The 57,671-nt window shown below is 45.0% G+C and carries 54 protein-coding genes (1 of these 54 running past the window's edge); 24 read left to right on the top strand and 30 right to left on the bottom strand.

Annotation, left to right across the window (positions count from 1 at the left end; translation table 11 throughout):
* The 4 genes from QME20_RS13615 to QME20_RS13600 all read right to left on the bottom strand — a co-directional run.
* Positions 1 to 272, bottom strand: partial view of a TolC family protein gene (locus QME20_RS13615; RefSeq protein WP_281716073.1) — the start only. The gene continues 1,150 nt to the left of window position 1, outside the view; 272 of the gene's 1,422 nt are visible here — the first part of the coding sequence; it begins with the start codon at positions 270 to 272; the stop codon falls past the left edge of the window.
* 188 nt (positions 273 to 460) lie between these two features.
* Entirely contained in the window at positions 461 to 922 is a 462-nt protein-coding gene (locus tag QME20_RS13610) for a hypothetical protein (protein ID WP_281716072.1), read from the bottom strand.
* 235 nt (positions 923 to 1,157) lie between these two features.
* Positions 1,158 to 2,246 carry an alpha/beta fold hydrolase gene (locus QME20_RS13605; RefSeq protein ID WP_187289714.1) on the bottom strand — a complete coding sequence of 363 codons (1,089 nt, stop codon included), beginning with the start codon at positions 2,244 to 2,246 and terminating at the stop codon, positions 1,158 to 1,160.
* Between the two features lie 84 nt (positions 2,247 to 2,330).
* On the bottom strand, positions 2,331 to 3,071 hold the full coding sequence (locus QME20_RS13600; protein WP_014950446.1) for a glutathione peroxidase: 741 nt from the start codon (positions 3,069 to 3,071) through the stop codon (positions 2,331 to 2,333).
* A gap of 225 nt (positions 3,072 to 3,296) precedes the next feature.
* On the opposite strand from QME20_RS13600, the gene QME20_RS13595 reads away from it, so the two are divergent.
* The 4 genes from QME20_RS13595 (at position 3,297) to QME20_RS13580 (ending at position 6,872) form a co-directional block, all read left to right on the top strand.
* A complete protein-coding gene (locus QME20_RS13595) occupies positions 3,297 to 3,992 on the top strand; it encodes an AAA family ATPase (RefSeq protein WP_014950447.1) in 696 nt (231 codons plus the stop codon).
* Positions 3,952 to 4,275, top strand: coding sequence for a replication protein RepA (locus QME20_RS13590; protein ID WP_168533939.1), 324 nt, complete (start codon positions 3,952 to 3,954; stop codon positions 4,273 to 4,275). Before QME20_RS13595 ends, QME20_RS13590 begins: the two co-directional genes overlap by 41 nt.
* 128 nt (positions 4,276 to 4,403) lie before the next feature.
* Entirely contained in the window at positions 4,404 to 6,536 is a 2,133-nt protein-coding gene (locus QME20_RS13585) for a GGDEF domain-containing protein (RefSeq protein WP_281716071.1), read from the top strand.
* Positions 6,537 to 6,554: 18 nt separating this feature from the next.
* On the top strand, positions 6,555 to 6,872 hold the full coding sequence (locus tag QME20_RS13580; protein ID WP_014977236.1) for a hypothetical protein: 318 nt from the start codon (positions 6,555 to 6,557) through the stop codon (positions 6,870 to 6,872).
* Positions 6,873 to 6,965: 93 nt separating this feature from the next.
* Here QME20_RS13580 and prsR read toward each other — a convergent pair whose 3' ends face one another.
* The 4 genes from prsR to QME20_RS13560 form a co-directional block, all read right to left on the bottom strand.
* Complete coding sequence (gene prsR / locus QME20_RS13575; RefSeq protein WP_014950451.1) at positions 6,966 to 8,327, bottom strand: PEP-CTERM-box response regulator transcription factor; 1,362 nt, start codon at positions 8,325 to 8,327, stop codon at positions 6,966 to 6,968.
* 75 nt (positions 8,328 to 8,402) lie between these two features.
* On the bottom strand, positions 8,403 to 10,475 hold the full coding sequence (gene prsK, locus QME20_RS13570) for an XrtA/PEP-CTERM system histidine kinase PrsK (protein WP_239239354.1): 2,073 nt from the start codon (positions 10,473 to 10,475) through the stop codon (positions 8,403 to 8,405).
* A gap of 147 nt (positions 10,476 to 10,622) precedes the next feature.
* Positions 10,623 to 11,747, bottom strand: coding sequence for a beta-ketoacyl-ACP synthase III (locus QME20_RS13565; RefSeq protein WP_049586044.1), 1,125 nt, complete (start codon positions 11,745 to 11,747; stop codon positions 10,623 to 10,625).
* Between the two features lie 407 nt (positions 11,748 to 12,154).
* On the bottom strand, positions 12,155 to 13,957 hold the full coding sequence (locus QME20_RS13560; RefSeq protein ID WP_281716070.1) for a choice-of-anchor I family protein: 1,803 nt from the start codon (positions 13,955 to 13,957) through the stop codon (positions 12,155 to 12,157).
* Positions 13,958 to 14,457: 500 nt separating this feature from the next.
* On the opposite strand from QME20_RS13560, the gene QME20_RS13555 reads away from it, so the two are divergent.
* Complete coding sequence (locus QME20_RS13555) at positions 14,458 to 15,255, top strand: M48 family metallopeptidase (protein WP_014950456.1); 798 nt, start codon at positions 14,458 to 14,460, stop codon at positions 15,253 to 15,255.
* 144 nt (positions 15,256 to 15,399) lie between these two features.
* Here QME20_RS13555 and QME20_RS13550 read toward each other — a convergent pair whose 3' ends face one another.
* Positions 15,400 to 16,242 (bottom strand): mechanosensitive ion channel domain-containing protein, encoded by an 843-nt coding sequence (locus QME20_RS13550; protein WP_014950457.1) that lies wholly within the window; start codon positions 16,240 to 16,242, stop codon positions 15,400 to 15,402.
* Between the two features lie 908 nt (positions 16,243 to 17,150).
* On the opposite strand from QME20_RS13550, the gene QME20_RS13545 reads away from it, so the two are divergent.
* The 4 genes from QME20_RS13545 (at position 17,151) to ruvX (ending at position 20,090) form a co-directional block, all read left to right on the top strand.
* Complete coding sequence (locus tag QME20_RS13545) at positions 17,151 to 17,879, top strand: 16S rRNA (uracil(1498)-N(3))-methyltransferase (RefSeq protein WP_014980069.1); 729 nt, start codon at positions 17,151 to 17,153, stop codon at positions 17,877 to 17,879.
* A gap of 138 nt (positions 17,880 to 18,017) precedes the next feature.
* On the top strand, positions 18,018 to 18,971 hold the full coding sequence (gshB, locus tag QME20_RS13540; RefSeq protein WP_049586041.1) for a glutathione synthase: 954 nt from the start codon (positions 18,018 to 18,020) through the stop codon (positions 18,969 to 18,971).
* A gap of 128 nt (positions 18,972 to 19,099) precedes the next feature.
* On the top strand, positions 19,100 to 19,666 hold the full coding sequence (locus QME20_RS13535; RefSeq protein WP_014950460.1) for a YqgE/AlgH family protein: 567 nt from the start codon (positions 19,100 to 19,102) through the stop codon (positions 19,664 to 19,666).
* Positions 19,659 to 20,090 (top strand): Holliday junction resolvase RuvX, encoded by a 432-nt coding sequence (gene ruvX / locus QME20_RS13530; protein ID WP_014980071.1) that lies wholly within the window; start codon positions 19,659 to 19,661, stop codon positions 20,088 to 20,090. The genes QME20_RS13535 and ruvX overlap by 8 nt, the downstream gene beginning before the upstream one ends.
* A 46-nt stretch (positions 20,091 to 20,136) precedes the next feature.
* Here the strand turns inward: ruvX and QME20_RS13525 are convergent, their stop codons facing one another.
* The 3 genes from QME20_RS13525 to QME20_RS13515 all read right to left on the bottom strand — a co-directional run bounded on the left by QME20_RS13525 (position 20,137) and on the right by QME20_RS13515 (position 22,759).
* Positions 20,137 to 20,454 carry a DUF2007 domain-containing protein gene (locus QME20_RS13525; protein WP_061095730.1) on the bottom strand — a complete coding sequence of 106 codons (318 nt, stop codon included), beginning with the start codon at positions 20,452 to 20,454 and terminating at the stop codon, positions 20,137 to 20,139.
* 140 nt (positions 20,455 to 20,594) lie between these two features.
* On the bottom strand, positions 20,595 to 21,707 hold the full coding sequence (locus QME20_RS13520; protein WP_014977241.1) for a PilT/PilU family type 4a pilus ATPase: 1,113 nt from the start codon (positions 21,705 to 21,707) through the stop codon (positions 20,595 to 20,597).
* 8 nt (positions 21,708 to 21,715) lie between these two features.
* Positions 21,716 to 22,759, bottom strand: coding sequence for a type IV pilus twitching motility protein PilT (locus tag QME20_RS13515; RefSeq protein WP_014950464.1), 1,044 nt, complete (start codon positions 22,757 to 22,759; stop codon positions 21,716 to 21,718).
* Between the two features lie 27 nt (positions 22,760 to 22,786).
* On the opposite strand from QME20_RS13515, the gene QME20_RS13510 reads away from it, so the two are divergent.
* The 5 genes from QME20_RS13510 (at position 22,787) to QME20_RS13490 (ending at position 27,902) form a co-directional block, all read left to right on the top strand.
* The gene (locus tag QME20_RS13510; protein ID WP_014999303.1) at positions 22,787 to 23,473 is read left to right on the top strand and encodes a YggS family pyridoxal phosphate-dependent enzyme; all 687 of its coding nucleotides are present in this window, start codon (positions 22,787 to 22,789) and stop codon (positions 23,471 to 23,473) included.
* 70 nt (positions 23,474 to 23,543) lie between these two features.
* A complete protein-coding gene (proC, locus tag QME20_RS13505; RefSeq protein ID WP_014950466.1) occupies positions 23,544 to 24,365 on the top strand; it encodes a pyrroline-5-carboxylate reductase in 822 nt (273 codons plus the stop codon).
* Positions 24,366 to 24,385: 20 nt separating this feature from the next.
* Positions 24,386 to 24,922, top strand: coding sequence for a YggT family protein (locus QME20_RS13500; protein WP_014977243.1), 537 nt, complete (start codon positions 24,386 to 24,388; stop codon positions 24,920 to 24,922).
* A gap of 96 nt (positions 24,923 to 25,018) precedes the next feature.
* Positions 25,019 to 25,492: a DUF4426 domain-containing protein gene (locus QME20_RS13495; protein WP_014977244.1), complete on the top strand. Its 474-nt coding sequence runs from the start codon at positions 25,019 to 25,021 to the stop codon at positions 25,490 to 25,492.
* Between the two features lie 331 nt (positions 25,493 to 25,823).
* Positions 25,824 to 27,902: an NADPH-dependent 2,4-dienoyl-CoA reductase gene (locus tag QME20_RS13490; RefSeq protein WP_281716069.1), complete on the top strand. Its 2,079-nt coding sequence runs from the start codon at positions 25,824 to 25,826 to the stop codon at positions 27,900 to 27,902.
* Here the strand turns inward: QME20_RS13490 and QME20_RS13485 are convergent.
* The 3 genes from QME20_RS13485 to QME20_RS13475 all read right to left on the bottom strand — a co-directional run bounded on the left by QME20_RS13485 (position 27,899) and on the right by QME20_RS13475 (position 31,164).
* The gene (locus QME20_RS13485) at positions 27,899 to 28,234 is read right to left on the bottom strand and encodes a VOC family protein (protein WP_014950470.1); all 336 of its coding nucleotides are present in this window, start codon (positions 28,232 to 28,234) and stop codon (positions 27,899 to 27,901) included. The genes QME20_RS13490 and QME20_RS13485 overlap by 4 nt on opposite strands.
* A 209-nt stretch (positions 28,235 to 28,443) precedes the next feature.
* Complete coding sequence (locus tag QME20_RS13480) at positions 28,444 to 30,288, bottom strand: DUF885 domain-containing protein (RefSeq protein ID WP_131138298.1); 1,845 nt, start codon at positions 30,286 to 30,288, stop codon at positions 28,444 to 28,446.
* Between the two features lie 234 nt (positions 30,289 to 30,522).
* Entirely contained in the window at positions 30,523 to 31,164 is a 642-nt protein-coding gene (locus QME20_RS13475; RefSeq protein WP_281716068.1) for a glutathione S-transferase family protein, read from the bottom strand.
* Positions 31,165 to 31,583: 419 nt separating this feature from the next.
* Between QME20_RS13475 and sodC the strand changes: the two genes are divergently transcribed.
* Positions 31,584 to 32,129 (top strand): superoxide dismutase family protein, encoded by a 546-nt coding sequence (sodC, locus tag QME20_RS13470; protein WP_049586032.1) that lies wholly within the window; start codon positions 31,584 to 31,586, stop codon positions 32,127 to 32,129.
* Between the two features lie 157 nt (positions 32,130 to 32,286).
* Here the strand turns inward: sodC and QME20_RS13465 are convergent, their stop codons facing one another.
* Positions 32,287 to 32,721, bottom strand: coding sequence for an OsmC family protein (locus QME20_RS13465; protein ID WP_281716067.1), 435 nt, complete (start codon positions 32,719 to 32,721; stop codon positions 32,287 to 32,289).
* Between the two features lie 430 nt (positions 32,722 to 33,151).
* Between QME20_RS13465 and msrA the strand changes: the two genes are divergently transcribed.
* On the top strand, positions 33,152 to 33,763 hold the full coding sequence (gene msrA, locus QME20_RS13460; RefSeq protein ID WP_049586029.1) for a peptide-methionine (S)-S-oxide reductase MsrA: 612 nt from the start codon (positions 33,152 to 33,154) through the stop codon (positions 33,761 to 33,763).
* A gap of 28 nt (positions 33,764 to 33,791) precedes the next feature.
* On the opposite strand, the gene QME20_RS13455 is transcribed toward msrA, so the two are convergent.
* Genes QME20_RS13455 through QME20_RS13445 form a run of 3 tightly spaced genes read right to left on the bottom strand, consistent with a single transcriptional unit; the run spans position 33,792 to position 35,333 of the window.
* Positions 33,792 to 34,133 (bottom strand): AzlD domain-containing protein, encoded by a 342-nt coding sequence (locus QME20_RS13455; protein ID WP_014950476.1) that lies wholly within the window; start codon positions 34,131 to 34,133, stop codon positions 33,792 to 33,794.
* Entirely contained in the window at positions 34,123 to 34,845 is a 723-nt protein-coding gene (locus QME20_RS13450) for an AzlC family ABC transporter permease (RefSeq protein ID WP_039226313.1), read from the bottom strand. The genes QME20_RS13455 and QME20_RS13450 overlap by 11 nt, the downstream gene beginning before the upstream one ends.
* Positions 34,842 to 35,333 carry a helix-turn-helix transcriptional regulator gene (locus tag QME20_RS13445; protein WP_080589203.1) on the bottom strand — a complete coding sequence of 164 codons (492 nt, stop codon included), beginning with the start codon at positions 35,331 to 35,333 and terminating at the stop codon, positions 34,842 to 34,844. The genes QME20_RS13450 and QME20_RS13445 overlap by 4 nt, the downstream gene beginning before the upstream one ends.
* A 663-nt stretch (positions 35,334 to 35,996) precedes the next feature.
* Here QME20_RS13445 and QME20_RS13440 point away from each other — a divergent pair.
* Positions 35,997 to 37,256, top strand: coding sequence for an MFS transporter (locus tag QME20_RS13440; RefSeq protein WP_281716066.1), 1,260 nt, complete (start codon positions 35,997 to 35,999; stop codon positions 37,254 to 37,256).
* A 60-nt stretch (positions 37,257 to 37,316) separates the two neighbouring features.
* Here QME20_RS13440 and QME20_RS13435 read toward each other — a convergent pair whose 3' ends face one another.
* From QME20_RS13435 to QME20_RS13425, 3 genes are read right to left on the bottom strand one after another with little or no spacing between them, the layout of a single operon-like run.
* On the bottom strand, positions 37,317 to 37,670 hold the full coding sequence (locus tag QME20_RS13435) for an RNA-binding protein (protein WP_281716065.1): 354 nt from the start codon (positions 37,668 to 37,670) through the stop codon (positions 37,317 to 37,319).
* Between the two features lie 44 nt (positions 37,671 to 37,714).
* Positions 37,715 to 38,491, bottom strand: coding sequence for a peroxide stress protein YaaA (yaaA, locus tag QME20_RS13430; RefSeq protein WP_014950481.1), 777 nt, complete (start codon positions 38,489 to 38,491; stop codon positions 37,715 to 37,717).
* A gap of 15 nt (positions 38,492 to 38,506) precedes the next feature.
* Complete coding sequence (locus QME20_RS13425) at positions 38,507 to 38,731, bottom strand: hypothetical protein (RefSeq protein WP_139308981.1); 225 nt, start codon at positions 38,729 to 38,731, stop codon at positions 38,507 to 38,509.
* Positions 38,732 to 39,133: 402 nt separating this feature from the next.
* Between QME20_RS13425 and tal the strand changes: the two genes are divergently transcribed.
* The 3 genes from tal to QME20_RS13410 all read left to right on the top strand — a co-directional run bounded on the left by tal (position 39,134) and on the right by QME20_RS13410 (position 42,295).
* On the top strand, positions 39,134 to 40,093 hold the full coding sequence (tal, locus tag QME20_RS13420) for a transaldolase (RefSeq protein WP_039226298.1): 960 nt from the start codon (positions 39,134 to 39,136) through the stop codon (positions 40,091 to 40,093).
* 14 nt (positions 40,094 to 40,107) lie between these two features.
* The gene (gene pgi, locus QME20_RS13415; RefSeq protein WP_281716064.1) at positions 40,108 to 41,757 is read left to right on the top strand and encodes a glucose-6-phosphate isomerase; all 1,650 of its coding nucleotides are present in this window, start codon (positions 40,108 to 40,110) and stop codon (positions 41,755 to 41,757) included.
* 361 nt (positions 41,758 to 42,118) lie between these two features.
* Entirely contained in the window at positions 42,119 to 42,295 is a 177-nt protein-coding gene (locus QME20_RS13410) for a DUF3545 family protein (RefSeq protein ID WP_012519516.1), read from the top strand.
* A 75-nt stretch (positions 42,296 to 42,370) separates the two neighbouring features.
* Here QME20_RS13410 and ung read toward each other — a convergent pair whose 3' ends face one another.
* The 6 genes from ung to QME20_RS13380 form a co-directional block, all read right to left on the bottom strand.
* Positions 42,371 to 43,042 (bottom strand): uracil-DNA glycosylase, encoded by a 672-nt coding sequence (gene ung / locus QME20_RS13405; protein WP_281716063.1) that lies wholly within the window; start codon positions 43,040 to 43,042, stop codon positions 42,371 to 42,373.
* Positions 43,042 to 44,325 carry a threonine synthase gene (gene thrC / locus QME20_RS13400; RefSeq protein ID WP_039218782.1) on the bottom strand — a complete coding sequence of 428 codons (1,284 nt, stop codon included), beginning with the start codon at positions 44,323 to 44,325 and terminating at the stop codon, positions 43,042 to 43,044. Before thrC ends, ung begins: the two co-directional genes overlap by 1 nt.
* A 135-nt stretch (positions 44,326 to 44,460) precedes the next feature.
* Entirely contained in the window at positions 44,461 to 45,405 is a 945-nt protein-coding gene (gene thrB / locus QME20_RS13395; protein ID WP_039218785.1) for a homoserine kinase, read from the bottom strand.
* A 170-nt stretch (positions 45,406 to 45,575) separates the two neighbouring features.
* A complete protein-coding gene (gene thrA / locus QME20_RS13390; protein ID WP_281716062.1) occupies positions 45,576 to 48,041 on the bottom strand; it encodes a bifunctional aspartate kinase/homoserine dehydrogenase I in 2,466 nt (821 codons plus the stop codon).
* Positions 48,042 to 48,419: 378 nt separating this feature from the next.
* Positions 48,420 to 50,960, bottom strand: a complete 2,541-nt coding sequence (locus QME20_RS13385) for an excinuclease ABC subunit UvrA (protein ID WP_281716061.1) — start codon at positions 50,958 to 50,960, stop codon at positions 48,420 to 48,422.
* Between the two features lie 81 nt (positions 50,961 to 51,041).
* Complete coding sequence (locus tag QME20_RS13380) at positions 51,042 to 51,920, bottom strand: LysR substrate-binding domain-containing protein (RefSeq protein ID WP_281716076.1); 879 nt, start codon at positions 51,918 to 51,920, stop codon at positions 51,042 to 51,044.
* Between the two features lie 187 nt (positions 51,921 to 52,107).
* Here QME20_RS13380 and QME20_RS13375 point away from each other — a divergent pair, with 187 nt between their 5' ends.
* Positions 52,108 to 53,265: an S-(hydroxymethyl)glutathione dehydrogenase/class III alcohol dehydrogenase gene (locus tag QME20_RS13375; protein WP_039226285.1), complete on the top strand. Its 1,158-nt coding sequence runs from the start codon at positions 52,108 to 52,110 to the stop codon at positions 53,263 to 53,265.
* A gap of 54 nt (positions 53,266 to 53,319) precedes the next feature.
* Here the strand turns inward: QME20_RS13375 and QME20_RS13370 are convergent, their stop codons facing one another.
* Both QME20_RS13370 and QME20_RS13365 read right to left on the bottom strand, forming a co-directional pair.
* Positions 53,320 to 53,964, bottom strand: coding sequence for a response regulator transcription factor (locus tag QME20_RS13370; protein WP_281716060.1), 645 nt, complete (start codon positions 53,962 to 53,964; stop codon positions 53,320 to 53,322).
* A complete protein-coding gene (locus QME20_RS13365) occupies positions 53,961 to 55,259 on the bottom strand; it encodes a histidine kinase (RefSeq protein ID WP_281716059.1) in 1,299 nt (432 codons plus the stop codon). The genes QME20_RS13370 and QME20_RS13365 overlap by 4 nt, the downstream gene beginning before the upstream one ends.
* A gap of 173 nt (positions 55,260 to 55,432) precedes the next feature.
* Between QME20_RS13365 and QME20_RS13360 the strand changes: the two genes are divergently transcribed.
* The 3 genes from QME20_RS13360 to QME20_RS13350 all read left to right on the top strand — a co-directional run bounded on the left by QME20_RS13360 (position 55,433) and on the right by QME20_RS13350 (position 57,547).
* Positions 55,433 to 56,200, top strand: coding sequence for a hypothetical protein (locus QME20_RS13360; protein WP_281716058.1), 768 nt, complete (start codon positions 55,433 to 55,435; stop codon positions 56,198 to 56,200).
* A 170-nt stretch (positions 56,201 to 56,370) separates the two neighbouring features.
* The gene (locus QME20_RS13355) at positions 56,371 to 57,060 is read left to right on the top strand and encodes a hypothetical protein (protein WP_281716057.1); all 690 of its coding nucleotides are present in this window, start codon (positions 56,371 to 56,373) and stop codon (positions 57,058 to 57,060) included.
* A gap of 142 nt (positions 57,061 to 57,202) precedes the next feature.
* On the top strand, positions 57,203 to 57,547 hold the full coding sequence (locus QME20_RS13350; RefSeq protein WP_039232026.1) for a metalloregulator ArsR/SmtB family transcription factor: 345 nt from the start codon (positions 57,203 to 57,205) through the stop codon (positions 57,545 to 57,547).
* The last annotated feature ends 124 nt before the right edge of the window (positions 57,548 to 57,671 follow it).

Raw genomic sequence — 57,671 nt, 5'->3', positions numbered from 1 at the left:
TGTACAGACGCTGAAACCTGAGGATTTGCCCAATATGATGACGCTTCAGCTTCTGCATTAAAGCGATCCTTTCGATGCGCATTCCCTTTAAGCAAAGGGTCGTATTGAATAGCTAACTGCAGCGCTTGTTCCAGGCTTAGGGTCTGCGCGACAACGGGCTTATTAGCCATCAAAAAAGAAGAAAGCACAAAAATTAAGGCGAACAAAGCGCTTACTTTACAAGGTCTGTTAGCGCTTTCGTTCACTTTTTTGGGTACCGAATAGTTGCTCATGTATAACATCACTTTTCAGGTGTAAGGCGTGTTGACGTTGCCCCGCTCTTCGCTAAATTCGACAAAGGGGATTAGCAAAAAGGCTTACCACGCGTTACATAGATAAAAGATTAGAGACATCTCAAAACGACAAGACGACGTCGTGACATAAAAACGTCTCTGCTGCGAAATAAATCCGCGAGATAGATCTATGCTGTGAAAAGTGACTTAGGTGGGCGAAACTGCCCGAAGTGAGGAGATGAGCGCTGCCCCAGTATAGGTGCAGTGGCAGCCATTCTGGCTACCGATATTTCGGTTTCAACGGTAGGCTGAATAAGCGCACTCGCGCTAAGATTAAAACAGTGATCGGCTGGGCAATTACATTCATCCTTGCAGCAAGACATGTCACTCATCTGCGATGCTTTCACGCTTTTCACGCCTGCATCGCTAACTTTTACGCCGTCGAACTGAGCGGGTTTGCTCTTGCTGTTTTTAGCACTTAAATCCGCATGTTGTGATGACAATTCTTGGTGCTGACAATGTGTATTAGCAGACTCAGGTATTCGAACCTGATGGTAAGCATGAGCAGCATCCGACTGCGGTGTCATCACCGACATTGAATGGGCATGTTCGTATGAATGTTCGATAGATACAGCGCTACCTGACGACACGAGGGCCACCATTAAAAACAGTGTAAGGATAAACGAACTTGCATTCGCCGACCTATACCGTTTGCGCGTTAAACTAATCCGAAACTTTCTCAAATACTGTACTCAAAATATTGCTGTCTATTGCGCAACGAAATAATAGCGTGATGTAACCAAGCAGTAAAGCTAGCCGTTAATGTCGCTAAGCTAGGGCCTGTTGACCTTTGTTGTACACCAGAGGTCAACAGGCCCCAGTAACTTATTCAAACTGAGACAGGTAATCTCGCAACATAAGGCCCATGGTTGAAAATAGCGGGTTTGCTTTAGGTACCGCACACTCTTCTTGCTGATTAACCATGCTTGCGTTGAAATTCATTTTATTGAGCAAGCTTGTATTCACAACTAAATCTGCATGGCACAACCCGTACGATTCATCGATAACGAAAAAAGTATTCGGACCTTTACTTGCGTCCATTAACTGCTCTATGCCGCGAATTGGCGTGGTTACATCAGCTTGAGAATGAGCGGCAAAAAGCGGCACTTCAATTTGCTGTCCTTCCTCGACTTTGTCCCGAATGATGTTTATTAAATCCATCAATTCCAACCCTGCTAAACCTGCCACATTTGGATACTTATAAGGGTTGGGGCCATGAGTTTGATAGGTTCCATCAATAATTCTGGCTAAAAGTTTAATGCCCCAAATTCGAGACATACTTTCAGCATTATCAGACAGCGCCAGCGCGCCAGAAAATAGCATAAGACCATCAATATTATTTACTTCGTTTCCTGCACTATCCAGATAATGTTCAACCGCCAGCGCACCACCTGTAGAGAAGCCACCTACAAGCAAAGTATCACCCATGCTATCAGCCAATTTAATGACTTCATCAACATGCCCCTGCCAGCGCTCAGCTAAATCCCAGTCAGACATGTCATCGTCGGCATCTCGTTTACCATGCCCAGGCAAAAGCGGCACGACTACAGTGAAACCCTGTTCAAATAAGATGTTGGCGATTTCACGCATGAAGAAAGGTGAGTCGCTTAAGCCGTGGATAAGCACTGCCACCTTGCTGCTTGATTTGTTGGTCAGCATGAAAGGCGAATTGCCTTCATTGCGCAATACGTTGCTGCATACCGAAAAACGATTGAGTGCCGTTTCTCTACACGGCTGGGTTTGGCCCCACTCTTTTTCGTAAAATGCTTTGAACTGATTTTGAAGGTCTGAAAAACTTCTGCTTTTCATTTCGCTCGTATCGGGTATAGATAAATTTGCGGCTATAGCCATATTTACACCTAAAAGCGCAACAATACCTATGAGCATTTTTACAAAAAACTTCGATGACACTATTATTCTCCGCTACGGATAATTAATAAAAAACGGGAGCAGTTTACCATGCTCCCGTTTCTTGTGACGATTAATACGTATATTACGTTAGCTAAAGTAAACCTCTAGATCGTCAGAACCACCGATATGTTTACCACCGATAAAGACCTGCGGCACAGTTTCTCGACCGCTAATCGCCGTTAAGCTGGTTAGTGATGCATCTTTGCCCAACACTATTTCTTCGTACTCGTAGCCTTTTTCATCAAGCAGTTTTTTCGCTTTAGCACAGAAAGGACAACCCGGTTTTGTGATAATAGAAACAGGTGCGTTAGTTTGCTCCTCTGGCGCAATGTAAGCCAGCATCGTATCTGCATCCGACACCTCAAACGGGTCGCCAGCTACATCAGGTTCAATAAACATTTTGTCTACCACGCCATCTTTCACTAGCATCGAGTAACGCCAACTTCTTTTGCCGAAACCCAAATCCGCTTTATCGACTAGCATACCCATGCCATCGGTAAATTCTCCGTTACCGTCGGGAATAACGGTTATGTTAGCGGCTTCTTGATCTGCGGCCCATGCATTCATAACGAAAGTATCGTTTACCGATACACAAACAATCTCATCAATGCCGTGTTTCGCAAACTTTTTCGCTAAAGCGTTATAGCGAGGCAAGTGGGTAGAAGAACAGGTTGGTGTAAAAGCACCTGGAAGTGAGAAGACCACAACATTTTTGCCAGAAAATAATTCATCTGTCGTTTTCGTTACCCACGTCTCACCTTCTCTGCACGGAAATGAAACGCTAGGTACTTTTTGGCCTTCTTTGGAAGTGAAGCGACTTTCTGACATAACAACCTCTTATCGGTAATCTCAATTATAAAGTAAGAAGACTAGAATGAGTTGTTGCACAAATCAATAGGTATTGTCTTACATTCGTTAATATCGATTTTGATGCTGAACCTAGCTGATAGCCTGCCTATGCTTTGAGTGGAGGTTAGGTACGGTCGTGACACCATTCACGACCCACCGTAACGCTCAGTATTTTAACATAAGCGATATTCGAGGGTTATCACCATGATTATTTTGGTTGGTGGAGAAAAAGGCGGTAGCGGAAAGAGCTGCCTGGCACAAAACATTGCAGTGTATCTTCGCACTGAAAAAGGTGCCAAGGTGTTAATGGTCGACTGTGACCCGCAGCGAACGACCTCAGACTGGATCCAAGAGCGTAAAGCTAACCCTCGTCTCGCTGAAATTAACTGTGTTCAGTTATATGGTAAAATACGTAACGAATTACTTAGCCTGCGTCAGTATTACGATTACGTTGTAATAGACTGTGGTGGACAAGATAACCTAGCGCTTCGCTCGTCAATGGCGGTTGCTGACCATATACTGATTCCACTTAGACCCAAACGTCGCGATCTCAAAACGGTACCTCACATGGAAGATATTTTATCTACCTGTAAAATGGTTAACCCGAAAATGAACGCCGCGTTCGTTATCACACAGTGCCCTTCTCTACCTAGCCTGGCAAACCGTATTCTAGAGGCAAAAGAAGTGTGTCGCTCATTTGGTATTCCCGTCCTAAACTCTGTTACTTTTAGTAGAAACATGTATGACGATTCAGAAGAGTCAGGGCAGTCAGTTATTGAGAGTGAACCAGAAGGTAAAGCGGCCACAGAAATAAGAACCTTGTTTGAAGAGCTACTAGCTGGCAAAGTGGAGGATGCTTATGAGTTTACTCAACCTCAAAAAGTCGAAGCCGTTAGCTAAGCCCAATCTACGAACTGTAGAAGATTTTATCGACGATGCGCTGCTTTATGCCCAAGGTAAAGTGGATAAAAAGCAACCATCGGCGGCAAAAAACGATTTAAAAGACGTTCGTACAGACCGCGTTGTGCCGATAAGAAAGCCTGCAAAATCAGAAGGTATGCGACATGCTACCTTTACGTTGACGCCGCAATGTATTGAAAAACTTGCAAACATTGCCCAAAAGACAGGTAAAGCCAAATCTGCACTGATTCGAGAGTGGATTGAAAATAACACCATAAATTAGACTAAAGTATAAATCCAAATACGCATTTCATTCGTTTTATCCTTCACAATAATGATGTTGCCTTGGCGTTAGCCTACTGAGATACTCACCGACAGCATGTTCTGACAGTGTATAGGAGATACAATCGAATGGGCCGTGAAGGATTTAGCATCGTGCGCGTGCTGGTGTGTGCCCTGCTAATTGCTGTGCATGGCGCACAGGTAAAAACGGTAGAAGCGTTCGAGCTTTTCAAGACCGAGATTGCTGATGTCGAGAACCTTTTAAATGCCAAGCAATATGCTGACGCCGATAGCAAGGCACTGTTGCTTTTAGAGCAAGCGCTACAACAGCAGCAAATGTCTGCTGATACATTTTCTGCCCTCGGACTCTTACTTCAAAACGCATCGCGTTTTGAGGTGTCAAAAGCTATTTTTAATGCCGCCTTAGAGCGCTACACCACAAGTGGTGAATTAAACAAAATGGCGTCAACGCTTTTACAACTAGCCACCTCAGAAAGACACCTTTCAAATTATGCTATTGCATTGACTTATGTGCGTCGCGCTATGTCTATTGCTCAAATTGAGCGTAATGAATTACTTAAGGCTCAATTGAACCTTGAGCTAGGCATAATTCAACAAGAACAAGGCGAAATTGAAACCGCTTTGGAGCCGTTAAAGCAAGCGCTACGTTATTTTCGTGAAAATAACATGGCCAGTGAAATGAGTGTTACGTTGCTGCGCATCGGTGAGATATACAGTTTGCTCAACCAAGCAACTTTGGCTCATACCTACTACCAAGATGCTTTCGATAGTATCGAGGAAACACAGGAGACCCGATTACTTGGTGTGATCAAAACTCGTATTGGTGCCCTGTCTCTCAAAACAGGCTCTGTAGACCAAGCGATAAGAGCAATTAACGAAGGTCTTGAACTCCTGCTATCCACCTCTGATGTAGGGGCCATAGCCGAAGCAAAAATGCTATTGGGAAGAGCATTGGTTGAAAACGGCGATACAGCTAAAGGGCGAGAGTTATTGCAGGAAGCCATGCAATTTGCCGATTCATCGGGCCAGGCAAAATTGGTCAAAGAAGGCAGACTCGCTTTAGCGCAAGCCTATATGAAAGAGCAGAGTTTCGAATTAGCCTTGGAAGAGGCTCGCACGGGTACCATTGACGCTAGAAAAAATAGAGACCTTAGAGGACAGCTTAGTTTTCTTTCGTTACAGCTAAGCGCCTTTGTATCACTAGGCGAATTCAAAAAAGCCCTAGATATTCAATCTGTTATGCAGCAGCTGCGCGAGGTACTACTTGATTCGGAAAACAAGTCTGCCATTGAAGGTCTGCAGGCTGAAATTGAGCTTGTGAGGCAATCTAGGACGTTGGAAAAACTGGAAGAGTCTAAGCAACTGGCGTTAGCGCAAGCTGAGCGAGAAAACCTGCAGACGACTCTTTTTTGGAGCATATCATTAGCAGCGTTACTCTTAACGTTTTTAGTGTGGAGCCGCTACAAACAACGTCAGCAAACGATTATTTTGCGCCGAGAAGTACGCCAGCAAACACTAAATCTTCAAGAAAAAAATCAAGAACTGGAAAGAGCCTATAAAACGCTAGAAGAGGTAAGCCTGCGCGATCCGTTAACGGGTTTGTACAATAGGCACTACCTCGAATCGCAGCTTCCCGGTGAAATAAGGCGCAGCCAGTTCTCGGCGAAACAAAGCCCCAGCACAGGAAAGACGAAACAAGACTTACTTTGCTTACTTATTGATATCGACCACTTTAAGCGCATCAACGACGACTATGGGCATATTGCCGGCGATAAAGTGCTATCAGCGTTTGCCAATGTCCTCAAAGAGGTGTTCAGACAAACGGATTTAATTATTCGATGGGGAGGCGAGGAGTTTCTTGTGGTTTGTCGCCAATCCACTCGTGAAGAGCTCCCTGAGGTTGCCGAGCGCTGCCGAGAAATGGTCGCAAGCACCCCTTTTGATATCGGCTTAGAAAAACCAATCAATATTACTTGTAGCATTGGCTTTTCGCTGCTTCCTCCAGATAGAGAGGAAGACTTTGATACCGCGTGGAAACGTACATTCGCTGTTATCGATTACGCGCTGTATGCCACTAAGTTATCAGGGAGAAATGGATGGGTTGGCGTAATCGAAACGCTTAAAATTCCAAGGGAATACCCCACTCCACTAGATACGAAATTTAATTTTCCTGGTTCGAGAATTGCCACATCGTTCAACAACGTGGCAAGTATCAAATGGCCGGAGACCCTCGAGAAATAGCAGTAGAGGAATAGAGATATGTACAGAGGAAGCTGCAGCTGCCAAGCAATTCAATATGAAATTGATCATATCGGAGAGCTTGACGCCGATGACGAAACGCTAAGCCATTCAGATACCAGTGAACTGCGCGTTACAGTTGAAAAAGAGCAGCTGGTTATTGACTGTGCACCGTCAGCGCTAGCGGAACTACACGAGGCTAATGACGAAACCCACCACGTGTGTAACATTTGTGGGAGCGTTATCTTTGTTGAGCGTGGCTCTAACCAAGTGTCGGTTGAGGTGACCTTCAGCGGTCATGACGTCTTAGCAGAGTCTCACTGCCAGTTTGTATTTTAGGTGGGTACACAAGGATAAAGGCGAACTGCGAGTTCGCCCAGATATCAACAGGTGAGAAGTACATTTCTCTCTTGTTTGGTAGTCATGCCTACCCTAGTCGCTATTTTTGATGTCTTCCATATGGTATTTATCAATGAGCGAATACAACGTGGGACGAGTGACGCCAAGTAATTCTGCCGTTTTCGACATATTCTTATCTGCTTTTTGATAGGCCCTGCGAATAGCTCGACTTTCAGCAATTTCTCGCACTTCACGCAGATTCAACGTTTCAGGCTCATCATGGGCATCTACAGGCATCAAGCCTAAATCGTCAGGTTGAATTACCGTACCTTCAGCCATAATAACCGCAGACTTTAGCTTGTTTTGCATTTCTCGAATGTTGCCCGGCCACTTATGGGCTAGCATGGCGTTAACTGCAGTTTCTGAAAAGCTCTTCGCTTTAGCTTTGAATTCTTCGCGATAAATATTCAAGAACGTACGTGCAAGTAAAATAATGTCTTGGTCTCGTTCACGTAAAGGAGGGATCATGATCGGCATTTCCCCCACACGGTAATATAAATCTTCCCTGAATGTTTCTTGTGCCACCATAGCCTGTAAATCGCGGTGCGTTGCACAAATTACGCGTATATCAACGGGAATTTCATTGCGTCCACCAACGCGCTCGATCACGCGCTCCTGCAAAAACCGAAGCATCTTAGCTTGCAGACCAATGGGCATATCACCAATCTCATCTAAAAACAGTGTTCCGCCTTGTGCTGTTTCTATCTTGCCGACGGTGGTTTTGTTCGCGCCAGTAAACGCCCCTTTTTCGTAACCGAACAACTCACTTTCTAGTAAGTTCTCTGGGATAGACGCACAGTTAATAGCAACAAAAGGTTTGTCTTTTCTAGGGCTGTGTTCATGAATACTGCGCGCGAAAACTTCTTTACCTGTGCCACTTTCACCAAGTAACAGAGTGCTTATGTCGGTATTAGCAATTTTCTCAGCGCGACGTACCACTTTTTGAATAGCTTCGCTGTTACCCACTATTCTGGACATGCCAGAACGGGTGCGGGCAAGAATGCTATTCTCATGCTCTAACTTAGACAGGTTAAGCGCACGGTGCACCAATAATTTGATGGTATCTGAATCGATAGGCTTCTGATAAAAATCGTATGCCCCAAAATCGATTGCTTTTAATGCGTGTTGTTTATCGTTATTACCTGTAACAACGATAACTTTGGTTCTAGGCGCTAGCGCAATGATGTCGTGAAGAATACGCAAACCTTCCGACGCATTCGCTGGATCTGGCGGAAGCCCTAAATCTAGGGTAACAACCTTAGGTTCAAAACGACGGAGCTGGGCTATGGCAGATGTGTGATCGTCCGCAAAAACAACGTTGTAATCGGTAAGGCTCCATTTAAGTTGCTTTTGGATACCTAAATCATCATCTACTACCAAAATGGTATCGGTCATTTCATCATCCTATTATTCTACTTCATCCATCGAAAGGGAGTGGATTTGATAATATCCACTTTATAGTTATACACCCTATCCTATCGGAAAATACAGCGTAAAACAGCTACCGCGTCCAGGTTCACTTTGAACAGTTAGTTTGCCACCGATAGACTCGATATATGTTTTTGCATCATATGCACCAATACCCATACCAGCATTCCCTTTCGTGGTATCAAATGGCTTGAATAGTCGCTCTTCAATAAACGCTTTATCCATACCTGACCCTGTATCTTCTATCAAAACTAGCTGCGTTTTGTTGTCAGAATTTCCAGTAATCACCACGTCGACTTCTCCGTCATCTGCGGTTGCCTGCTGAGCGTTGCTGATTAGGTGATAAAGCACGTTTGCCACCTTATCCTTATCAACCGTCACGGCCGTTTCTTTTAGCACATGAACTGTTGGTAGCGGACGTAAACCTGAACAGCGGTTGTTGACCACATCTTTGGCCAGCTCCGAAATCAAAAATTCTGAGTTTACACCTTCTTCAACGGCCTTCTTATCAGTCAGCTGCTTGAGCATTTTTTCCATTCTTGCCTTAGTATGCTCCAAGGTTTCGAAGGTGTCTTCGATAAATTCAGGGTTATGTTTATGCTGTTGAGCATTGGCAAGAATAAGGTCGACTTGAGCTAGTACATTTTTTAAGTCATGTAAAACGAACGCAGACATTCGATTGAATGCCGCAAATTGGGCGTTTTCTGCTACCACTTGAGCGGCCTCGTGGTGCTGCATGTACGTGCCTACTTGCTCAGATACGGCGGTTAGATAGTCTTTCACTTCCCAATTTAAAGTGATTTTTTCATTGTCTCCTGACGCGAGAACAGCAAATCCCCACAGTTTTCCCTCTTTTAAGAAAGGCACGAAGAGTTGGTAGCCCCATGCTTTTAGTGCATCTCTATCTAGCTTTAACCCCTCGTAATCGAATGGTTTGACGAGGTAGGCGTCCGTATCAATGATCCAGCCATTTTTGTCGCTGTAACTTGCGAGCGTTTCCAACGTTGTACAGGTAGCGTTGTTTTCTTTCGAATCAGTTGACGCTTCATTGTTATCTGTTGCCGCAGTGTTTGTAATAGGTGATGCCTTAGCCACGCATTCATAGCCATTCTGCGTTACTTTAAACAGCAGACCTGACTCATATTGAATGGCGTTAAGCATTCCTGTTAGGCCAGCGTTGTAAACATCTGATGAGGTATCCCCTGCACGTGTTAACCACTGCGTTAATTTCACCCATTCAACGCGGTAGTCGAACTGATTCGCAAAGAAATGTTTAGTGATAAATACTTTTATCTTAGTGCGAAAGCCGTTGGACAAGAATACAGTAGCGAGCAATGCGAATGACATCACAACCAATATGATTTGAACCGTCGCTCCCCAGTTGCCTCCCATATAATTTATGGCGTAGCCGACAACAGCCATCACAAAAAGATAACCGCCCGCCACTAAGAGTAGAGAGCTGTGCAATACCACGTCCCGCGAGATAAAGATATCAATGCCCCAGTGATGAATTCGTCGAATCGATATGACGAGTAAGGGCATTAACAAGAAGTAAATATAGCCTCGTGCCGCTATGTAGCCAATTTCAACCTGGTTTACCATGGTAGCGTTTGCATAGGTAACGAACTCAAACAGGTTGGTTGCTCCCAGATAAATAATAATGGGTTTAAACGCCCACTGCTCACGCCCCGCCTGTCGATACACAACTTCCAGAAGAACAAGCACTTCTAATGACAGCACGATCAGTACAAGAAAGCTCCACGCGGGATTTACTACCAATAGATAAGGGGCGAGCAATGCTGCTAGTGCGGGGGCAATAATAATTAACGTTACAGGTCGTTTTAGAACGTCGAAGATATTACTAAAGCTGGTCTGTATACAGCCAGCCAAAAAGAGTAGCCATGCGAGCTGCTTAAGCACGTCAGCGCTGAGTAACCAGCTTAGCGAGATAGGTCCAAATAGCGAAGTGATTAAGGTTGTAGACCATAAAAAGGTGGCTGCGGTCGCCAATACCAATAAATGCTTGGCTACGCCGGGTTTGCGTACCGTTAACAACAGCAATAAAAGGGCTAAGTGCGCCAGACTATTTAACCCATAGCCTACATCTGAAATCATCCTTTTATCTCACCTTTATTATCATTATTTAGGAGATGAAATACAGGGAGGCGCATTGATGCAACGTCCCTGAAACCTTCGATATACAGCACATAACGTTTTTTGGCTAGGTACGGTGCGCAGGCATCGCCCGCGCTATGATAAAAACTATCGTTTACGGATCACTAGTGAGCCAATTGAATACCCTGCACCGAAAGAGCAAAGTACTCCCACGTCACCGGCAACCAGGTCTTCATGGTTTAAACCAAAAGCAATCACAGAACCCGCAGAAGCAGTGTTGGCAAACTCGTCCAACACAATTGGCGCTTCGGTACGGTCAGCATCGCGACCTAACAGGCGTTTGCAAATCAAGGTGTTCATATTGATATTAGCTTGGTGAAGCCACCAACGCTTGACGCCTTCTGGCGTAATGTCGTGACTCGCTAAATGCGCTTCAATATGCGCTGCTGCCAATGGACACACTTCCTTGAAAACTTTGCGACCCGCTTGATGGAACAGCTTATCAGGTCCATACGGATCAACGTCTTCGGCACGTGTCATGTAGCCAAAATTAGAACGAATATTGTTTGAGAATTTCGTCAATGCCTTGGTGCTTAGCACGTCGTACACGTGCTCACTTTTGGCGGTTTCAGCAAGCTCAAGCACCGTCGCCGTAGCCACATCGCCAAAAATAAAGTGACTGTCGCGATCAGCGTAGTTAATTTGCGGTGAGACCAACTCAGGGTTAATAACCAACACGCGAGTCGCATTTTTCGCGCTCAGCATTTCATAGGCGCGATGCATACCGAACGTTGCTGCAGAACAAGCAACTAGCATATCGAAACCAAACCCTTCAATATTAAGAGCTTCTTGTACTTCAATTGCAATCGCAGGATAAGCACGCTGGGTGTATGCACACGACACAATCACAGCATCAATCTCATCGGCAGTAACATTGGCGGATGCCAGAGCTAACTTGGCTGCTTCGACGGCAATTTCAGCTTGGTGAGAAAGTTCGTCATCTGCTCGAGGGGCAATCTTAGGCTTCATTCGAGTGATGTCTAGCGCACCCTCTTTTTGATAGATGTAGCGACTTTTAATTCCTGATGCTTTTTCGATGAACTCTGCACTTGAATAAGGCATTGCTGCTACATCACCTGATTCGATTTGCGCTTTATTTTCTTCGTTAAACGCATCTACGTAAGCATTGTAGCTATCTACGAGCTCTTCGTTAGTTATACTGTCTTTAGGGTGCCATACACCCACACCACTAATCACAACTTGCTGAGACATAGGCATTCTCTATTATTTGATAGCACTACGGTGGTATTGAGCATTGCGTTACTCTGTGTCCTAAACGCATCTATACCAGTGCAATTGAGCCTAATCGTATTTACCTTTAAAAATACGATTGCGTTTTATGGGTTATAGCTTACCTTAATCCTCCAACGGTGTAACCATAGTGAACGCAAGGAAAGCTCTATTCCTCCGTTTAATACCAGCCCGCATAGATAATTACCCACTCAGCGAGACTTAAAATGTTCGTAATCGTGGCGTGTTTTCGCAGGTATAGTGGCTCTACATCAAGTTGACACAACAAAGAGTAAGGACATTTTAAACTCGCCCTTCGGGAAGGTCTGGCGCGCTACCAATAAAAAACCCCGCTTCAAAGCGGGGTTTCATGTAATCAATGGGGGAGCTTACAGCTGGTTGATTTGCCACACCGTCACTGTGCCGCTAACTTCGTTGCCTACAACAAGAAGAGGCACACCACTTGGGCTGTCTTCAGCGCTAACAAAAACCAGGCTTTCTGGCGCTAAGTCACCAATGACATCGTCGCTTGTCAAACCTTCGGTTAGGTCACGGTTAATTACATATTCTGCAAATTGAACGTCATAAGGGTTAGTAACGTCGTATACGAAAATACCGCCCATGCGCTCTGTGCCGATAAACGCGTAAGTGCGATCGCCAACTTGACCCACGGTTAACGCTTCTGGCTCAGGACCTTTATTCTCTGAGCGCGAGTCGCTTGCATTTTCATCGTCACCATTGTTGAACTGCGCACCATGAACCGACGCAGTAATGCGTTCAAAATCATCACCCGAGTCATAAACCACTAAACCATTTTGATCCCAAATAGTGAATGAACGTGCACCGTAAGCGTACGCTGCATCGTACTCGCCGTTTCCGTCAGCATCACCCATAGCTGAAGTTACACGTAAGTCGTCCGCTTCACCTGTCGCCTGTAGCATAGCTAATTCAGAGTTGGCGGCAGCGGTAAGATCTTCTACTTTAACTTCGTCTGTATAAGCTAGACAGCCATCATCTTCGTCGAAATCAACACCACCCGCAGCAGTACATGCCGCCTCATCAGCAGCGTCAAAGAAGTACTCTCGGGCATCGCCTTCGTTAGCGGTAAGAATGAAAGTCGCATCCTTCCACGTAAAGTTAGCAATGGTATCAGGCTGGTATACACCATAAATACCTGTGTACTGACCAAAACTCACCGCATCATTTTCTTGGATATCAATATTAAGCCCAGCCCAAGACTTAGTTCCTAGGCCGACGACATCTACCGTTAACTCTTCTAAGTCAATAATCGCAAGGCCATTGTTTTCCTGAAGACTAACGTATGCAACGTCGTTAGTAGTGGTAATGTATTCTGGTTCCAGATCTTTCGCTACCGTTGAGGTAATAGCTGTGCCGTTAATCGTGCGCCCTGCTGGGTTAGGAAACATCATTCCCTGCGCCATCAAATCTGCTTCAGTACCGTTTAAAGCAGTAAAGCCAACGGTCGTCCCCGTTTCTTCTGGCTCACCACTTGCAAGAATATTTATGACGCTAACAGAACCTTCAGGGTCAATGGTGTAGTCATCAGAAGGCTCACCCTCGTTCGCTACCAACACTTTGCCACCATCCGGCGTAAAAGTGACCATATCCGGTAGTGCGCCAACCTCGACAGAATCCAAAAAGGCTGGAGCAGAACTGTCTAGCCCGTTGTAGAACAACACATAACCGTTATCAGTTTTAACGTCTGCAGGTACAGCAACAGCCATAAGGTCACCGCTAACCGCAATGCTTGTTAAGCTACCTAAAGTCACACCATTTATATCGGCAGGTAGTGCGATAGTGGTAAGCGTTAGCGAAGTGGTGTTTATCGGATCAGCTATGGTAGCCGTGTTTACGCTAGAGGCATCAATAACTGCTATTGTATTCGTTTCGCCGTTTGTCGCGTAAATCGTATTGGTCTCAGCGTGGTACTGAACAATTTCTGCGGCCGTTTGATTGCCTAAGAAAGCACGACCAACGATATCCATTGCAATGCCGATTGACGCATCGGTACCATCACTTCCGTCTGTCCCTGGGTCACCTTGTTCCCCCTGAGGTCCTTGAGCTCCTGTTTCGCCCTGCGCACCGTCGTCACCATCAAGACCACATCCCGTGAGCGCCGCTGATACTAAAAATGCAAGTAACCCGTATTTAAACTTATTACGCACTGCCATTTGATTTCCTTTTTATTTGTATTTTTGTCGTACGTTATGAGGCTCGAGGAACCCAAGGATTTTTCCACCTTGTTCTCGCAAAGCGAAGGAAGAAAACGGGGATCTCTAACCTTAGTACACCAGAAATTTTATGTAACTTCTATGTATAAATTAGAATCAGTTTATGACACAAATATTAAATAGGCAAAGGCGCGTAACTTTTCTATAACAATGATGGCACACAGGCCGCTGTAAATATGGACAGCACGGAGCAGTAGGCTCAAAGTAATCACACTTCGTTCATGCAATTGTAAGCATATATTTCAAGACACCTAGGCGTGTGAAGAAAAACGGTTTAGCTTAACAGTGGAACACGCTTCGCTTTTTCAAAGGTATAGTTTTATTTATAAGCACTATCTGATACTAATATTGCCGAATAGACGTATAACCTGAATGGGATAGTGCTTTAGCGCGCAAAAGTGAGCGAAGCGAGAACATTCAGTTATTAAAAAGGATTAACCATGAAATTGAAATTCACAGCCTCGGCAGTTATTGCCGCAGCGCTTACTTTAACGGCCTGTGCAACATCTCCTACGGGTAGAAATCAAGTATTGCTCTATTCTGAAACTCAGCTCGCGCAAATGGGTGATCAGGCATTCACGGGCATGAAAGAAGAATTAAAAATTTCGAATAAAGCGGTTCAAAATTCTTACGTAGAATGCGTTGCAAATGCCATCACTGCTCAAGTACCAGCCACGGTGTTCAATGGTCAATGGGAAGTCGTTGTATTCGACGATGAACAAGTTAACGCATTTGCGCTACCCGGTGGAAAAATTGGTGTCTATACAGGCTTGCTCAACGTTGCAGAAAACCAGCATCAACTTGCTGCTGTCATTGGCCATGAAGTAGGTCATGTTATTGCAGAGCACGGTAATGAGAGAATGTCGCAGTCAACATTGATAAATATGGGCAGTCAGGCGGTAGGCCAAGTTTTAGCCGCGAATGAAGTGCCTCAGTCGGGTCCCATCATGGCTGCGATCGGATTAGGTGTTCAAGTCGGTGTCCAACTTCCTTTTAGCCGAACTCATGAATCTGAAGCCGATGTCATTGGTCTTCAGCTAATGGCGAAGTCTGGGTTTGACCCAAGACAATCTGTAAACTTGTGGCAAAACATGGACGCAGCAAGCGGCGGCAACCGCCCAATGGAACTTTTGTCGACTCACCCAGCACCTCAAACCAGAATTGATAATTTACAAGCGAACATGCCTAACGCCTATGCAGACTATCAAGCTACTGCTTACCGCCCGAACTGTCGCTAGAAGTAAGTAATACCATTTTTCATAGGTCATTACCCGCTCAGCGAGAGTTAAAATGTTCGTAATCGCGGCGTGTTACTTCGCACTTAATCTTAGGATAAAAAAAACGCTGCGAAATGCAGCGTTTTTTGTTTGAAACCAACGAAATTATTCGCTGTCTGCTTTGTGAAGATGTACATCCATTTGTGGGAATGGAATTGAAATACCCTCTTCATCAAAACGCAGTTTAACGTTTTCAGTGAAGTCGAATTTAACACCCCAGAAATCGGCAGAATTCACCCATGGACGAACAATAAAGTTCACGCTGCTGTCGGCCAGTTCAGATACTGCAATTTTAGGCGCTGGCTCTGCAAGAATACGCTCATCAGCCGCCACCATTTCTTCAAGAATTCTTTTCGCTTTAAGAAGGTCAGCGTCGTAACCAATACCAACAACCATGTCTACACGACGCGTGTCTCTTGCTGAATAGTTAGTGATGTTGCCACCGTAGATGTTGCCATTAGGAACAATAATTTCTTTATTGTCTGGTGTGTTCATTGTTGTGGTGAAAATACCAATCTTAACAATAGAACCAGCAGTACCTGCAGCTTCGACAAAATCACCCGCTTTAAATGGTTTGAAAACTAGAAGCATTACGCCAGCTGCGAAGTTCTTAAGCGAGTCTTGCAATGACAAACCAATAGCTAAACCAGCAGCACCTAATATAGCAACTAATGACGTTGTATCTACGCCTAGCTGATCAAGCGAAGCGACAATAACAAACAGCATTAAAATGGCGCTAAGGATAGCTTCCAGGAAGTCCACTAGCATGTTGTCGTATTTAGACTTGGCCATTAGGCGTCTAAATACAGATAAAATGAATCCAACTACGATCCTACCTATTACATAAATCGCGATTGCCATCAGAATGTTAATCCCCCACGGGATGGCGTAATCGTTTATGTACCTTTCAACATCGCTTGCAGAAAAAAGCGAAAGTTTTTCTTCCATAATATAATCCTTGTCATGGTTAGTTGATAATTGCTCAAATAAGGTAGCAGCTATTTTATTTAAGACCAATGTAATATGGCCTCAAACACAGTAAATTTGCTCTAAAGTCTAAGCTACATGGGTGTTTAAAAACGTTAGCATTATACAAAAGTAGTGGAAATTTATCTGTTTTACTTTAGGACTTACTGACCTTTTCTGTATATTTTTGCAGCGTTTTTTTTGCCATCTAGGCAAGGCGGATGTTTGACGGTGTAGTGGCTCTAAATCGACAAGTTTCTATCCCGTTTAGGTGGCACACAGGCGCTAGAATAAAAAAGCAAAAAATGAACGCTTTTTCTTCACTTGTCACACGCTTGTCACTCAACAAGCGCATTCTTCATCACGAAGCTTAAATATGCTTTGTGATTCTTTTCCATTTTTTGGAAGTTACCGAGTTATAAGACATTTTTTTTGATGATTTTTTAGCCATAAAGTTTTAGACTAAAGTTTCATGAAAGTTGACTTTTCACTACGCCTCATCAGTGTGTGTTGAGCAACTTCATGAAGGAGCTTTAGCAAACTATGTCACGTAAAGGATTAACGCATGTTGCTTCTCATAACCCTGTTTTCGGTGGTTTTGTGTTTATTTTTATATTCACTGCGCACCGATAAAGGAAAACATACTAAGTACGCAAGAGCGGACCACCGCCCAGCAGCCCAATCGAAGTCTTCATCCAACGTGTTGAAATCTACTTCGAGCAACTCTTCGCCTTCCGCGGCCTAGAGAGTGAGTCATGTGATTCTTAAATAGGCAGCATGCTGTCGTTTGCGTAAGTTTTTGCATATTTACTTACGCGATGTTGTCGACAGCATTGCAACCTGTATCCACACACGTATTATACGCGTTAAAACTACACATCTGATTTGTTATGCGTATACCAAGAGTTTATTACCCCAATCCAATCCCGTTAGAACAAGAGTTTGAGTTAACTGAAGACGCTGGTCATCACATCGCGACGGTACTGCGCATAAAGCCCAATCGCCCTATTGTGCTTTTTAATGGCGACGGCAATGAATACAGTGCGCAAATCATTAGCGTTCAAAGAAAAAAAGTGACGGTTGAAGCCGACGCTTGTTTATCGCTAGCGAAAGAGTCCCCGCTTCATTTGCACTTAGGTCAAGGTGTATCTAAAGGCGATAGAATGGATACCGTGCTACAAAAAAGCGTGGAACTTGGCGTATCAGAAATAACGCCCGTGATCACTGAACGCTGTACGGTTAAACTCGACGAGTCACGCTGGGAAAAGAAAATTCAGCAATGGCAGAAGATCATTATTGGCGCCTGTGAACAAAGCGGTCGCAACATTATTCCCGCGCTCAACGCCCCGGTTAGTCTTAATCAATGGTTGTCGTCTTCAACCAATACCACAAGATTAGTTCTCGCACCTGGCGCAGAGCAAAGCTTGGCAAGACAACCTTATAATGCTCAAGGCTTTCGTTTGCTTATTGGCCCTGAAGGTGGGTTATCTGAAACAGAAATTCATCAGGCAAACGAAAACGGCTATCAGTCGGTAAGTTTGGGCCCACGTATTTTGCGCACCGAGACAGCAGCGATTACAAGCCTAAGTATTCTTCAAGCTCAGCACGGCGACTTCTAAGTCAGTATTTTAGGCAGCTCTAGAACCAGCATAGTGCTAGCTCAGTAACTTGAAGAATTCAGGTGTGCCCCCATATAAGTTTACAATCAGCTAGGCCATCTGAGCCGGCATTTTATCAACATTCAAGGTGAAAACATTATGCAATATACCGTTGGCGTAATTATGGACCCCATCGCGAGCATTAAGCCACATAAAGATACAAGCTTTGCGATGATGCTTGAAGCTCAGCGCCGCGGTGCAAAGGTTGTATATTTTGAATTAAAAGACCTGTATTTAGACAATGGTAAGCCTATGGGTTTAGGTAAAACCGTATCGGTCAAGGATCAAGCTACAGATTTCTACACCATTGAAGACGAGTCTACGTTGTATTTAGGCGACGTTGATGTGTTACTCATGCGCAAAGATCCTCCTTTTGACAGCGAGTTTTTGTATGCGACTCAGGTGCTGTCGCTTGCGCAGGACGCGGGAGCGCTAGTTGTGAATAACCCTCAAGCGCTTCGCGACTACAACGAGAAGTTGTTTACGTCATACTTCCCAGAACACATTCCCAATACCTTAGTCACGAACAACCAAGCGCTTATCCGTGAGTTTCACGCCAAGCACCAAGACATTATTTGCAAACCCTTAGACGGTATGGGTGGCGCGTCTATCTTTAGAGTGAAGCCTGATGGCAATAACTTAGGCGTTATTATTGAAACCCTAACCAAGTTAGGCACGCGCTACATGATGGTGCAAGAGTACCTTCCAGAGATTAAAGACGGCGACAAGCGCGTACTCATCGTTGATGGCGAAGTCATGCCGTACTGCTTAGCGCGACTGCCTACAAAAGGGGAAACCAGAGGTAACCTAGCCGCTGGCGGTACAGGACGCCCTCAGCCAATCTCAGATTCTGACCGCGCCCTAGCCGAAGCTATCGCGCCAACACTCAAGGAAAATAACATTTTATTTGTAGGACTTGATGTTATTGGCAGCAAAATTACTGAAATAAACATTACTAGCCCAACTTGCGTAAGAGAAATAGAAGCAGCTTACGATGTTAATATAATGGGTGCGCTGTTTGACGCCATTGAAAAGCGCTTAGCCAGTAAATAAAGTAAGGTTGTATTGGTAACACAGTGCAGTTTGTATTGTAGAAAGCAAATATGAGTGGATAGAGCGCCTTTAGCTTCAATAGTGTAAAGGCCCTTACAGAGCAAAAGATAGTAGATAAAAGACAAACTATGACGGAATTAAAAAGCCTACAAAATCATTTTCTGGTCGCGATGCCTAGTTTGGACGATCCGTACTTTTCTCGCTCACTCATTTATATTTGTGAACACAACGCTGAAGGTGCTATGGGTATTGTAGTAAATCAGCCCTCTACCATGAACGTGAAGCAGCTTCTTGAGCAGACTGACAAAGAACTCACTGTGTCTGACGACAAAGCAGAGCAAATCGTGCTGGCTGGCGGTCCTGTAAGCCAAGAGCGAGGATTTGTGCTGCACTCGTCGCAAAGAGAGTGGGCATCTAGCTTAAAGCTTGCACCAGGGGTTATGGTGACCACCTCCAAGGACATTTTGACTGCTATTGCCAATGATGAAGGCCCTGAAGACGTTTTGATTGCTTTGGGGTACGCGGGCTGGACAGCCGGTCAGCTTGAGAAGGAAATGCAGGAAAACGCATGGCTCACCATCGAAGCTGACGAAGAAATTCTGTTTAACACGCCTATGCACAAGAAATGGCAAGCAACAGTAAATAAACTCGGTGTGGATGTATGGCAGCTAGCACCGGGAGCGGGACATGCCTGATATAGGAAACCGTACGGTACTTGCGTTTGATTTTGGTACCAAAAGCATTGGCGTGGCGGTAGGTCAGGAAATTACCGGTACGGCTTCCCCTCTTGCAGCGCTGAAGGCACGAGACGGTATTCCTGACTGGACGTTAATAGAAAAGCTTTACGAAGAATGGCAACCGCATATCGTGGTGGTGGGTTTACCGCTTAATATGGATGGTACTGAGCAGGAGATGACTCAACGCGCCCGCAAATTTGCAAACCGTCTACATGGGCGTTTTAAAGTGGCCGTTGACACCTGTGATGAGCGACTGACTACCACAGACGCTAAAGCCATGCTGTTTGAGTTAGGTGGCTATAAGAAACTGACTAAAGATAAGGTTGATAGTGTGTCGGCCTGTGTAATATTCGCTAGCTGGAGCGAGAGTCAGTACGAATAATTGTTAAGGCCTGTTGACCTTTGTATGCTGCTGGCTCTTGCTATTATTACTTTTCTGCCCCACACTGCCAGCAGACATCAAAAGCAGCGCCGTTTTGTTCACTGCACTCACCACAAATCCAGTCTTCACTAGATACTGCCTTATCGTTTGATTTCTGAATGAAGGGCTCAATAACTTTCGACGCTCTTGCATACCAGCTATCGTCAACAAGCCACACTTCCTGCTGAGAATCTTGCCAAGGCAGCTCTCCGATTGCGCCACTGGCGAACTCATTTTTTACCATATAAGGAATAGATAAAGCGTCAAGCTCGCTGCGAACCGCTTGAAGTTCAAAAGCGTCTTGTGAAGTGAAGAGTTTTTTCAATGGCTACCCTCTTGTTAAACACAAAAGCAGCCCGTGGGCTGCTCATCATGCGAGAAAAACGTGTCTCTCTACTGCTTTATTTCAGTAAGCGTTTCAAATGCAGCTCCCCCTAAAGGGATTTCAGCAGAAAGCGAAAGCAATTAGTCATCCATATCAATAGATACATTTGACAGTGTACCTAAGCTAGAACCGTCGCTGGTATCAAGCTTGATCATTAAGCGCAGGTCATTAGGCGAGTCGGCGTGGTGCAGCGCTTGGTCCATATCAATCTTACCCGCTTTGTACAAATCATACAGGGCCATATCAAAGCTCTGCATGCCCTGCTCTTTGCCTTTTTTCATTGCTTCTTTTAACGCGCCTATTTCATTGCGCTGTATTAGGTCGCGCACTAGCGGCGAATTAAGCAATATTTCTATTGCCGCAACCCTACCCTTGCCGTCTGGAGTTGGTACTAACTGCTGAGCCACGATGGCGCGGATGTTTAAGCTTAAGTCAAAGCGCAACTTATCGTGCTGATCTTTCGGCGCTAAATGCATAATACGTTCAATAGCTTGGTTCGCGTTGTTAGCGTGCAGCGTAGCCACACACAAATGCCCGGTATCAGCAAACGACATGGCATATTCCATAGTTTCCATTGAACGAATTTCACCAATAAGAATGACATCAGGCGCCTGACGTAGCGAACTTTTAAGGGCGTCGTCGAAAGACTGAGTATCTATGCCCACCTCGCGCTGGGTAATAACACAGTTTTTATGCTCATGAACAAACTCAATGGGGTCTTCAATAGTCAGTATATGCCCGTGCGAATTTTCATTTCTATGTCCAATAAGCGCAGCCAGTGACGTGGACTTACCCGTGCCTGTTCCACCTACAAATAGAACCAGACCGCGCTTAGCCATAATAATTTCTTTTAATACTCGCGGCAGACCCAAATCATCAGCTTTCGGAATTTGAGTAACGATGCGGCGAATCACCATGCCCGCTTGGTCACGCTGCCAAAATGCGGAACAGCGGAAACGACCAATGCCCTCTCGTACTATGGCGAAGTTACACTCTTTGGTGGTGTGAAACTCATTCTGCTGTTTTTCGGTCATTGCTTCATGAACCAGCGCCAGCGATGCCTCTTCCGATGTTGCACTTTCCGTCACTGGCGTTAGTTTGCCGTTAATCTTGGCGCTTACGGGGAATCCCGCCGTTACGAACAAATCCGATGCGTTGGTATCGACCATTTTTTGAAGTAATGAATCTAACATGATGGCCTCTAGAAACTGTTCATCGACTGTTTATCAACTGACTTTGCAGCGGCGTCTTGTTTAGTAATAACACCCATCGCCACTAAGCGCTGAAGACACTGATCCATGGTTTGCATACCATGAGCCTGACCCGTTTGAATAACCGAGTACATTTGCGGCACTTTATCTTCGCGAATAAGGTTACGAATAGCGGGGATTCCCACCATAATTTCATGGGCAGCAACCCGGCCTCCGCCTACTTTCTTAAGCAGGGTTTGTGAAATTACCGCGCGCAATGATTCAGACAACATAGAGCGCACCATGGCTTTTTCTTCTGCTGGGAAAACGTCGATGATACGGTCAATGGTTTTTGGTGCAGAGTTGGTGTGTAGTGTGCCAAATACTAAGTGGCCGGTTTCGGCAGCTGAAATGGCAAGACGTATGGTCTCTAGGTCACGTAGCTCACCGACTAGAATAACGTCAGGATCTTCACGAAGTGCCGAGCGCAGAGCGTTATTAAACGAGTGTGTGTCGCGGTGTACTTCCCGTTGGTTTACCAAGCTAAGCTTGTTGTCGTGCACGAATTCGATAGGGTCTTCAATGGTAAGAATGTGCTCGCGCTTATGGGTGTTGATATGATCGACCATGGCCGCAAGCGTGGTACTTTTACCCGAGCCGGTGGCGCCTGTCACAAGTACAATCCCAGTAGGCTGATTTATAATTTCCTTGAAAATTTCAGGCGCGCCAAGGTCATCCAAGGTTAATACTTTACTGGGAATAGTACGTAATACTGCCGCTGCGCCTCGGTTTTGCACAAACGCATTAACACGAAAGCGCGACAGGCCATTTACTTCAAAAGAAAAATCGGTTTCCAGGTTTTCTTCGTATTCTTTGCGCTGCATGTCATTCATAATCTCATAAACGAGACCATGTACTTGTTTGTGATCGAGGGCTGGCACGTTCAGCTTACGCATTTCGCCATCTACACGAATAATTGGTGGTAGGCCCGCTGATAAGTGTAAATCTGAGGCGTTATTCTTAACACTGAAAGCCAAAAGTTCGGTAATATCCACAACCACTTCTCCAAAACAAGGTGAATAATGCAAACAATAGCAGAAAGACTAGATTCCGCACGAAAAGGAATAGACCAAGCCGCTACCAGTGCACATCGTCCACCAAATTCCGTTAAATTGCTAGCGGTTAGCAAAACAAAACCCGTATCAGATATCATGGAAGCGTATGAAGCCGGACAACGTATGTTCGGCGAAAATTACGTGCAGGAAGGTGTTGAAAAGGTTCAGGAACTTTCTCACTTAAGCGATATAGAGTGGCACATGATTGGTCCAATCCAATCGAATAAAACCAAAGTGGTAGCCGAACACTTTGATTGGGTTCAGTCTGTAGATAGAGAAAAAATTGCTCGTCGCTTAAACGAACAGCGGCCTGACTCAATGCCGCCGTTAAACGTGTGCATTCAGGTTAATATTGATGACGAAGAGAGTAAGTCTGGGGTAGCCCTAAGTGAATTAGATGCGCTAGTGGAGTTTGTTAACTCTCAAGAGCACCTGACTTTGCGTGGTTTAATGGCGATTCCTAAAGCTGATCCTAGTGAAGAACAGCAGCACGCCACACTGTCTAAGCTAAAAGAATTATTCGACCACTACCATACATCATTGAGCAATTTTGATACCCTATCCGTAGGAATGAGTAGTGATATGGCTGAAGCGATTCAACACGGGTCGACTATGGTGCGAATCGGTACCGCTATTTTCGGTAAGCGAAACTAGCGCGCTAATCTGAATGATAGCGCTTCGCCTCGCTACACAGACTTAAACGCAACCAACAAATAGGATTTACATGCAACAGAAAAAATTAGCATTTATTGGCGCGGGTAACATGAGCCGCAGCATCATCAGTGGTCTTATCAAATCTGGGTACGCAAAAGAAAATATCCTTGCGGCAAACCCTTCCACACCAAAGTTAGACGGCCTGAAGGCCGAGTTTGGTATTCACACTACCCAGTCTAACGATGAAGCCTGCCAATTCGCTGATGCCATAGTGCTTGCGGTAAAACCACAAATAATGGGCGATATGTGCGGCGAGCTTCAGAAAAACAACGACCTATCGGGCAAGTTGTTTATGAGCATTGCAGCAGGACTTCCGGTAGCCAGATTGCAAGAAATGCTAGGTGGTGAATACCCCGTTGTTCGCATTATGCCAAACACGCCGAGCTTGTTAGGTAAAGGCATGTCTGGAATGTATGCCGACGACACGGTTTCTGAGTCGGACAGGCAATACGTTGACGATGTAATGAACAGCGTTGGCGAAACAGTTTGGGTAGATAAAGAAGAAGGTATTAACGGCGTGATCGCTGCAGCGGGCAGCAGTCCTGCTTATTTCTTCTTGTTCTTACAAAATATGCAGGAAGAAGCCATGAACATGGGGTTTGATAAAGCGCAATCCCGCTTAATGGTTCAACAAGCGATGTTAGGCGCAGCCGAAATGGTTTGTAACAACCCAGACCTTGAATTAAGTGAGCTTCGTGCCCAAGTTACGTCTAAGGGCGGCACTACCGCAGAAGCCGTCAACACTTTCATTAATGAAGGTTTAAAAGATATTGTCAGCAAGTCGATGCGCGCCGCCGTAGCACGTGCTGAAGAAATGGCAAAACAGCTATAACGTTTTAGGAAAAACACAACATGAACGCAACGGTATTTTTGGTTGATACCTTATTTAGCCTTTATTTGATGGTGGTTATTCTGCGCCTTTGGTTACAAATGGTTCAGGCAGATTTTTATAATCCACTCAGTCAATTTGTAGTAAAAGCAACCCACCCTATCGTGGGGCCGTTGCGCCGTATTATTCCGTCAATCGGCAGGTTCGACACCGCTACTTTTGTGTTAGCGGTAGCGGTATGCGCGCTCAAGCTAATAACCCTAGGGTTAATGTTTGGCGGTAGTCTAAACCCAGTCGGCATTGCGATTTTGTCAGTAATTGGTGTGATAAAAGAAGCCCTGTCGTTAATGTTCTGGGTGTTACTACTACGCGCTATTTTGAGCTGGGTGTCACAAGGTCAGTCTCCGGTTGACTATGTTCTGTATCAGCTAACCGAGCCGTTTTTAGCGCCAATACGCAAAGTCATTCCACCATTGGGCGGTTTGGACTTATCAGTGCTTATTGCCATCATTGCATTACAGTTTTTACAGCTTCTGATCCAAGACACTTTCCCTATGTAACTAATGTCAGTTCAAGACACTGTTAGGGAAAGTATTGGTCTTGCAGTTTGGTTCATAGAGCAAAACAAGCTGTAATGGGTAAGAATTAAAAACAAGATGAAGGCAGAGGTAGTTTCTATCATGGGTAGAATAAAACATATCAAAAAAGCTTACGTAGCACTTCTTGCGATGGCTATGTCATGCTTAAGCGTTTCCGCATTTGCCGAGCAGAAGCAAACGCTTGGTGAATGGGATGTTCACTATATGGTGGTGAGTACGCCATTTCTCACACCTGAAGTGGCGGCTAGCTACGGCATTGTGAGAAGTAAGTTTAATGCGTTGGTTAACATTTCGGTGTTAGACAAAGTTTCCGGTGAAGCGCAACGGGCAGATGTCACAGGTACGGCTAAGAATCTGTTAGGTAACTCGCGTAAGCTGACTTTCAAAAAGGTGGAAGAAGGTGATGCTATCTATTACCTTGCCGTGCTGCCATTTCGCGATCAGGAAACCTTTAGGTTTGAGATTGACGTTCAAAAAGGTAGCAGCAAACAAACGCTGAAGTTTCAGCAAAAAATGTACGTTGACGAGTAATTTATAAGGCGAGCACTGCTTTAATAAAGCCAACATCATAAGTAAGCGCTCACCTGTAACGCACTCATGCTTGTGATGAAAAGCAGTGATTAACGAAGCGAGATATCCGTTAGCCCGGTATCTCGCTTTTTTATTATGTTAAAAATAGGGTAACTGCACTTTACCAATTGAATGTGGTGGTAAATAATCAAAGCAACTGGTCGGGCAAGTTAGTGTGGTCGGATTATGTGTAACCATTAGCACTTAAGTCATGAAAGACAGATGAGCACTGCGCCGCAGCAAAGAGCGACATGCACTAACTGCCTTCATAGCAAATAAAAAGAGAACAATTATGAATACGCCCTCGTCTCAGACAGCTACACCACAGTCTGCCCACAATTCAGAACAACTCTCACCTTACTTCCCTAACTTATTATCTCCGTTGGATTTGGGATTTACTCAACTTCGCAACCGTACCCTAATGGGTTCAATGCATTTAGGTTTGGAAGAAGAGAAAGGCGGATTTGACAAACTTGCTGCGTTTTACGCTGAGCGAGCAAAAGGTGGTGCGGGGCTAATCGTAACAGGTGGTATTAGCCCTAATATTTCAGGTTGGGTAGCGCCCTTTGCTGGCAGAATGACCCGCTCTCGCCACGCGAAAAAGCACCGTGTTATTACCGACGCTGTGCATAAGGAAGACGGCAAAATTTGCATGCAAATATTGCATTCAGGCCGTTACGGTTATCACCCACTTGCTGTTTCGGCTTCACCTATGAAGTCGCCTATTACCCCTTTTAAGCCTCGCGAATTGTCCTCACTTGGCGTAAGAAGCACAATAAAAGACTACGTAAAATGTGCAGCCCTTGCCCAGCAAGCAGGCTATGACGGCGTGGAAATTATGGGTTCTGAAGGCTACCTCATAAATCAGTTTTTCTGTGAGCGCACCAATCATAGAAATGATGAATGGGGTGGCAGCCTAGAAAATCGGGCTCGTCTGGCAATAGAAATAGTAAAAGGTGTACGCGAGAAAGTGGGCACTAACTTCATTATTATTTATCGCCTGTCTATGCTGGACTTAGTCGAAGGCGGCGCTAAGTGGGACGAGGTTGTATATTTAGCCAAAGAAATCGAAAAAGCAGGCGCTACGCTAATTAATACCGGCATTGGATGGCACGAAGCGCGGGTACCTACTATTTCCACATCGGTGCCTCGCGCGGCGTTTACCTGGATAACCGAACGCATGAAAAAAGAGGTGTCTATCCCTCTTATTACCACTAACCGTATCAATACGCCTGAAGTTGCAGAATCTGTACTCGCACAAGGCCATGCTGATATGGTATCGATGGCGCGACCTTTCTTGGCTGACGCTCACTTTGTAGCGAAGGCTATGCGCAATGAGTCTAAGCTAATCAACACGTGTATTGCCTGTAACCAGGCTTGCCTAGACCATGCATTCGAACAAAAGCGTGCAAGTTGCTTGGTAAACCCACAAGCGTGCTACGAGACCGAACTTACCTTTCCCCCTACTCACAATAAGAAAAAACTAGCGGTAGTAGGTGCAGGGCCTGCGGGTTTGGCGTTTTCCATGTATGCCGCAGAGCGCGGTCACGAGGTACATCTATTTGATAAAGCCAGTGAAATTGGCGGTCAATTTAATTACGCCAAGCAAGTGCCGGGTAAAGAAGAGTTTTACGAAACCCTACGCTACTTTGACAATCAGCTAGCTCGAGTGGGCGTTACGGTTCACCTTAACACCGAGATTAACGCAGAAAGACTTGCCGATGAGAAGTTTGATGAAGTGGTGCTAGCCACCGGTATTAATCCTCGTACGCTTACAATTGAAGGGCACGACCACCCTAAAGTGATGAGTTATTTAGACGTATTGCGCGACCACAAGCCAGTAGGCAAGAAAGTGGCTATTGTTGGCGCTGGCGGCATTGGTTTTGATGTAGCGGAATTCCTGGTAGAACACGAAAATCTAGCCAAAGATAAAGAAAAGTGGCTAGCGCACTGGGGTATAGATAAAGATTATTCTGCTCCTGGCGCACTAAAAGAAAAAGCCATAGAGGCTTCTGAGCGGGAAGTGTATCTGCTACAACGTAAAACGTCTAAAGTAGGTAAAGGGCTGGGCAAAACTACGGGCTGGATCCATAGGCAATCGTTGAAACACCACAATGTTCAAATGATTAATGGCGTGAGCTACGAGAAAGTGGACGATGAAGGTCTACACGTGCTGATTAACGACACGCCTAAAATACTGCCGGTCGATAACGTCATTGTATGTGCTGGTCAGGAGCCGTTTAAGCCTCTGCAACAACCTCTAGAAGAGGCAGGATTTACCGTGCACATTATCGGCGGTGCTGACGTAGCGGCTGAACTTGATGCTAAACGCGCTATCCGTCAAGGCGCTGAACTGGCAGCGCGAATTTAAAACTGATCGAACATGATAGCGTTGCCGTCCGGGTCTTTAACAATTAGATGCCCGGGGCCGCTATCGCCTTTCACAGGCACGTCTAAAGCGATGCCTTGTTCAACTAGATTTGCCTGAAGTGCCCTAACATCACTTGGGTTGAAGGTCATAATGTTATCTTCAAACATCCCTTCGAATAACCCAATCATGGTGGTGCCATTTTTCATCATTAACCATTTATCTTCCACCGAGCCGCATGAAGGCATGGCTTCAAAGCCCAAGGCCTCATAAAACGTCTTCGACTTGCTGATGTCTTTAACCGTTAAACTTAACGAAAATAGCCCTAACTCCACTTTATTCTCCCTTAAATTTCGTAACCATTGTTCACTTATACCAATTAATACTCTAGTGAAGCTTTTGAACAATATCACTGCCATTAGTCGCAAAAAGAAAAAAGCCAGTAATACTGAATATTACTGGCTTTACGTCAAATATCGGCGTCTTACTGCTCTTAACCTAACGCTGATTGCGCTGTAAAAAGTTTAAATAAAAATATTATTCCTTAACTTTTTTGACTAGCGATCCAGCGATCAATTTTCTGCTCAAGAATAGCAAGTGGAATGCCGCCCGTGTTTAACACTTGTGCGTGGAACTCTCGGATATCGAAATCATCACCTAATGCCTTCTCTGCGCGCGCGCGTAATTCTTGAATTTTAAGCGCGCCCACTTTGTAAGATAGCGCTTGCGACGGGATCGCAATATAACGCTCTACCTCGGCTACAACTTCTGTGCGGGTCATGCCTGAGTTATCAAGCATAAAGTCGATGGCTTGTTCGCGGGTCCAACCTTTCGCGTGAATACCTGTGTCTACCACCAAACGCATGGCGCGCAACTGCTCATCTTGAAGCGTGCCATAACGATTCCATGGATCGTCAAAGAACCCCATTTCATACCCTAGCGTTTCAGAATACAGCGCCCAACCTTCACCGAAGGCTGGTAGGAAGCTAAAGCGCATGAATGAAGGTAGCGCTTCATTTTCTTGCGCTAGACTCACTTGGAAATGGTGACCTGGAGCGCCTTCGTGTAGGTACAAGGTGACGTTTCCAGTGGTTAAACGGCTAGGCAAATCGTAGGCATTAAAGTAGAAAGTACCTGGACGAGAGCCATCTGGCGTGCCCGGCTGATATGATCCACCCGCACTAAATTGCTCGATAGCAGGGTCGTAGGGTTTTATTTCTAACTCAGACTTCGGCAATAGCGAAAAGTACTGATCAATTTTCTCATCAACTTCACGTCCAATATCATAATAGCTCTGTGTGAGCGCTTCACGGCTTTCAGGCTTGAACTTAGGATCGGTACGTACATAGTCGAAGAATTCGTTTAATGTCCCTTCAAACTTCACTTCGTCCTTAATTTCAAGCATGTCATTTTTGATACGCTTAACTTCTTTTAAACCAAGGTTATGCAGTTCATCAGGCGTCATTGGTAGTGTCGTTGAACCTTCCACCATCAATTGATAAAGCTTTGCACCACCTTTCATATCGCTAAGGCCAATGCTTTCACGTGCAATAGGCAAATACTCATCGCGAAGGAAGTCGCGCATACGCGTGGTTGCATCGTAAATCTCTTGCGTCGCTTTCTCGTAGTCAGCGGTTAAACGGGCTTTTTCTTCGTCAGAGAAACTTTCTGGGAACATAGTAATTGGCCCCCAAAACTGTGACTCTTTAATTGGGATAGCCAGCTGAGTATCGAACTGCTTGATCACGCGATCGATTGTCAGCTTAGTTTCAAGAACACCGCTTTCCATGCCCTCGCGGAACTTTCCGATAGCGCGGTCAGAAATAGCAATGTAATCCTTATGGCGAGATAAGTTATTTTCGTAATCTTCTACTGTTTTAAATGGCGCTGCGCCCTTTCCGCTCGCGAAGGTCGGGTAGAAGGTGTGGAACCCACTGAAGTGATTAACAGGACGCACTTCCGTTAGCGCTTCAATCTCGTCGGTAGACATTTTTAGCGAGCGCTCTTCGTTGTATTTAAATACGTCGTAGGCGAGTTTATCGGTGTCGCTTAACTTACTGCGGTCAATTTGTTTAAGCTCTGACAAGTTTAGCAATGTCGCTGTTTTTCCCGCTAAAGCGTGAGAGTCTGTTAAGAAGTCGCCCATTCTGTCCGCGTAACGCATGTCGCCGCGAAAAATGGCCATGATTGGGTTTAGCTCAATATCACGCTGGTCAGCGGCTGCAAATAACGCAAAAAGTTTCTCGTGCTCAGACGCTTCTTTTGACACTGAAGTACTTTTTGATGAACTCTGCACATTTGCGTTGCCGTGTTCATGTGCCACTGCTGAGCTAAGGCCCAGTGCCATGGTTACTGCACTACTTACAAGTAGTGTTTTGAATGCTTTCATTTTTTTGTTCCCTTGTTATTTCTTCTCTGTTTTTGCGTATATTTCGCAAAAAAAGCGCTGTCGTTATGTGTTTTCTTGATTCTATATACCGCGTGATAAGCGCATTTAACCCTAATAATGCGTACCTGACGCCGATATCAGGCATACCGCCGATACAATACAATTCAGCGTTTACTTAATAAGTCACAGGTTCACATGGTATCTATTCATGTAAGGTTTTTCGGGCTGCACCATTTATTCAGGCAAATGATCCATCTCTTTTCGCCACGCCCTCTCATACGCATCACGGCCTAATACACGTTGTGCGTACGCGGCTACATTGTCTGTTTTACCGTCTAGCGTGATATCTAGCTTGCTGCCTTTTGCCCACGCCAAAATATGACCGGCTATTATGTCGGCCATGGTAAACATGGTGCCGCATACAAATTCTTTATCGCCCAGCATAGAAGAAAATACGGGCAACACGCGCTTGAACTCCCACACCGCTACATCACGCATTTGTTCAAGTCTTTGCTCTCTAGGCAACGCAAAGGTGTGCTTTGCTAAATTCCAAATCGGTTGCTCTAACTCATTGGTAAGGAACAGCATCATTTCTTCATATTTGGCTCGCTCGAAGCTACCAGGCTCTGGAATGAATTCATGCAAGCCGTGACGTTCAGCTAAAAAAGTGACGATAGCCGCCGATTCCGTCAAGGTACCTTCTGGCGTCGAAAGCGCTGGGATTTTAGAGGCAGGACTGATGGCTTTATATTCTTCTGACAGGTGTTGCCCTTGTTTTAAGTCAACTAAGCTGTACTCAAAAGGTAAACCTAGCTCTTCCAGTGCCCATGCCACGCGAACCGAGCGAGTTTTCGGATATCCGTAAAGTGTATACATACCTATGCCCTTGCTTATGTAATGTGAGCTAACTGTAAGTCGAATAGGAAAAAAGTGCTACTGCCATATTGTTACTGAGTTTTAACACTGTAACTTCTGTATGACAGTACCGCCTACTTATGGAGAGGCTCCATATCCAAAGACCATATAAAGAGGCTACCTTCAAAAAGAGTGAAAATAATAAGGAAAAGCCAAAAAGATAAGGTAATGGTCGGTAACTTTTTCACGTAACCAATATAATGATTTCCGTAAATGCCAGTAGCTATGCGCTAACACACAACTCGGTTGTCGCTTCACCGCCCTAGTATTCCTAGTCTTGCGTAGTATCCCTGAGTTATGCGCCACAATGGTTCACTTTATGCTCATCTCACTTCAATGCTTTTAACAAATTCGTTAATAATTGAGTGAAGGAGAACACGATGAAGAAACGTTTACTATCTACCTTAGCAGGTTCACTGACATTAATGTTAAGTGCGAGCAGTTTCGCAGGTCATCATGATAGTGATGGAAAAGAAGTGATAATGAATAACCTGGAAACAGGGATGAGCATGGGCTCAGTAGTGGTGAGCAGTTATGATGATGACGGTGTAGTATTTACGCCAAACCTGTCAGGGTTAACCCCGGGCATTCATGGTTTTCATGTTCATCAAAATGGTGACTGTTCACCCTCAATGAAAGATGGGCAAAAAGTGTTAGGCGGCGCAGCGGGCGGCCATTTCGATCCAGAAGATACCGGTAAACACCGTGCTCCTTGGTCTGAAAAGGGTCACGAGGGTGATCTACCCGTGCTTTATGTTGATGAAAATGGAAACGCAACCCAGCCTATCTTTGCACCAGAGCTTGAGTTAGATGATATTGAAGGCCGCGCTTTAATGATTCACGCAGGTGGCGACAATTACTCTGATTCACCTAAAAAGTTAGGTGGCGGTGGTGACCGCGTAGCATGTGGCGTAATTGGGAAATAAACTAACGCTACCTCATGTTATAAAATCAACGATCTTATACAGAAAAGCGGCTTCAAAAGCCGCTTTTTTATAGTTCACTTGATAAAAACAACTTGCCTGGTCTTGTCTAACAAAGCGAGTCCTATCTTTCGATAAGGATAGTAATAACCTTTGTCCCTTATTCGATATTCAATCGGTATTCCAATGTGATGTTGGCATTAAGAAGTTGAGATACAGGGCAATTTTCTTTTGCTTCCTGTGCAATTTTCTCAAACTCATCTTCGGTAATCCCTTCAACCTCAGCATCTAAGCTTAGTGCCGATTGAGTTATTTCAAAGCCGTCATCGTTTTTCTCTAAACTGATTTTTGCAGTGGTATTTAACTCGCCGTTATCGTATCCCGCGTCTGAAAGCGCAAAAGAAAGTGCCATGGTGAAGCAACTCGCATGCGCCGCACCAATTAATTCCTCGGGGTTGGTTCCCTTTCCATTTTCAAACCGCGTGTTAAAACCATAAGGCTGGTTCGATAAAGCACCGGTTTGTGTAGAAATGCTCCCCTTTCCCTTTTTACCTAGCGGCTTGTAAACTGCACTACCTGATTTGACTATCGACATATCATCTTTCCTTTCATTTTAACTAAACTGATTTTCATGTAGTTGGATAAGATGCAAGTGCTCTGCCGATCATAAGAAATCGCTCTATTCCTTGTCATAGCGGCTTTACAGCCTCATCTTGTAAATGGTGGAATCAGAGACAGTTCCCTTTTTGAAAGAAGACTACAGAGTGAGATGAAAATTTTACTTACATCCTTTTAGTCTTTTTCAGTACCTATGCTTTCGCGCAAAGCCTCAAGCTTCGCAATGTGCGCTTAGAAAAAATGTACGCTTGTAAAACAAAAATGGAATTAACTCGCTGCACCGCGATGAAATTAATTTCAGCTGAAACCGTTCTTTATTTGTTAACCGTATATCTTCGCAAACTGGGGTCTGACGAATTAAACGCGAAGGTCGCTACAACGTTAAACCAACACATAAAAGGTGAATGATGAAATTAACACTTTCTGCAGTTTTTATTAGCACAGCGTTGAGCGCTTCGTTTTTTACGCCATCAACAAGTGCCGACGAGGCCATTCTAGCTGGGGGCTGCTTTTGGTGCATGGAGTCTGATTTTGAAAAGCTAGACGGGGTTACTGATGTGGTGTCGGGGTTCACTGGCGGAAGCGCGCCAAATCCGACTTATAATGGCAATCACAAGGGACACTTTGAGGCGGTAAAGATCACCTACGACGGCGATATGCTTTCTTATAATGATATTCTCGATCATTTTTGGGTGAACATTGACCCTTTCGATGACCGAGGTCAGTTTTGTGATAAGGGACCCAGTTACTTAAGCGCCATCTTTGTAGCAAACGATAAAGAACGTGCTATAGCAGAAAAAACAAAAGCTGACGTGGTAGCCCAATTTCCCAATAAAAAGGTGGTAACGCCCATACTCGATGCTTCTACCTTTTATCCGATAAAAGGCGACGAAATTGGCCATCAAGATTTTTATAAAAAAAGTCCCGTTCGCTATAAGTTCTACCGATGGAACTGTGGGCGTGACCAGCGCTTGGAAGAAATTTGGGGCGAGAAAGCCTTGGGTAAGAATAAGTCTTAGCCCAGCAACTTAACATCTACGCCCAACGCTAAACCAAAGCGATACCAAAAGCCACACCAAAAGAAAGCACGCCGCAAAACACTGGCAGCCCTAAGCTTTTGAATTTGCGCCAAACAAGCACAGTGACAACAGTGCCTATTGCGGTTGCAATCCAACTCGCCGCTGACGGTGCTTTTGGAATAAGTGACGCTCCTAGCATAGCGGCAATCATTAACGGCCCTAACACGCTTAGCCACGTAGGTAAACGCGCCTCAGTGTTATTGGCCTTGTGTTTATTAAAGTGACGCTGAGTCCACAGCAACGGTACTACGCGCAATGCATATGTTCCGATGGCCGCTACAACAATAGCTATCCAAATATCAACGTGCATGAGATTGCTTCCTTTCAACGTGCGAGGTGAGAAGATAAAAGGTTATCGCACCGCATAGTGCTGCCAGTGGAATTGCAGCGTTTTTAAAGGCGCTGAGAGCCAAGAAGAGAGCCGCCGTCATTGTAACGAACAAGGTAGCGCTCCATAATTTACTTGAGAATTTAGGCGCGAGTAGCACAAGGAAAAGTGCAGGTAAGGCAAAGGGCATCACGCTGTCTAATATTGGCCATTGTTGGGTAAGGGAGTCTCCTGCGATACCGCCAAGCGCCGTCCCTACGATCCAACTAAGCCACGCCACCATCGATACACCTTTAAACCAATCTACCTTTTTAGCATCGTCCATTAACGGCAAGCGAGTATGGGCTAGCGCAAAAATCTGGTCAGTAAGGCCGTGCATTAAATAGGGCCAAGCTTTACTTTGCGGTAAATAAGGCACCAAGTTGGGCGCATAAACCACATGACGTACATTAACTAATAACGTCATACAAACCGCTAGCCAAAGTGGCGCACCTGATGCCACCATGGCTACCAAAAGAAACTGCGACGCGCCTGCGTAAATGAATACGGAAATTAGCGTGGCTTCCAGCGTAGAAAAACCGGCTTGAACTGCGATCACGCCAAATGAAATGGCTACAGGAATGTAACCACCTAACAAAGGTAACCCGTCAATAACCCCTTGCTTAAGTCCACTTTTTGATGAAAGTTGGCTCATTCCTTTGCCTCTTTGTGATAAACGATTGTGATAAGACATGTCGCCCACTCGTCTCCCGTTTTGTATACGTGGGGCAAATCAGCGTTAAATGCTAAACTTTGACCCGGATGCAGCCATTGAGTATTTCCACTATTCCCAGCTTCTAGAGAGCCGCTAACAACGGTAATCGTTTCTTCTGTTCCTGTGGCGTGAGCTTCTGCCTCTCGAAAAGTATTGGGTGCAACCGACATCCAATAAGCATCAACGTTCGGGATACCTTGTCCTTGCTCAATTAAACGAACTTCTACGCCCTTTTCTCCAACGCTTGCGCTAAGAGGCTGAACTAGCTGACCGAACGGAACGTCTAGTTGTTTAGCTAACCGCCAAATGGTGTCTAGCGTCGGGTTGCCGTTGCCCTGCTCTAATCTTGAAAGGTTAGATTTAGCGATACCTGCCCCTGCTGCCAATTGCGACAGCGAGACACCTTTGTCTTGCCTGAGTTTCTGCAAATGCCTTCCGAGGATGTTGAGCGTTGATTGATTCACACCTTACCAACTTAATGATGTTCCATTTAAAGAACGTTCTATATATAGAACACTTCAAAGTCAAGAAGTTTGTTTTCAATGGGGGTATGGATACGGCGTTGTGCTCACGCCACGATTGGAAAACGTGACAAATGTTAAAAGATGACAAAGTGATGAACTAAAAGGTAACCAATATTTGTGCACAGAAAACAGTCACCTTCGCTTTTTATAAACGCCCATTCGACTTTCTAACGCAAAAGGTCCGACGTAATTTATTAACAAATGCACTACATTTAAATCGCTGAATTGATTAAGAAACCTTATCAGTTACCGTTACTTGCTATCTGAGCGATGCTACGATCTTTTGCATTAAACGAATACGAAAAGCACGAACCTGTGGGCCGTTGATCATTGCTAAATATTACCGACGGTTGCTAAATATTATCGATGATAAGGGCGACTATTCGAAGAGAACCGGCAAACATTCCGTTGAGCCGGTTTTTGCGTTTCATCAAAGCGCTAGTCTGCTGAGTGTCTTTTATCTTTGATGACACACAGACATTGTAAAAATGCACAGCAAAGCTCAACAGCCCCTCGCTAAAACAGCCACTAAGTACATGGTTGAACTCAATGAACAAAAGGACGTTTATGACGAATCAAACTGACAAGATTCTTTCTGACCAAGCCTCTTCAAAGCAGGCCTCTTCAGAGCAGCCCTCAGCGTTCGGTGAATACTCACTGGCCACCATTACATTTTGGCTGGCTTTCGGTACCTTTGTAATTGGTTGTAGCGAGTTTGCTGCAATGGGTTTATTACCTTACTTCGCTGAAGATTTTGGCATCTCAGAAAAGGTTGCAGGTCACGCGATTAGTGCTTATGCCATTGGTGTTGTAGTGGGCGCGCCGCTTATCACTATCTTTTTTTCCAGGCTTGCAAGACGCACCATGCTTATTTCAATGATGGTATTTTATGCTGGCGGAAACTTGCTAACAGCACTAGCGTGGTCAGAATGGACAATGAATATAGCGCGTTTTATTGCTGGCCTTCCTCATGGCGCTTACTTCGGCATTGCCATGCTCTTTGCTGCAGACATTGCCGGTAAAAATAAACGGGCGCAAGCGGTCAGTAACGTCATTTTAGGCTTGGCTATTGCCAATATTATTGGTGTGCCGTCAATTAGTGGTATTGGGCAAATGTTCGGATGGCGAACTGGCTTCTTTATTATTTCAGCCTTTGCGTTAGTTACTGCATTAATGGTTTGGAAAACCGCACCGTACCGCGGCCCTAATCCAGATGCCAAACCGCTAACCGAGCTTAAAGCGCTAAAAAACAAAGACGTGCTGCTGGTACTACTTATGGGCGCTATTGGCTTTGGTGGTATGTTCTCAGTTTATTCTTATTTCAGCGCCTCTTACCTCAATACAACCTCATCACCTGAGTGGGGAATCTCGGCCACATTGCTTATCTATGGCATAGGCGTAACCTTGGGCAATATTATTGCAGGCCGCTATTCTGAAGGCAGGCTACTGACGTCAGCGATTACGTTTCAGGTTTTACTGGGCCTATCAGCTGCAGCTTACGCTGCGTCGATGGGGAATCCATACTTAATGGCAGCATCACTGTTTTTCATTGGTATCGGTGGTGGCATGGTGGTGCCGCTGCAAACAAGGCTTATGGATGTCGCTGGCGAGGCTCAGACTTTAGCCGGTGCCATGAACCATGCGGCTTTTAACACCGCTAATGCACTTGGCCCTTGGTTGGCAGGAATGACACTGTCAGCGGGTTATGGCTATACATCAACGGGTTGGGTAGGCCTAGCGCTTGCCGGTGGTGGTGTACTGGTGTGGCTGGCCATTGTTATGACTGCTCGCAATACTCAAGTACAAACAGCAACCGTATCTGGTTAAATGAAGGTTGAGCGCTGACAACCTTCGTTGTCAGCGCTTGTCAATTATATTCCCTCGGTATTACTCGGCGTCGTTTTCAAGATCAGAGTTATTGCGAGAAGCACTTCCCCATACATCTTCGGGAATGTCTCTTTTGGGCGCTGGCGCACTAGCTATCGCTTCAGCCTGCTTCTTCTCTTGATTTGACCACTTAACACGAATTTTCTTACCGTCGATAACTTTGGCGTTAAGTTTTTCAATGGCTTTATCGGTTTCTTCTTGCGTGCTCATTTCTACGAAACCAAAGCCCTTAGATAAGCCAGAAGCCTCATCCATCACCAAGTCGCACGACGCTATGTTGCCAAACTCGAAAAACAAGTCTTCAAGATTTTCCTGAGTAAATGTTTTAGGTAAATTGCGAACTAATATGCTCAAATTTATGTCCTACTTTTTAGGTGATTATGGATGAACGGGTGTTATTAACTTTCTTGGTTACGCAGAAACACAAGTTCCGTTGATGAACTTTGTTCTTCGCTAAACACATAGCCATCTACGTCGAAGTTTTTCAGACCTTCTACGTCTTCTACACGGTTTTCAAGAATATAACGCGCCATTAAACCACGGGCTTTCTTCGCGAAGAAACTGATAATTTTATACTGACCATTCTTGCAGTCTTTAAATGTTGGCGTAATGATCATGCCATCTAAAGATTTTTTCTTCACTGCTTTAAAGTACTCATTTGAAGCAAGGTTGATCAACACATTGTCACCCTGTGCTTCTAATGCCTTATTTAGCACATAAGTAATGCGATCATCCCAAAACGCATACAGGTCTTTACCTTCAGGGTTTGCTAATTTAGTACCCATTTCTAAACGATAGGCCTGCATTAAGTCTAGAGGACGAAGCAATCCGTATAGGCCAGACAAAATTCGAAGATGTTTTTGCGCATATTCTACCGTTTCGCTATCAAGCGAGTAAGCATCTAACCCAGTATACACATCACCATTAAACGCATACATTGCTTGGCGTGCATTATCGGGCGAAAATGGCGTAGAAAACTCAGCAAAACGGTTGGCGTTCAACGTTGCTAACTTGTCGCTTATCTTCATCAGCGATGATAAGTCAGCAGGCGATAAGGTGCGGCAAACTTCCATCAAACGTTCAGTGTCTTCAAGCATGGCAGGCTGAGTGAACTGGCTCACAGGAATTTCGCTTTCAAAATCTAAATTTTTTGCTGGGGATACTACAACTAACATTTCGACTCCTTAGGTTTAATACCAATCCGCATAGATCATTGCCGACTCAGAAGGCTCTGGCAAGTTTCCTAGCAAAGCGTGGGAATGCAGGAATGGCTGTTCCCTTTCAAATTCCCAGAATGAAGCTAGGAAGCTTGCCAGACCTTCCCGAAGGGCGAGTTTAAAATGCCCGTACTCTTTGTTGTGCCACCTTAATGTAGAACCACTATACCTGCGGTGACACGCCGCGATTACGAGCATTTTAACTCTCGCTGAGTGGGTAATGATCTATGCGGAATGGTATTACACTGGTATTGTACCACCTGATACGCTTCAAAAAGCAAAATGGCATAAGAAAGACGTAAATTGGCTTAACAGAGAAATCCGATTAGCCATTTTGTCGCTATTGTATGTATGAATTGTCACACGGGTTTGATATAAATAGCGTTACAAATAATTATTCAAACAATAATTGAGATACACCCTCCGTGAACGTACCTCAATTACCAAAGCGCTGCATGTACCAGTACTTATTAAAGAACTAAGAACTGGTAAAAAAGAACGCAAGCGCGAAGCCCTACACACGCGCAAGCGAACCGTTTTATTCAACTGGCTTTTCCAGCGAGTTGTCCAAATTTATTTTGATAAAGAACAGAGAGAATTATGAGCAATCAGTTAGCTTCATTACGTGATATCACTACCGTTGTTGCCGACACGGGCGACATCGATGCCATTAAAAAGTATCAACCAGTCGATGCCACAACTAACCCGTCGCTACTTTTAAAAGCGGCTGGTCTTCCTCAATATGCAAGCCTAATTGATGATGCTGTAGCATGGGCAAAACTTCAGTCAAACGACGCTGACCAGCAGCTTACCGATGCAGCAGACAAACTAGCGGTAGCCATTGGCAAAGAAATCTCTGCAACTATTCCAGGCCGAATCTCAACTGAAGTAGACGCACGCCTTTCGTTCGACACTGCCGCCACTATCGAAAAAGCGGAACGTTTGGTTCAGCTATATGAAGACGCGGGTATCGATAAGTCACGCATTCTTATTAAAATTGCCTCTACTTGGGAAGGTATTCAGGCAGCAGAAGAGCTAGAGAAGAAAGGCATTCAGTGTAACTTAACGCTTCTATTTAGCTTCGCCCAAGCACAAGCTTGTGCAGAGGCCGGTGTTTATCTTATCTCTCCATTCGTAGGGCGCATTTTAGACTGGTACAAAAAAGCGACCGGTACTGAGTCTTACGCACCAGATGAAGATCCAGGCGTAGTATCTGTAACTAAAATTTATAACTACTACAAAGACCACGGCTACAATACCGTAGTGATGGGCGCAAGCTTCCGTAACATTGGTGAAATTCAAGCGTTGGCAGGTTGTGATCGTCTAACCATTAGCCCAGCACTGCTAGAAGAACTGGCAAACGAGCCTGGCGATCTAGAGGTTAAACTTAAAGACAATGGCGCTACAAAAACACCAGGTGACCGCTTAACAGAAAGCGAATTCCGCTGGGCAATGAACGAAGATGCAATGGCAACCGAAAAGCTATCTGAAGGCATTCGCAACTTCGCCGCAGATCAGGAAAAACTTGAAACCATGCTTCGCGAAAAGCTAAGCGCGTAAGGGCCATAGAAACCATGAGTGCTTTAACTTCTCTTCCCGAATGGAAAAAACTGTCTGAATTTGCTTCAGCGGTAAAAGATGCGCACATGCGCGACTGGTTTGCACAAGATGCAAATCGCGCAGATAAGATGCAGCTTGAAGCCTGCGGCATTTTTCTTGATTACTCCAAAAACCGTGTAAACGACGAGGCGCTTAAAGGGCTTTTTGACCTTGCTCGAGCATGCAAACTAGAAGCCCTTCGCGACGCGATGTTTTCTGGTGAGCAGATTAACTCAACAGAAGGTCGCGCTGTGCTTCACACCGCACTTCGTAATTTCTCAGACCGTAAAGTACTGGTAGATGGCGAAGACGTAATGCCTGAAGTGCATGCTACGCTTGCAAAAATTGAAGCGTTTACCGCATCGGTTCACAGCGGTGAACACAAAGGTTATACCGGCAAGCCTATCAAGCACATTGTGGCAATTGGTATTGGTGGTTCGTTCCTTGGTCCTAAGATTATGACCGAGGCACTTAAGCCGCATACCGTTGATGCAGTGAAAGTTCACTTTGTTGCCAACGTTGATGGTTGCCACATTCACGATGTGCTATCTAGCGTAGATTTTGAAGAAACTTTGGTGGTCATGTCATCAAAGTCGTTCTCTACCCAAGAGACGCTTCAAAATACACTTACGGCTAAAGACTGGTTCTTAAAGTCTGGCGGTACACAAGAAGATATTGCTAAACACTTTGTAGCCGTGTCTTCAAACGTTAAAGCAGCCACCGAGTTTGGTATTAGCGCCGACAATATTTTCCCTATGTGGGATTGGGTAGGCGGTCGTTACTCACTGTGGTCTGCTATTGGCCTGCCTATCTCGCTAGCCCTTGGGTTTGAAAACTTCAAAGGCTTACTTGAAGGTGCGTTTGACATGGACACCCATTTCACAACCGCACCGCTAGAAGAAAACATGCCTGTTCTACTTGCACTGTTAGGTGTGTGGTACAGAAACTTCTTCGACGCGCAATCACACGTTTTATTACCTTACTATCACTATCTTCGCGGCTTACCAGCTTACGTACAGCAGTTAGATATGGAAAGTAATGGTAAAGAAGTGACGCAAGAAGGTGAGCACGTAGATTACCCTACTGGCCCAATTATTTGGGGCAGTGAAGGTACAAACGGCCAGCATAGCTTCCATCAGCTTATTCACCAAGGTTCTGGCGTTATCCCAGCAGACTTCATGTTGCCACTTAACGTTCCTAACCAGGACGACACGCATCACGCTATGCTTGCGTCTAACTGTTTTGGTCAAACACAGGCACTAATGCAGGGTAAAACCTTTGAAGAGTGTTATGCAGACCTTGACGGTAAAGGCCTAAACGACGCTGAACGCAAACGCTTGGCCGCTCATAAAACCATGCCTGGCAACAAGCCTAGCAATACTTTCTTGTTTGATAGCCTTACGCCTAAAACACTTGGCGCGCTGGTTGCAATGTATGAACATAAGGTATTCGTTCAGGGTGTTATCTGGAACCTTAACTCATTCGACCAATGGGGCGTAGAGTTAGGTAAAGTACTAGGAAACCAAGTACTTGCAGGCATTCAAGGCGAGGCAGACAAAGATAATTTCGACGCTTCAACACAACAATTGATTGCCAAATTTAGAGCAGCGAATGCACCAAAATAAGGAATGCGAGGTGATTTAAAATCACCCAATTGGTGCAAATAACAAACTGAACGGCTAGCTTTTTCGGAAGCTAGCCGTTTTTTGTTGCGGTTTTCATCGACAATACGACAGACATTTTTGATGTCCGTAACACTGTACAATTGGTTACTAATAAAACAAATAGGATCAAATACATACAGTTATTGTTTACGCTTCACACACACTGGACTTTCCTTACCCTTGTCATCATATCGTCACAATTTGTTAATAAAAGGTAAATTAAACTATTTTATTTTAGTGGCTGCTGTGATACAAAATTGTACAGAGGGAATTAAAAACAAAAACTCTGTATTAGTTGTAGTGGTATAAAAAGGAGATCCCAGTGGATAAATCAGATCTATTTGCCATGCTAGACATCGAAGCAAGCCCAGCAAAAACCAAAAGCAAAAAACGTAAGTGGAGAGAAATCGAAGCGCTACAAGATCGCTACAAATTAGAAAAAGAACTGGCCGAACTCGACTGTGGTTTCGAGTACGAGCTAGAAACACTGGAAAGATAAAACGAAGGCCGCCTGTTACACAGGCGGCCTTTTTACTTTCTAGCGTGCTGTAAATGCTTAGTCTAAAAGCTAATGCTATACCTGCCAATCGATGGGTTGTTTACCCTTGGCAATAAGGTATTCGTTAGTTTGACTGAAATGTTTACAACCTAAGAAGCCTCTGTGTGCTGAGAGTGGCGACGGATGAGGCGCATGTAAAACGTGATGTTTTTCACGGTTAATGTGCTTACCTTTCTTTTGCGCATGGCTACCCCACAGAAGAAACACAACGTTTTGGCAGTGCTCATTGACCACATCGATAACCTTATCAGTGAAGGTTTCCCACCCCCATTTCGCGTGGCTATGTGCTTTGCCCTGCTCTACCGTAAGAACAGTATTAAGTAGCAATACCCCTTGCTCCGCCCACGACGTCAGCGTGCCGTGATTAGGCTCGGTGAAACCATCAATGTCAGACAACAGCTCTTTGTACATATTTTTAAGCGATGGCGGTGTTTTAATGCCAGCTTTTACTGAAAAACAAAGTCCATGAGCTTGATTAGGACCATGGTACGGATCTTGACCTAAGATCACGACTTTTACTTCGTCTAGCGGTGTGTATTTAAGCGCATTGAATACGTCAGACTGAGGCGGGTAGATAACGGTTCCCGCTTCACGAGCGTGCTTCACGCGCTCAAGCAACGTGACAAAATAGTCTTTTTGCTTTTCATCACTAAGCGCGCTTTGCCATGTCGGAACCGATGGTGTCATTACTTAAGCAAATCCATCATATGCTGCTTAAGTGCATCGTAAGACGCTGGCAAGTCTACCGCTAAGCTGTCTTCGCCTGCTACATCGGCCAAGGCTTTCGGCAAGCTGATTGGATTACCTAGCACGTTTTCGACCGTTTCTCTGAACTTAGCTGGATGGGCCGTTCCTAAGAACAAACCTATTTCACCGTCTTCTAAGTCGTGACTTACCGCGCGATAGGCAATCGCGGCATGAGGCTCGCTGGTATAGCCTTGTTGCGCTAATTGACGCATAGCAAGCTGCGTATATTCTTCGTCAACCATCTCACCTTTAAGACACGCTTTGTCGATATAGCCACGCTCGATAAGCGCCTCAATACGCGGCCAGTTATTTGGCTGACTCACATCCATAGCGTTAGACATGGTTGCAACCGTCGCTTTAGGGTCCCACTCACCGGTTTTAAGGTAGCGAGGTACGGTATCGTTTAGGTTAGTTGCAGCGATAAAACGCTTAATTGGTAAGCCTAATGATTTAGCAATCATGCCAGCCGTAAGGTTACCAAAATTACCGCTAGGTACTGAAATAACAAGCTGGTCTCGTTTCTCTTTCGGCAGCTGACTTACTGCTTCAAAGTAATAGCAAACCTGCGCTAGTAAACGGCTGATGTTGATTGAGTTTGCTGAGTTCAGATGAAGGCCTTCACGTACGTCAGGGTCGTCAAACGCGGTTTTTACAAGTGATTGGCATGCGTCAAAGTCTGACTCAACAGCAACGGTATGAATGTTACCGCCTAGCGTAGTGAATAGCTTTTCCTGCAGCGCGCTAATCTTGCCCTTTGGAAACAAAATAACCACGTTGATATTGTCAATGCCGTGAAATGCATGTGCAACCGCTGCGCCGGTATCACCTGAAGTCGCTGTTAGAATGGTTACTGGCTTCCCTTCACTAATACGCGACAGAGTTTGCGCCATAAAGCGGCCGCCAAAATCTTTAAACGCAAGCGTTGGGCCGTGGAAAAGCTCTAAGCAGTATACATTATCGTTGACCTGCTCGACTGGTGCACCAAAAGCAAAGGCGGTCTGAACAATTTCTTCTAGCTCGCCATTATTCAGCTCATCGCCAATAAGCGCGCGAAGTACTTCTATACTGCGCTCTACAAATGGCTTTTCCAACAATTCGTCAATATTGTCTAGGGTAGGAATATTCTCTGGAAAATAAAGCCCTTGGTTTTTACCTAAGCCCCGCTTAACGGCTTCAGCAAAATTTGCTGTGTCCGATGAATCTTTTAAATTTACCAATTCCACTTGCTGTTACCTTTTTATGTGGGCAAATACTCTGCCCTTTTAATCTTTTAAAAAATTATTGTGCTTTTAGGAAATCATCTGCCTTTAAGAAACCATGTACTTTAAGAAACTATATACCTTAAAAAGCTATGTACCTTAAGAAACAATGGTGCCTTGGCTTGGTATTTGGCACACATGGCTAAAGCCATCTTCATTTTGAATGTAGTTCGCTGTTAAATAGGCGGCGACTTTTTCCGCCTGCGCTTTACTTGGACACACGGCAAACACCGTAGGTCCCGAGCCTGAAATACCAAAAGCAAGCGCACCCGCTTGCTCACTAAAAGCACGCGCCTCATCAAAGCCAGGCAGTAGCGATTTTCTGTAAGGTTCGGCTATAACATCGTTCATTACCGACGCCGCCAAATCAAAGTTACCCGCATGTAAAGCGTGAACAAACACGCCTAACTGTCGACCAAAGGTTAGCGCCGTCGCCATATCCACCTGCTTAGGTAAGATATCGCGAGCAGCCGCCGTTGATACGCTAATGCCTGAATAACAAACGGCATAGTACCATTCGTCGTTTAACGGCAACGACAGCGTGACAGGCGCATCGCTACCTGTCATTAACGTCATACCACCTAAGTAACAGGGAGCAACATTATCATAGTGAATACTACCGCTTATTTGGCCTTCTAATTCGCCCATCATTATAAGCAGAGTATCTTCATCGAACGGGGTGTCGAAGTAAGCATTTAGCGCTGCAAACGCTGCCACAATAGAGCTTGCGCTTGAACCCAACCCGCTGCCTATTGGAAGGTTTTTATGAAGCGTAAGCGCAACAGGAGAGGTTGTTTTTCCAGCCTTTTCCATTTGCTCACAGAAATAGTGATAGCACTTGGTTACAATATTACTGTCTGCATCGCCCGGGAGTTTGTGAGCAAAGCGCCCCACCGTTTCTAATGAAAATGACTCAGCCGCCTTTATTTCAACTTCATCACCTAGCTTAGTGCCATCAACGGGCGCAAGCGCTGCGCCCAGTACGTCAAAGCCTAAGCTCACATTTCCTATTGATGCCGGCGCGAAGGCCGTGAATGCTTTCATATTATTACTCTTACTTCGCTTGTGGCGTGCTCTTTATATTAGCGCTTCAAATTAGCTCAATAAATTAGCGCTTTAAATCGATGCCACAACATTACTGGCCTAAGTCACACCTTCGAATATCTTACTTTAGCCGCCTATCTACGCTAAGCAAGCTAAGCGTTATTTAGCCCTTAGTGCGCCATTTGCTTCCACGGCATAGTACGCAGAATGTCAGCAAACACCCCAGCTGCTGTTACCGTACCACCTGCTCCATATCCTCTAATTACATAAGGGATTGGGCTATAGTAGTCACTGTTAATCGCCAGCGCGTTTTCACCGTCTTTTACCTGCGAAAGAGGGTTACTTGCCGGTACAGCCTGAATGCTTACTTTGCATTTTCCGTCTTCAATGCTGCCGATATAACGAAGCACTTTACCTTCTGCTTTAGCCGCTTCAACCTTTTCACCAAACGACGCATCTAACTCTGGCAGCTGCTGCATAAACTCGTCAATTGAACACTCTTCGGCAAAACCTTTTGGCAATACAGACTCAATTTCAATATCAGATAGTTCTAACGCTAAATCAGCTTCACGAGCCATGATAAGCAGCTTGCGCGCTACGTCCATGCCGCTTAAGTCATCGCGCGGATCAGGCTCTGTGAAACCGTTGTCTTTGGCTGTTTGTGTCGCTTGCGACAGGCTCATGCCCTCTTCAAGTTTGCCAAATACATAAGACAAACTGCCCGATAGAATTCCTTCAAAGCGGTGTAAGGTGTCGCCAGCGCTGAATAGCTTTTGCAAGTTATCAATAACCGGTAGCCCTGCGCCGACAGTGGTTTCGTAAAGGTACTGACGATTTGTCGATTGCGCGGTCTTGCGAAGCTTGCGATAGTAAGACATCTCACTGGTATTCGCCTTTTTGTTTGGCGTTACCACGTGAAAACCGCTTTCCATCATATCTACATATTGCTGTGCAATCGCTTCGTGACTAGTACAGTCAACAATCACTGGGTTTACCAGACTATTGTCGTTAGCGAACTGATGCAGGCGCTCTACGCTTAATCCTTCGCTTGCCGATTCAAGTGCCGATTTCCAGTCACCGCTTAAATCAATACCTTGGCTGTTTAACAGCAGTTTACGACTGTTCGCAATGCCATAAACACGCAGCTGAACATTGCGTTTTAACAACGCAGGCTGTTGTTTTTCAATTTGGCCTAGCAGTTCGGTTCCCACATTGCCACACCCTACTAGGAATACGTCAATGGTATGGCGGTCAGAGAAAAAATTCTGGTGAATAACCTTTACCGCTTTCTTAGCACGCTTGCTCTCAATTACCGTTGAAATAGAGCGCTCTGAAGAGCCCTGAGCAATAGCAACGTTGTTCACCCGCGCTTGGGCAAGCGAGTTAAAGAAACGCGCAGCCAACCCTTTGGTTTGACGCATACCGTCACCAACCAAAGTAACAATGGCTAGGTCATGACGCACTTCAATAGGATCTAGCAATTGATTTTGAAGCTCTAGCGCGAACGCATCTTCAAGAAGCGTTAACGCTCGGCTGGCGTCTTTGCTTTGGATACAGAAACTGATTGAGTATTCTGAAGAAGACTGGGTAATAAGGCTTATTGAAATATTGGCGTTCGACATCACCTCAAACACACGACTTGCCATACCTACCATGCCTTTAAGGCCAGGACCTGCGACGTTAAACATGGTGACGTTATCAAGCTGTGAAATACCTTTAACTGACGTCCACACCTCGCTTTTTTCATTGCTGATTAGCGTACCTGGCGCAGCTGGGTTTAGCGTGTTTCTGATCAAACAAGGGATGTGGTGTTGGGCAATAGGACCGATAGTTTTCGGATGAAGTACCTTGGCACCGAAATAAGACAGCTCCATCGCTTCTTGATAGGTAAGCTTGTCTAACAGCACTGCCCCTTCAACTTGATTTGGGTCAGCGTTATAAACACCGTCTACGTCTGTCCAAATTTCACAGCAGTTTGCGTCTATACACGCCGCTAAAATGGCCGCTGAATAGTCTGAGCCGTTACGCCCAAGCGTGACTTTCTCGCCCGCTTCGTTAGCAGCAACAAACCCCGGCATGACAAGAAATTCACTGCCGTCAGTAGGCACATCAGTAAAGCGTGCTTTACTAAGCGATACATCGGCAATGCTGTCTAGGTAATCGCCCTCGGCAAGCACATACTTAACCGGGTCGATAACGCGATTAGCGATACCTTTAGCCGATAGAATAGCGCTAAAAAGCGTCACCGAGATGTACTCACCAATACTTAGAATACCGGCAGCAACATTATCAGGTGCAACACCAAGCAGCTTGATACCTTCAAGGTGCTGTTTTAATACTGAAAGGTGACCATTAATGAATTCTACCACGCTTGCATGTGCAAACCCGTCGAGTTCTTCGTTTAGGTTGTTGGCGATGCCGGTAACCGTGTCGTTCAACTTATTGAATAACGGCTGGAAATCTTCACCCGCGGCTGCTTGTTCACATAGTAGTGAAAGCGCGTTCGTTACCCCCTTTGGGGCAGAGAGTACAACCGCAGCACCGTCGGTTTGGTGGGTCGCCGTGCTAATCTCCATAACGCGCATGTATCGCGGTGCATCGGCTAGAGAAGAACCCCCAAACTTTAAGACTTTCATATGCTGCTCCTTAAGGTTACGCATGCTAAAACGTGTGTAAAAAAAAGCCCGCTCTGTGTTAGGCGGGCTTTCGTTGTCTTTTGCTTACTTGCACTAGTCAGCGACCGCCCTTTTTAAGGTGGTAATTAACATAATGGTGGTGCGAGTAAGTAGAATCTTTTTCATACGAGCAATTTGCCGTATAGACGTCTATATGTCAACCGCAGTTTTCACTACACTGTGTTGCAAAATATGAAACACTCTTCAATTAATATTTCTTTTTAAGGTACAAATACGAGTTCAAGCTGTTATTAGTCGACTTACTAGTACTCTGATAGCTTTAAAACCTGCTTATTTCTAAGATCATTCAAACAGAACTCATCCAGTGAAAACCTTTCTTTAGGCCAAACTCGCCTTCAAAAAAGGGGCTGTTGCACTTTGTTGGATCTCAGCAACCTCCTCTGGGCTACCTTCTGCAACGATTTCTCCTCCCTCATCACCTGCGCCTGGCCCCATATCTATAATGTGATCGCAAGCCCCAGCTACCTGCATATTGTGCTCAACCATCACCACCGTATTCCCCGCTTCAACTAGTGTGGTTAAATGCTGCATAAGTAGCGAGGTGTCTGAAAGGTGTAAACCTGTTGTAGGTTCATCGAGCACATAAAGGGTATTAGCATTTTGAGCACGTTTAAGTTCTGACGCTAATTTAATGCGCTGCGCCTCGCCGCCTGATAATTCAGTAGCACTTTGCCCCAGGGTTAAATAGCCAAGCCCTACATTCATTAGTGTTTGAAGCCCCCGCGTAATGACTTGATTACTATTAAATACAGATAGCGCTTCTTCAACCGTAAGCGATAGTACATCAGCAATAGAGTGTTCGTTGTAACCGACTTCCAGTACGTTATCGTTAAAACGCTTACCGTTACAAACGGTACAGGGGGAATAAACACTCGGCATAAACAGTAGTTCTACCGATACCACACCCAAACCTTCACAATGTGGGCATCGCCCTTTTGCGACGTTAAACGAAAAATGACCCGCATCGTACCCACGGGATTTTGCTGCTTCGGTTGAAGCAAATAAACTTCTGATTTGATCAAATATACCGGTATAGGTTGCCAATGTTGAACGAGGTGTCCTGCCTATGGGAGACTGATCTACCACAACTATACGGCTTAACGCTTCGAGCCCGCTTTCAATTCGCCCTTGCTGCAGCTCACTTTCATGCGAAAAAGCGTCTTGAGCAAGAAGCGAATTGGCGTCAGTAAGCAGTTCTTTCGTTTCTCTTGTTTCTTGCGCTCGCTTCCCTTCTTTCTCGGCTGTACTTAAACCATCTTTGACCAACTCAACCAATGCTTGGCTAATCAAACTCGATTTTCCAGAGCCCGAAACGCCTGTGACGCAGGTCATCACACCAAGAGGAATATCAATATCAACATGGCTGACATTATTTCTAGACACGTCTTTTAATCGTAATACCCCTGACGAATTACGTTTGATACGCTGACTTAGGGCTTTATTGTTAAAAACATAGTCTGCCGTTGGGGAGTTTTTTATGCTTGCCAGCTTCTTAACCGGCCCACTGTAAACAAGCTCACCGCCGTTCACTCCAGCTCTCGGCCCTACGTCTACAACCCAGTTAGCACCTTTGATAACGTAAGGATTGTGCTCAACAACAAGCAGTGAGTTTCCCGTTTCTGTAATAGTGTGAAGCGCTCGAATAAGCCCTTCTACGTCGCGAGGGTGAAGACCGGATGAAGGCTCATCCATAACAAAGACAACGCCAAATAAGTTCGATTTAAGCTGAGTTGCCAAACGTAATCGCTGTAGTTCTCCTACTGAGATACTTGTTGTGCTTCTATCTAATGAAAGGTAATGAAGCCCAAGCGCTATTATGGGTTTCACCCTTTCAATAATGTCGCCCGTAATATTGCGTATTACCTGACCACGCTCTGACGTATCGCCGTCAACTGAATTTCTTAACGCCTGAAGCTTTTCGTGAACTTGCTGTAATGGCAGCCTTGAAAACTCAATAATATCTAAACCGTCAACTTTCACTGCTAGCGCATTTTGCTTGAGCTTTTTTCCACTGCAAACCGGACATGCTTCAACAGATATGAAAGGAGCAATTCGCTGCTTCATTTTCTCTTTTTGAGACGTTTTGAAAGTATCGAGCACATGACGCCGCGCGCTGATAAACTTGCCATTGTAGCTGGCAGGTTCACCTTCTTGTTGTGCTTTTCGGGTTTGCGCTAAATTATAGTTTCGATAGACGGGTAACTGAGGCATTTCATCAGTGAATAAAATCCAGTCACGGGTTTTTTGAGGTAGATCACGCCATGGAATATCAACATCAATACCTAACGATAACAGTACCCTTACAAGATTTTTGCCCTGCCACGCGCCAGGCCAAGCTGCCACAGCGCCCTCACGTATAGTGAGGCTGTCGTCGGGAACAAGGCGATGCGCTTGTGTGTCAAAAACTTTTCCAATACCGTCACAATGTTCACATGCACCTTCGGGCGTATTAGGAGAAAACCCGTCTGCGTAGACAATGCTCTGCCCTTTGGGATAATCCCCGGCCCGGGAATAAAGCATTCGCAGACTATTAGAAAGCGTGGTGATACTGCCAACGGAAGAACGTACTGAAGGGGCGCCCCGGCGCTGATGCAGACCCACAGCAGGCGGTAAGCCTTCTATTGCGTCTACATCAGGTTTTTCCACCTGCTCGATTAACCGTCTGGCATAAGGTGATATTGAATCTAAATAACGGTGCTGAGCTTCTGCGTAAAGCGTACCGAAAGCCAAAGAAGATTTTCCTGAGCCAGATACACCGGTAAACACTACCACTTCATTTCGAGGTATATCGATACTGATATTTTTTAAGTTGTGTACACGGGCGCCGCGTACGTGAATTTTCCCCTCATCATTGTGCACTTCATCACCTGCATATCACCTTTATTAAAGAATACTTAGATACAGGCGCTGTATTTCGATCACTATTTTTAAACAAGCATGTCAGCTGTCTGATATGAGATGTTGAGCTAAAAAATCCACCAGCAATCTAATTTTAGGTGCAACATTTCGATTTGAAGGAAATACCGCCCAAATAGCCTCTTGCTTGTCTTTATACTCAGGGAACAGTTCTATTAGTTGACCTGAGGCTAGTGCTTTGCGCACGTAAAACCCAGGTAGTTGTGCAATACCTAAACCAGCAATCGCAGCGCTGCATAGGGCATTCCCGCTGTTATACCGTACTCTCCCCTGTACAGAAATTGATTGAATTTTATTATCGATAAGTAAACGCCAATATGGCTGTGACCCCACCAGCAGCGAGTGCTCTTTTAACTCCTCGATGCTTTTAGGCTGACCTTGCTCTCTAAAATAATCCCTACTTCCGCATACAAATAAATGTCGGGTAGCCAGCTTTTTAGCAACTAAGGTCGAGTCTTCTAATTTGCCAATGCGGATGGCCAGGTCGAGCCCCTGCTCTACAATATCAAGCTTTTCGTTTGAAAAGGTGCATTGCACGCTAATGCCGGAATACTTTTGCATAAAGGTATTGAGCAGAGGCGCGATGAATGCTTCGCCGAAAGCGACCGGAGCGGTGAGCTTAATTAACCCTTGAGGAGACGCTTGAAGTGCGCTTACAGATAGCTGGGCATCTTCAAGCGCTTTTAACGCGGGTAAAACTTGCTGAAAATATTGTGTACCTGCTTCAGTAAGTGAAACACTTCGCGTAGTGCGCTGCAATAATTTAACGCCAAGCTGCTTTTCAAGCGATGCGACTTTACGACTTATTTGGGCCACTGACGTATCAAGCTTATTCGCTGCTCCAGTAAAGTTGCCAACGTCGGCCACAGCACAAAATTCTGCTATTCCCTCAAGATATTTCACTATTGCCACTCGCTATCGATACGTTCTTCAACGCAGTACTTATTTCTTATTACATTCTATTTGGCAAAATTTATTATTACAAATATGAAATAGTGATTTACTAAAAACGTATTTATCATTAGTAATCCGTCTCCTATACTTTGGCCTATAAAACATCATCAAATATTTATGATTAAGGAGTCATTACATGGCGTCATTCAAAGATTCGTTGCAAGAAGGTCAAACGCACATTAAGTCAAAAGCTGCGGTGGCTTGGGGCCCGGGAGAGCCGTTAAAGATGGAAGAAGTTGACGTAGAGCTTCCTAAGAAAGGCGAGGTACTTGTACGCATCGTTGCAACTGGCGTATGCCACACTGATGCATTTACGCTGTCCGGTGATGATCCTGAAGGCGTATTCCCTTCAATTCTAGGCCACGAAGGTGGTGGTATTGTTGAAATGGTGGGCGAAGGTGTAACCAGCGTAGAAGTTGGTGATCACGTTATTCCTCTTTACACCGCAGAATGTGGCGAATGTAAGTTCTGTAAGTCAGGCAAAACTAACCTTTGCCAAGCAGTGCGCGAAACACAAGGTAAAGGCTTAATGCCAGACGGCACAAGCCGCTTCTCTAAAGATGGTGAGCCAATTTATCATTACATGGGCTGCTCAACGTTTTCTGAATACACGGTTTTACCAGAAATATCGCTAGCAAAAGTAAACAAAACGGCCCCGTTAGAAGAAGTATGCTTACTTGGCTGTGGTGTGACAACCGGTATGGGCGCCGTGCTTAAAACGGCGAAAGTACAAGAAGGCGACACGGTTGCTATCTTTGGGTTAGGTGGTATCGGTCTATCTGCCATTATTGGTGCACGCATGGCAGGCGCCGGCCGCATTATTGGTATTGATATTAATGAAAGTAAGTTTGACCTAGCAAAACAGCTTGGTGCAACTGACGTGGTAAACCCTCAGAATTTCGATAAGCCTATTCAGGAAGTGATTGTTGAAATGACTGACGGCGGTGTTGACTACTCGTTTGAATGTATCGGCAACGTCAACGTGATGCGTTCTGCACTTGAGTGCTGTCACAAGGGTTGGGGCGAATCTGTGATCATTGGTGTAGCTGGTGCAGGACAAGAAATTTCAACGCGCCCATTCCAGTTAGTGACAGGTCGTGTATGGCGCGGCTCTGCATTTGGCGGTGTTAAAGGTCGTTCAGAGCTGCCAGGTATTGTAGAGCAATACCTAAATGGTGACTTTGGTCTTCAAGAGTTTATCACTCACACCATGGGTCTTGGTGACATTAACAATGCCTTTGATTTAATGCATAAAGGTGAAAGTATCCGCTCTGTTGTGCATATGGATAAATAATTTAAGCCTTAGCTCGGAACACGTTAGGAGAAGCTCTGCTTCTCCTTTTATCGATTACAATATCCCCTGCTCTAACGCCTTGAGCACTGCCCTCGTTCTATCTCGTACACCAAGCTTAGCCATGACTGAAGAAACTTGGTTCTTAATGGTGCCTGTTGATTTGAACATCGCATCTGCAATTTCTTTATTACTGTAACCCGCAGCGATCAAACGGAGAATTTCGACTTCTTTCTCAGTAAGTGGCTCTGGATTTTCAAACGACTCAAATTCTACGTTCAGTCCTTTCAAGCCTTGCAACACTTTTTCGGTTACCGCGGGCTGAATCAGCGTTTTACCATTTTTTATTTGTGTAATAGTGTCAACCAGGGTTTCTAGCGATACACCTTTAAGCAGGTACCCTTTTGCACCAGCGCGCATAGCGCCGTTTACCAGCTCGTGATCGTCAAACGTAGTAAGCATTAGCACTGGCGTACTAATCCCTTTATCACTCAGTGCAAGCAAAGTATCGATACCCGATAATTTGGGCATGCGAATATCCATTAATATCACATCACAGTTTAAAGCGTTTTCACTATCAATGAGCTGCTGACCATTTTCGTATTCGCCAACAACTTCAACGCTATCATCAAGCCCTAAAAGTGATTTGATGCCTTCCCTTACCAGCATTTGATCTTCAACTAATATAAGGCGTGTTTTCATTCGCCCTCCGGTATGTGAATTGCGATGCGAAAACCCTGCTCGGTTCGCTGCCAGCTGATAGTTCCATTTAGCTCATGAACCCGTTCCTGCATTCCTTTTAGACCATTGCCAGCCACCACACGACTTGAAGTGTCCGATTCCCTTGGCCCTGCTTCCTTTCGAACCCCTTCTGCAAAAGCGCCTTCTGAATAGCTACATGGTGCTTTGTCGAAAAGCGGTATGCTACTTGGCTGTTCGCCACTTAGTGTCTTATCAGCAGCATGCGGCACCATACTGTCTTGCATTAGTAGGTTATAAGCGCCGTTGTGTTGCGTCAGTGATAGGGAAAAATAATGCGCCTGTGTATGGCGTATCACGTTAGTTAGCGCCTCCTGCATACTTCGCAACAGGCAATCGGCAATTCGCACGTTGGTTAACATTAAATTGTCGTCAATGTGCAGATTTACCATCGGCCTAGGCAAATCTTTAATTAGTGCGTTTACTGCTAATGAAAAATCAATAGCCGCATTTTCCCGAATGTCAGAAATCGCTTCTCTAACATCAGAGAGCAAAAGCTTAGCGATACTGTGGGACTGCTCAACGTGTTGCTTTATGGCTTGCGATTCAGTGCTCTCTAATAAATCCGCCTTTCTAGACGCGACTTGAAGGTTGATAGTAAGCGCCGTCAAATGATGCCCTAAAACATCATGAATGTTTCGCGCTATACGCAGGCGTTCATCTTGAGTAAGCGCCTGCTTCATTAGTTGCTGAGTACTTAATAATTGTCTATTAAGCGCGTCAGCTTCTTCACGCGCTTTCGATTCTTTAATGGCCGTGTTTGACATGATCATGGCAAATAAATTGAATGTCCAAAACAGCGCGCCAGTCAAGACAGCTTGCTGCTCTTGCCACACCCATCCTTGGATTAGGATTGTGGGCAGAGCCAATGGTATTGAAAGCACGACGCACGTTTTCCAATTAACATAATAAGGAAGAATGGCGGACCAAATAACAATGAAGATGGCAAGGTATGCATAGGGAAGCAAAAACTGGCAAAGTACCGCTAATAGAAACATCGCCCATAACGTTGGCAGCCTTAACGAAGGCATACTGTGGTCATGCCTACTGACAATCACAAAAGTCGCAGCTAGCATACAAAAAATAGTAATGGCGGAGAAGGTTCGCCAATGCATGAACGAGTATTGATGATACAAGAAGTAAAGTGCAGAGCCGCTTACAAACATCCACGTAATGCATGCAGATGCGCGCTCAATATCGATGCTCACCCGCCAGTGAGCAGGGATTGAGATTTTCATTCGTTTCTGACTACCTATATCTTTTCGTTCTTATAGCGCTACTTTGACAAAAAACACGGTTCAATGCATAGGCCAGAAGTCACTTTTTATTTCGTGACTTCTGGCACTGTTGTCAATCTCGCGAAGTTATCACTATAAGCCTACAATTTTGTTCATTGCCAAAGGAAAGCAAGATGCAAACAATTCATGGCTTTATAGTAGCGCTTCACGTTTTAACGGGTGCATTGTCACTTTTACTATTTTGGGTGCCTAGTTTTACGAGAAAGGGCGGAAAAGCCCACAAGCAATTTGGTGGTTACTACATAAAAGCGATGCTATTTACGTCTATTAGTGGCGTTATCAGCTCTACAATAGTGTTGTTTATTCCGCTAGCCATCTACCCGACAATGCCCGAGCACTTTGAGTCTGTTGCTTATTTCACTGCATACCTTAGAGGTCAATATATCTTTTTGCTGATGTTAAGCCTGCTGGTGTGGAACAACGTGAGGCATTCTGTAGCGGTGCTTAAAGTGAAGCAAAATCTTGAGCAGCTGCGCACAATTGAATATTTATGGCTACCCGTACTGCTTTTTGTCGTCGCTTCCATTGCGTTGTATCAGGGTATTACGTACGGCATCACGCTAACTTGTATCTTTGCCCCTATTGCACTGTTAAATGCCATTGGTATTGTGCGCTATGTTTATCAAAAAAACATCGTTGCAGGTTCGTGGGTAACTGAGCACATTGGGCATATCATTGGCTCTGGTATTGGTGCATATACCGCATTTTTTGCCTTTGGAGGACGCGCATTATTCGAAGGCTCGCCGTCACTACAACTTGTCAGTTGGATTCTACCTGCCCTTATAGGCGTTCCTTTTTCAATCTGGCTTAGCTGTAAATACAAACCCAAATCATCTGGTCGTAATACGCCTTCTTTAAAACCTAAGGTAATGAAAAGTTAAACTTAAAAGTGATATATAAAAATTCAATTCAGCAGTTGTTATCAATGCCACGGTTAGGGCCTGTTTACTTAACGGTGGCATTGCCACTTGGACAACAAGCCATCAAATGTGTAACGTAAGAAATGGCAATAACGCCACCACTAACCAGTGTGAACATCGAGCGCTAAATTATGAAAAAGCACCAATCAGCAGCACTTAAAATATTGAAAGATACACTGTCATTTCAAACGTATAAGCGTAGTCTCGCTGTCAGTGCGGCCTGTATTTGTTTAGGGCTAGGTTTAAGTGCACATGCGAACGCATATCATGAAGACAATTCAACACCGCAAACCAGTGACCAAGCGCAAATGAATACCAAACCGACACTTACAACGCTCACCAACTACCAAGAAAACGCGCCATATATGTTCTCTTCGGGCTTACCCAATGCCTCTCACCTCTCTTTACTGAAAGAAAAAGGGGTGACGCACGTTGTAGATTTGATCCCAGGGGATAGAACCAGTGAAATCTTAACTACCTCAGAATTAAGACTTGATTACTTTAATGTGCCCGTGGATTGGGAAGGCCCCACATTAGCCAACTTTTTAAATTACGCTGCATTTATGCAAACCGTCGATATCAAAGAAAACAAGGTACTCACGCACTGTAAACTGAATTGGCGAGGCGCTGCTTTTACGTATCTATACAGAATTAACGTACTTGGTGAAAATGAACAAGCCGCCCAAAAAGACCTTATGGCTATTTGGCATCCGAATCCAACATGGTTCGCCTTCATGAACGAAGTAATCGCCCACTACAATGAGGTAAACGGTAAAGAAGTAGCGATGTCGTTCGAGGCTGCCGCTCCTGAAAACCACTAAATTTCTGGCTTACCGAGAATAATGGCGGTCTAAGACCCTCTCGTCCCTACCAAACATATATGAAATTTCAGATTTATCATTGACACATACGAAATTTCATATATGATGCATCACATACGAAATTTCATATGTGATGTGATTTATGTCGACTTGTTCTGATTCTGCGCAGCTACAGCCATTAACATTTTTCAAATGCTTGTCGGAAGACACCCGCTTAAAGACGCTACTTATGCTCAGTGTAAAAGGTGAGCTATGCGTGTGCGACCTTACTGATGCGCTTCAATTAAGCCAGCCCAAAATTTCACGCCATCTCGCTGACTTACGAAAGTGCGGTTTAGTTCTCGATACTCGTAAGGGCAAATGGGTGTATTACCAGCTCCATCCTGACCTACCCGCTTGGGCGCTGGAGGTCATTAAGAACACCGCTATTCACAACAATGAATATATTAGCGAGGCGTTAGCGAATTTGTCCTGCGAGAATTGCTAGATTCCAAACTTTCTGAATGGCACAAAGACCGCTGCAAAAATGCATAGCAAAGGTCAACGATGGAATGGTCTCCCCCCTCAAACGGCATCGCAATGTGCCAAACTTGGAATTGAACAATCAAGTT

It is taken from the genome of Alteromonas sp. CyTr2 (assembly GCF_947311905.1).
Classification (GTDB): Bacteria; Pseudomonadota; Gammaproteobacteria; order Enterobacterales; family Alteromonadaceae; genus Alteromonas; species Alteromonas macleodii.
This window is presented reverse-complemented; position numbering and strand designations above follow the sequence as displayed.

Excerpts from the sequence above, each read along its gene's own strand:
- QME20_RS13595 (WP_014950447.1), top strand. The coding sequence starts at position 3,297 with ATGATTATTTTGGTTGGTGGAGAAAAAGGCGGTAGCGGAAAGAGCTGC.
- QME20_RS13450 (WP_039226313.1), bottom strand. The coding sequence starts at position 34,845 with ATGAGCCAACTTTCATCAAAAAGTGGACTTAAGCAAGGGGTTATTGAC.
- QME20_RS13495 (WP_014977244.1), top strand. The coding sequence starts at position 25,019 with ATGAAGGCAGAGGTAGTTTCTATCATGGGTAGAATAAAACATATCAAA.
- QME20_RS13560 (WP_281716070.1), bottom strand. The coding sequence starts at position 13,957 with ATGGCAGTGCGTAATAAGTTTAAATACGGGTTACTTGCATTTTTAGTA.
- thrA (WP_281716062.1), bottom strand. The coding sequence starts at position 48,041 with ATGAAAGTCTTAAAGTTTGGGGGTTCTTCTCTAGCCGATGCACCGCGA.
- ung (WP_281716063.1), bottom strand. The coding sequence starts at position 43,042 with ATGACACCATCGGTTCCGACATGGCAAAGCGCGCTTAGTGATGAAAAG.
- QME20_RS13350 (WP_039232026.1), top strand. The coding sequence starts at position 57,203 with ATGTCGACTTGTTCTGATTCTGCGCAGCTACAGCCATTAACATTTTTC.
- msrA (WP_049586029.1), top strand. The coding sequence starts at position 33,152 with ATGAAATTAACACTTTCTGCAGTTTTTATTAGCACAGCGTTGAGCGCT.
- QME20_RS13355 (WP_281716057.1), top strand. The coding sequence starts at position 56,371 with ATGAAAAAGCACCAATCAGCAGCACTTAAAATATTGAAAGATACACTG.
- QME20_RS13440 (WP_281716066.1), top strand. The coding sequence starts at position 35,997 with ATGACGAATCAAACTGACAAGATTCTTTCTGACCAAGCCTCTTCAAAG.
- QME20_RS13480 (WP_131138298.1), bottom strand. The coding sequence starts at position 30,288 with ATGAAAGCATTCAAAACACTACTTGTAAGTAGTGCAGTAACCATGGCA.
- prsK (WP_239239354.1), bottom strand. The coding sequence starts at position 10,475 with ATGATTTCAGATGTAGGCTATGGGTTAAATAGTCTGGCGCACTTAGCC.
- QME20_RS13555 (WP_014950456.1), top strand. The coding sequence starts at position 14,458 with ATGAAATTGAAATTCACAGCCTCGGCAGTTATTGCCGCAGCGCTTACT.
- proC (WP_014950466.1), top strand. The coding sequence starts at position 23,544 with ATGCAACAGAAAAAATTAGCATTTATTGGCGCGGGTAACATGAGCCGC.
- QME20_RS13535 (WP_014950460.1), top strand. The coding sequence starts at position 19,100 with ATGACGGAATTAAAAAGCCTACAAAATCATTTTCTGGTCGCGATGCCT.
- QME20_RS13425 (WP_139308981.1), bottom strand. The coding sequence starts at position 38,731 with ATGCTCGTAATCGCGGCGTGTCACCGCAGGTATAGTGGTTCTACATTA.
- QME20_RS13465 (WP_281716067.1), bottom strand. The coding sequence starts at position 32,721 with ATGTCGATAGTCAAATCAGGTAGTGCAGTTTACAAGCCGCTAGGTAAA.
- QME20_RS13475 (WP_281716068.1), bottom strand. The coding sequence starts at position 31,164 with ATGTATACACTTTACGGATATCCGAAAACTCGCTCGGTTCGCGTGGCA.
- QME20_RS13590 (WP_168533939.1), top strand. The coding sequence starts at position 3,952 with ATGAGTTTACTCAACCTCAAAAAGTCGAAGCCGTTAGCTAAGCCCAAT.
- QME20_RS13365 (WP_281716059.1), bottom strand. The coding sequence starts at position 55,259 with ATGAAAATCTCAATCCCTGCTCACTGGCGGGTGAGCATCGATATTGAG.
- QME20_RS13375 (WP_039226285.1), top strand. The coding sequence starts at position 52,108 with ATGGCGTCATTCAAAGATTCGTTGCAAGAAGGTCAAACGCACATTAAG.
- QME20_RS13520 (WP_014977241.1), bottom strand. The coding sequence starts at position 21,707 with ATGTTAGATTCATTACTTCAAAAAATGGTCGATACCAACGCATCGGAT.
- ruvX (WP_014980071.1), top strand. The coding sequence starts at position 19,659 with ATGCCTGATATAGGAAACCGTACGGTACTTGCGTTTGATTTTGGTACC.
- gshB (WP_049586041.1), top strand. The coding sequence starts at position 18,018 with ATGCAATATACCGTTGGCGTAATTATGGACCCCATCGCGAGCATTAAG.
- QME20_RS13585 (WP_281716071.1), top strand. The coding sequence starts at position 4,404 with ATGGGCCGTGAAGGATTTAGCATCGTGCGCGTGCTGGTGTGTGCCCTG.
- thrB (WP_039218785.1), bottom strand. The coding sequence starts at position 45,405 with ATGAAAGCATTCACGGCCTTCGCGCCGGCATCAATAGGAAATGTGAGC.
- tal (WP_039226298.1), top strand. The coding sequence starts at position 39,134 with ATGAGCAATCAGTTAGCTTCATTACGTGATATCACTACCGTTGTTGCC.
- QME20_RS13490 (WP_281716069.1), top strand. The coding sequence starts at position 25,824 with ATGAATACGCCCTCGTCTCAGACAGCTACACCACAGTCTGCCCACAAT.
- QME20_RS13545 (WP_014980069.1), top strand. The coding sequence starts at position 17,151 with ATGCGTATACCAAGAGTTTATTACCCCAATCCAATCCCGTTAGAACAA.
- QME20_RS13500 (WP_014977243.1), top strand. The coding sequence starts at position 24,386 with ATGAACGCAACGGTATTTTTGGTTGATACCTTATTTAGCCTTTATTTG.
- QME20_RS13550 (WP_014950457.1), bottom strand. The coding sequence starts at position 16,242 with ATGGAAGAAAAACTTTCGCTTTTTTCTGCAAGCGATGTTGAAAGGTAC.
- prsR (WP_014950451.1), bottom strand. The coding sequence starts at position 8,327 with ATGACCGATACCATTTTGGTAGTAGATGATGATTTAGGTATCCAAAAG.
- sodC (WP_049586032.1), top strand. The coding sequence starts at position 31,584 with ATGAAGAAACGTTTACTATCTACCTTAGCAGGTTCACTGACATTAATG.
- QME20_RS13600 (WP_014950446.1), bottom strand. The coding sequence starts at position 3,071 with ATGTCAGAAAGTCGCTTCACTTCCAAAGAAGGCCAAAAAGTACCTAGC.
- pgi (WP_281716064.1), top strand. The coding sequence starts at position 40,108 with ATGAGTGCTTTAACTTCTCTTCCCGAATGGAAAAAACTGTCTGAATTT.
- QME20_RS13565 (WP_049586044.1), bottom strand. The coding sequence starts at position 11,747 with ATGTCTCAGCAAGTTGTGATTAGTGGTGTGGGTGTATGGCACCCTAAA.
- QME20_RS13370 (WP_281716060.1), bottom strand. The coding sequence starts at position 53,964 with ATGAAAACACGCCTTATATTAGTTGAAGATCAAATGCTGGTAAGGGAA.
- yaaA (WP_014950481.1), bottom strand. The coding sequence starts at position 38,491 with ATGTTAGTTGTAGTATCCCCAGCAAAAAATTTAGATTTTGAAAGCGAA.
- QME20_RS13580 (WP_014977236.1), top strand. The coding sequence starts at position 6,555 with ATGTACAGAGGAAGCTGCAGCTGCCAAGCAATTCAATATGAAATTGAT.
- QME20_RS13455 (WP_014950476.1), bottom strand. The coding sequence starts at position 34,133 with ATGCACGTTGATATTTGGATAGCTATTGTTGTAGCGGCCATCGGAACA.
- QME20_RS13360 (WP_281716058.1), top strand. The coding sequence starts at position 55,433 with ATGCAAACAATTCATGGCTTTATAGTAGCGCTTCACGTTTTAACGGGT.
- QME20_RS13510 (WP_014999303.1), top strand. The coding sequence starts at position 22,787 with ATGCAAACAATAGCAGAAAGACTAGATTCCGCACGAAAAGGAATAGAC.